Raw genomic sequence first — 43,257 nt, forward strand, 5'->3', positions numbered from 1 at the left:
TTAGCGACTAATCAGATCGCACAAACTGGACTGAGTTCCCTTCCTCCGGTGATCTACTATTCGGAACAGCTATTTAGAACAGACGAAATTTAGAAATTATATTTTATACCCATGCGATATCGGACTTGAAAATCATTGTCATACTTTACAGCACCACTCTCATAGCCACCTTTGGCATCATTGCGATAAGGTACATATCCTAATTCAACGTAAGGTACCCACTCTTTATTGACTGGCACCTGTACCACCAGATTATGCAAATAGGTATTATCCTTGCCGCGCAGGCTTGGGTAATTGGTATCCTTATATTCAAAATCATATTCAACCTTGCCCCATCCAAACTGGTAACCGAGCTGGAAGTTACCCTGATTGAAGTGGCGATCACCTGTGCTCACAGAGGTGTAGTTCTGTAAGCCATAACGGTATCTGACCGCACCGTACAACTTGTCGGTAAGCTGGTAAGTCCCTTTCAGTTGTGCTTTGTAAGTGGTTGAAGAAGATGATGAATCAAGCACGAAGGCGGGCGATAGCGTGAGTTTTTGGCCAACCTTGTACTGGTAATTGAGTTCAAACTCATGGCCTTTGGCATAGTTGTTTTCAAATAGATTGCTCTCGCCCGTGCTGGCCTTTGAACCCCATTTTGCTTCCACGGCAAAACCCAGTTGATTATCAAATCGGTGGGAGACCCGGGCCCGATCGGCATGCTGCTCTGTATCGTCAAGGTACTCATGACGATAATCCAGCGTGGTCGCACCAAGTGAACCGGCGCCGAGTAAAGAGATCAGGGTAAACAGGGTGGAGGTGCTAGTCAGTTTCATGGTCATCTCGCTGATTATTGTTGGTTACAACATAATAATACCGAGTTGAAAATATAATTTTTAGATCTGGAACACAAAATCAAAACAGCGTTTCTTTTTTTGTTTTCTTAACTCATTAAAAAGCCATCCGTGATGGATGGCTTGTCATGCTTCAGGATTTCAAGAAATCTTGCCGTTGCGGAGTGAATATATCCAGCAATACCCCCTTTTCGCGACAAACACAGCCATGAATAATATTAGGTTGCTTATACAAGGTGTCACCGGCACGCACCTGACGGGTCACTTCCCCTATGGTGAAGTCAAATACCCCGGACAACACATAAGTCAATTGCTCATGGGGGTGGTTGTGCAAGGGCCCCACGGCTCCGTGCTCAAAATGTACTTCCACCGACATCAGGCCACCGGCATGTGCCAGGATCTTGCGTTTTACTCCGTTCCCCAGATCATCCAGGTCACACTCTTCATTGATGACAAACATGGTATTCCATCCTGCTTTTCCGTTTACAAGGCAGCCACGGCGGCTTTCACCAGCTCGCCTATCTTGTCCCACTGGCGACGATCGATGAGATCGGTCGGCACCATCCAGGTACCACCACAAGCAAATACTGACTCAAGGGAGAGGTAAACCTGTACGTTGTCCGGGCTGATGCCACCGGTGGGCATGAAGCGTACCGGATAGACGGCGCTCATGGCCTTGAGCATGGCCAGGCCACCGGATGCCTCTGCTGGAAAGAACTTGAGATGGCGCAGCCCCAGCTCCATCGCCTGTTCCACCAGACTCGGGCTGTTTACCCCCGGGATCATGGTTACCCCTCTGGCCTGACAATATTGAACGATACGCGGGTTCAAACCCGGGCTGACGATGAAATCAACCCCGGCAGCAATAGCCTGATCCACTTGATCCGTGGTCAGCACAGTTCCCGCTGCAATCACCATATCAGGGTAAGCTTCACGCAGATGGGCGATGGCCTGGGCTGCCGCCGGGGTACGAAAGGTGATCTCGGCACTGGGCATACCGTTTTCAATCAGCACCTTGCCCAGGGCCACGGCGTCATCGGCCTCCTTGATGGCGATGACTGGGATGATTTTCAGGGTCGAGAGTTTTTCAAGCAATATTGACATGGTGAACCTCACTGGATAGGGCAGAAGACAAAGGTGCGACCGGCATGACGGCCGCCGGAATGATGGCGCCGGGGTACTGGATCACAGTCCCGGCCAGCTGGTGAGCATAATGAGCCGCCGCCACGGCACTCTGACCTGCCAGACGCATGGCGAGGTAACCGGCGCTGAAGGAGTCACCTGCCGCTGTGGTATCGCGCACAGCGTCTTTGGCAAGGGGCATGGCAGCCACACTGTATTGCTGATCACCCTGCAGGATCAGGCATGGCTCGGCTCCCCGCTTGATGACTACCTCCCCCACTCCTGCCTGACGGGTCCGTGCCAACACGGTTTCTGGCGAGGCGAGGCCCCACAGTGCATCTTCATCATCTTGTGTCAGGAAAGCGATATCAGTCAGTGCCAGCATGGTGCCATAGGCTGCTTGTGCCGCATGTTGGCTCTGCCACAGGCGAGGGCGATAGTTGTTGTCAAACAGGATTCTGGTTCCCCCGGCGCGACATTCGGCCAACAAGGCGAACAGCTTGTGGCGGTCGGCTTCGTCCAGTATGGCCAGTGAGATGCCGCTCAGATAAAGGTAATCAAACTGAGGCAGTTGCTGGCATACCTGCAAGGCCGCATCGCCTTGTAACCAGTAACGGGCCGCGGCATCGCTACGCCAGTAGTGAAAGGTGCGCTCACCGCTCCTGTCAGTTTCGATGAGATAGAGCCCGGGCAACTTGTCTGCCCTGCGCTGCACCAGATCTGTGTGTATCCCCTCTTTTTGCCACTGGGTCAGCATGTCACGGCTCATGCTGTCAGTCCCCAGGGCTGTTACGTAGTGCACGGTCAACGCCGGATTGACGCGACTCAAATAGACAGCCGTATTGAGGGTATCCCCTCCAAAACCACGCGTCATGCCTGTGCTGCGCTGCGCCAGCTCAACCATGCATTCGCCAATCACGGCAATTTTGACAGCCATAGGCTCCCCCTTCTGGTAGTGCTTCCATCTTATGACTGAAAACAACCAAGTCAAAACAATTGAAATTGCATTTCAATTTTTTGTGACAATGCGCAAATCTTCGCTGACATCTGTTGTAAAGGATCGAAAGGGGCTGCCACAACAGCACGCTTTTATGCAAACAGAAAAATGAACCGCCTTTTCAAAACACGATCCAGCTCCCAATTGGCAGCATGGCTACCTTCACCGTGAGGATTTTGGGAATTACGTCACTATTTTTTTGGAACGGCGTTTCTAAAATGAACCATCGAATTGTTTAAGGTTTTTTTGAAACGTTTTTTTGAAAAATGCGCCTGTCAGCAACTCATCTTTTTTCTGATGAGGATAGGATTACCCTGGACTGCCATGAGTGAGTGAACTTATGAACATAGATATGTTGGTGGTGGGAGGCTATTTCATACTGATGATCCTCATCAGTGTTGCCTTCAAAAAGATGGCGAGCAAATCAAGCAGTGACTACTTCCGTGGTGGTGGCCGCATGCTCTGGTGGATGGTGGGGGCGACCGCCTTCATGACCCAGTTTTCCGCCTGGACCTTTACCGGTGCGGCGGGCAAGGCTTTTACCGATGGTTTTGCCGTTACCTTTGTGTTTCTTGGCAATATCGCGGCTTATATCCTCTCTTACTGGTGGTTCAGCCATCGTTTTCGCCAGATGCGGGTGGATACCCCGACCGAGGCTATCGAACAACGCTTTGGCAAGACCAACGAGCAGTTTTTTACCTGGGCCATCATCCCCCTGAGCATCCTCAGTGGCGGTGTCTGGTTGAACGGCCTAGCCATCTTTGTCGGTGCCGTGTTTGGTTATGACATGACAACCACCATCTGGGTGACCGGTCTCTCAGTACTGCTTATCTCCATGCTGAGCGGTGCCTGGGGGGTGGTCGCCAGTGATTTCGTGCAGACTCTGGTGGTCGCCGTCATCTCGGTCGCCTGCGCTGCGGTTGCCCTGTTTGCCGTTGGCGGACCGGACGAGATCATCACCAAGTTCCCGACCGACTTCATCATGGGGCCGGATATGAACTATGGGGTGCTGCTGGTGGGCTCTTTCCTCTTCTTCATCGTCAAGCAGATGCAGAGCATCAACAACATCCAGGACTCCTATCGCTTCCTCAACGCCAAGGATTCCAACAATGCCCGCAAAGCCGCACTGCTGGCCATGGGCTTGATGATCTGCGGCACACTGATCTGGTTTATCCCGCCCTGGGCCATGGCCATCATGGTGCCGGATGCCGCCGCTGCTCACGCCGAGCTGGGCAACAAGGCAAGTGATGCTGTCTATCTGGTGTTTGCCGAGAAGTACATGCCTCTGGGCACCATAGGTCTGCTGGTAGCCGGTCTGTTTGCCGCAACGATGTCTTCCATGGATTCAGCACTGTGCCGCAACGCCGGGATCTTCGTGCGCAGCTTCTGGGCACCGATCATTTGCCGCAACAAGCCCATGAGCGAGACCAACATGCTACGTCTTAGCCAGGGCGTTACACTGATCAACGGCATTCTGGTAATCCTCATCGCCCAACTGTTTGCACAGCTCAAGGGACTGAGCCTGTTTGACCTGACCATGCGCGTCGCCACCCTGCTGCAATCCCCCATGCTGGTGCCGCTCTTCTTTGGTATGTTCATTCGCAGAACCCCGAAATGGGCAGCCTGGGGCACTGTCTGCTTCGGCATGTTTGTCTCCTGGCTGGTAATGAATGTGTTCACCGCCCAGTGGGGCGCCAGCCTGTTCGGCGTGACTCTGACCGCTCGCGAGCTGTCCGAGTTGACCACCACCATCACGGTAGCTGCTCATCTGATCCTGACCGGTGGTTTCTTCTGGGCTACCAGCCTTTTCTATAAAGAAGAGTCCTTCACGGCAAAAGAGCGTCAGCGCACCGCCGACTTCTTCGTGGCGCTGGAAACTCCGGTAGTTGCCGATGATGAGCAGGATGAGTTTGACCGCCTGCAACGCAGCAAGCTGGGCCATATCACCTTGATGATGGGCGCCGGTCTGATGCTGATGGTACTGGTACCCAACCCGCTCTGGGGTCGTCTGCTGTTCGCCGCCTGTGCGGGCGCAATCCTGCTGGTCGGTTACCTGCTCAAACGAAGTGCAGGGGCCTTGCCGCAGGCTAAACTCATACTCAAACCGAGCATGGCAAGCCGCTCGGCCTCATGATCCATCCCTCAAACCGTTATCCGTGGCGCCTTTCCAAAGGCGCCCTTTTCCGTTTTCACCACCAGCCCACCCTTCCTCTCTATTTACTGCAAGCAGGCCTACTGCCATGGAGCTCATCGATTTTGCCATCGTCATCGGCTACTTCATCTTTATCGTACTGGCGGCATTCGGGTTTCGCCGGTTCGCCCTCGACAGCCACCACTTTATCAACGGAGGCAATGCCATGCCCTGGTGGATGGCCGGGGCCACCGCCTTCATGACCCAGTTTTCAGCCTGGACCTTCACCGGGGCAGCAGGCAAGGCATTCACTGACGGTGTCGCCATCCTCGCCCTCTTTTGGGGCAATGCCCTGGGCTTTTTCATTGCCGCCCGCTTCTTCGCTGCCCGCTACCGCAAGTTGAGGGTAGAGACCCCAATGGATGTCATTGCCCAGCGCTTTGGCCACCCTACCGAACGCCTTTTTACCTGGCTGCAGTTTCCACTCTCCACCTTGACGGCCGCCATCTGGCTCAACGGGCTGGCCTATATCATCTCGGCCATCAGCGGCATTGACATTGTTCCTACCCTGCTGGTCACAGGTCTGTTCATTACCCTTATCTCCGCCAGCGGCGGCGCCTGGGCCGTCAATGCCACCAATGTGATCCAGCTGGTGCTTATCCTGGCCATTACCCTGATCACTGGTGCCTATGCCCTCTGGCTCGCAGACGGGCCTGGCCCTCTCATCACGCACTTTCCTGGCAATTTCTGGCTCGGGAGCGAGATGCCGCACAGTTCTTTACTGCTGGGATGGGTTGCCATGGTGCTGCTGCAACAGACGGTTTCGACCAACAATGCCAACAGCTGCTACCGCTTTCTGGTCACTCGCAACGAACCGGATGCCCGCAAGGCGGCACGGCTGGCCGGCGTGCTATTCATCGTAGGGCCAGTGATGTGGTTCATTCCCCCCTGGTTCAGCGCAGGCCAGGGGGTGGATCTAGGCAGCAGCTATCCTCAGCTGGGAGAGCAAGCGATCAATGGCGCCTACCTGCACTTCGTCACCCATATGATGCCAGCCGGTACTCATGGGCGAGATGGTGGCCGCCATGCTGGCGGCCACCATCTCGCCCATGAGTACCGGCCTCAATCGCAATGCCGGTATCTTTATCCGCAACATCTACCAGGCCCCCCATCACAGTGAAGCCAGACTACTCAAGGCGGGACGCTGGATAACCCTGCTCAACGGCTTGCTCGCTACCTTGTTGGCCTGGGCCATCGCGAAGCAAGACAAGCTCGGTTTCTTTGAACTGGTCATGGCGGTCAGCTCCTTGGTCCAGATGCCGCTGACCATTCCAGCCCTGCTGGCGGTAATAGTACGCCGTACCCCCGACTGGGCTGGGTGGAGTACCGTATTGGTGGGGACCCTGGTCTCGGCCAGTCTCTATCTTGGCTTTCATCCCACCCAGCTTCCCGCCTGGCTGGGTGGCTCGACACTCACCCCCAGAGAGGCTGCGGATCTGACGTTTGCCGTGACAGTGCTGGCACATCTTGTGGTGACCTGCGGCTTCTTCTTGCTCACTCGCCTCTGGTATCAACCCAAAGGGTATGCCCCTCAGCGGGCTCGTCAAGTGGCCGATTTTTTGCCAACCTGAAGCGGCCTTTGCAGCCGTCAGAGATAACCCTCGGCAATCCACGCCAGACCCTGCTGCTCGGCCGCCTCTTGCTGTTGCTCTCCTTCCTGCTATCCCCCTTGGTCTGGCTCGCCACAGACTACCTCCATGGTCTGATCGTACTGGCGGTGCTGCTGGCGGGCATGGGCCTTTATCTCAGTGCCCGCCGGGAAATACGACTAATCCGCACGTCAGCACCCCATAAAGAAAAGCGGACGCCTGACTAATGCATAAATTAACCAACCAACATCACAAAACATAAAACGATGTTTTATTTTAATTTGATCCTGTTTTTCTGTTTTGATATTGTCACTGCAACGAAGGGGTTTTAACCCCTCTTCATGAATGCCGGCAACGGCCTGGAATCGAGGTTCAATATGCAAATTCGTCAGAGTATCCACAGCGACCACGCCAAACAACTGGACACCCAGGGGCTGCGCCGCGAGTTTCTGGTTGAGCAGGTGTTTGTTCCCAATGAACTGACCATGACTTACAGCCACATCGACCGGATCGTGTTCGGTGGCATCATGCCTGCCCAGGCTCCGCTGGCCTTCTCAGGCGATCTCGGCACCGCGTTTGGTGTGGGCTATTTCCTGGAGCGCCGCGAGCTGGGGCTGATCAATATCGGGGGGCCCGGAGTGGTTGTGGTCGATGGCACCACTTATGAGATAGGTCATGCCGAAGCGCTTTATGTGGGACAAGGGGCGCGTGAGCTCAGTTTTGCCAGCGTGACAGCAGCCCAGCCAGCCAAGTTCTATTACAACAGCGCTCCTGCTCACAGCCACTTCCCGACCCGCAAGGTCACTCAGGCCGAAGCCTCTCCGGTCACCCTGGGGGACTCGCTCTCCAGCAACCGCCGTACCATCTACAAGTATCTGGTACCTGACGTACTGCCAACCTGCCAACTGCTGATGGGGATGACCCAGCTGGAAGAGGGCAATCTGTGGAACACCATGCCCTGTCACACCCATGAACGCCGCATGGAGGTCTATTTCTACTTCAACATGAAAGAAGATGGTGCCGTGTTCCACATGATGGGCAAACCTGATGAGACCCGCCATCTGGTAGTTCACAACGAGCAGGCGGTGATCTCCCCGAGCTGGTCAATCCACTCAGGGGTCGGCACTCAGGCTTATACCTTTATCTGGGGCATGGTGGGAGAAAACCAGGTCTTTGCCGACATGGATCATGTCGCCGTCCAGGATCTGCGCTAATCAAGGGCGACCGGGCGCCATCGCCAGCGCCAGGTCGTGACAACGACTAACGCCACCTGTGGTGGCCAAGAGGAAACACCATGATTCTCAATACGTTTGATTTGACAGGCAAAGTGGCCATAGTGACAGGTTGTGACACTGGCCTCGGACAGGGCATGGCCCTGGGGCTGGCCCAGGCGGGCTGTGATATCGTCGGCATCAATATCGTCGAGCCAACCGATACCATCGCCAAGGTTACTGCGACAGGCCGTGCCTTCCTGAGCCTGAAGGCCGATGTCAGCAAGGTAGATCAACTGCCCGCCCTGGTTGATCAGGCCGTCTCCCGTTTCGGTCATGTCGACATCCTGGTCAACAATGCCGGGATCATTCGCCGTGAAGATGCCATCTCGTTCAGTGAAAAGGATTGGGATGACGTGATGAACATCAACATCAAGAGCGTCTTCTTCATGTCCCAGGCCGTTGCCAGACAGTTCCTGGCCCAGGGAAAGGGAGGCAAGATCATCAATATCGCCTCCATGCTCTCCTACCAGGGCGGGATCCGAGTCCCCTCCTACACGGCATCAAAGAGCGGTGTCATGGGGATCACCCGACTGCTGGCCAACGAATGGGCCAACCAGGGGATCAACGTCAATGCCATCGCTCCCGGCTATATGGCCACCAACAACACCACTGCCCTGCGGGCCGATGAAGATCGCAATGCCGCCATTCTGGAACGCATTCCCGCCGGTCGCTGGGGTATCCCGGATGACATGATGGGGCCGGCCGTGTTCCTGGCTTCGGCTGCATCCGATTACATCAATGGCTACACCATAGCGGTGGATGGCGGCTGGCTCGCCCGTTAACCCTCAGGGCGCCTCGTCAGGCGCCTTTTATTCTCTTGCGGTCACCCCATCATGCTGTTGCAGGATCACCCTTTTTTTGCCCAACTTATCGGTCTGCTGGCCTGCCTGATGGGAGCCAGCGCCTTTTTGCAACGTCAGGATAAGCAATTGCGCGCTCAGCTCACCCTCAACGGTCTGCTGATGGGAATGCACTTTCTGCTGCTCGGCTCCCCCGCCTCGGCCATCAACACCACCCTCAGTGCCGTGCGCACCCTGGTATCTGGCTACTACCGCGGCAAAGGGGTAATGATCTTCTTTCTGGTGACCAGCTGGCTACTGGTACTGCCCAAGCTGACTCACCCAATGCAACTGCTGCCGCTGCTGGGCACCACCCTCACTACCTATGCCCTGTTCCGACTCGAGAGTCTCTCCCTTCGCCTCTGCATGCTGGCCAGCAGCATCGGCTGGCTTGCTCATAACCTTTGGCTGGGATCCTGGGGTGGCATCATGCTGGAAAGCCTGGTGATAGTGCTCAACGGCCATACCAGCTTCCATCTCTATCGCCAGCGTCGTGCAGGCCTGGCCGAGACCTCATCCCCCTAGCTCTGACCATGTGTCACCCGCAGCCACAAAAAATCCGGCCCCTTACGTCAGGGGCCGGATGTTTAATTCATCTGGGCAGCATCACACACCAGGGAAAGGGTAATCGTGAAAGCCAAGCTCGGCGGAGATACGGGCTGCTGCCCCATGGAGCTGCGCCACAAGCGCCTGCTTGTTCTCCTCCTGGAAGCGCACCACCGGCAGAGAGAGTGACAGGCCGGCGATGATCCGCCCCATGCGGTTGTAAATGGGGACGGCAAAGCAGCGCAGGCCATGTTCCATCTCTTCGTTGTCCTCGGCATAACCCTGCTCGCGCACCAGAGCGAGCTCCATCAGCAGCGCATCCACATCGGCCAGGGTATGTTCGGTAAAACGTTCAAAGGTGACACTGGCCAGCATGGCGCGCACCTCACTCTCTTCAAGCCAAGCCATCATCACCTTGCCAAGCCCTGTGCTATAGAGCGGGCGACGGCGACCAATCCGGGAGTACATCCGCAGGTTATATTCGGAATCGATCTTGTGCAGATAGACAATGCTGTCTTCATCCAGCGCCCCCAGGTGCAGGGTCTCCTTGGTCAGCTTGCCGAGGCGGTGCATCTGGACATCTGCAATCGGGATCAGATCCTGGTGCTCCAGGGCTTTGGCGCCCAGTTCAAACAACTTGAGGCTGAGGGTGTACTTGTCCGTTTCCCCCTCCTGGGTCACGTAGCCCAGGGTTTTCATGGTCTGTAAAAAGCGGTAAACCGTACTCTTGGACATCATGATCCGCTGGGACAGCTCAGTCACCCCTATCTCTTTTTGCTCTCCCAATGCCTGCAAGATGCCAAACACCTTAAGGACGGATGACACCGAGTCTGGAGAGTTATCTATCACCGACATAGTCAAATTCCAAAAATATGAGTTAGTTGTTTCATTGTATTTGAAATGACTTGCATATCAAAGGAAGGGGTAAAATTCATAAACAAAAACAATGCTTTGATCACGCATACCCTGTGATATCCGTCACATTAATTGTGGTTGCTTCGCTCTCATTTCATTATGGTGATCAGTGTCAATAAAAATTAAAACGATGTTTCTATAATTTATCCATCATGGGCATACAGGCCCAGCTTTGGATGCTAACCAGCAAGAGGAACATATGGCCAAGGGTTCGATCGTTTCACTCACCTATCACCACTACCAGGATCCGGATACCGGTGCGGCTGTCTGCCGTCTCACCCCACCCGAGGTAACCTGTCACCGCAACTACTTCTACCAGAAATGTTTTACCAATGACGGTAGCCAGCTGCTGTTCGCCGGCGAGTTTGATGGTCACTGGAACTACTACTTGCTGGACCTGGCCAGTGGCCAGGCCCGCCAACTGACAGAGGGGGCCGGTGACAACACCTTTGGCGGCTTTCTTTCCCCCGATGACAGCACTCTCTATTACGTGAAAAATGGCAGGGATCTGCTGAGAGTCGATCTGGATACCCTAGTCGAAACACAGGTCTATCAGGTCCCGGAACAATGGGTCGGCTATGGTACCTGGGTGGCAAACAGTGACTGTACCAAGCTGGTGGGGATAGAAATTGCCAAGGCGGACTGGATCCCGCTCACCGACTGGAGCCTGTTCCACTCTTTCTACCACACCAAACCCCACTGCCGACTGCTGCGGGTCGATCTCGCCAGCGGAGAGACCAGGGTCATTCATGAGGAGCAAGGCTGGCTTGGACACCCCATCTATCGCCCCTTCGATGATCAGACTGTCGCCTTCTGCCATGAGGGGCCCCACGATCTGGTCGATGCCCGCATGTGGCTGGTCAATGAAGATGGTTCGGCCGTACGCAAGGTGAGATCCCATCTGGAAGGTGAGAGCTGCACTCACGAATTCTGGGTACCGGACGGCTCATACCTGATGTACGTCTCCTATCTCAAGGGACAACAGGATCGCATCATTCGTCGCTTCAACCCGGACAGTGGGGTGGATGAGCCCGTCATGGCTATGCCGGCCTGCTCACACCTGATGAGCAACCACGACGGCTCCTTGCTGGTGGGGGATGGATCCGGCACGCCTGTGGATGTGAAGGATACCCATGGTTACACCATCAACAATGACCCCTTCCTTTATGTTTTCGATGTACGCCAGGGGTATTACTATCAGCTGGCTGCCCATAACACCTCCTGGCGGGTGTTTCAGGGGGATCGTCAAGTGACCCATCCACACCCCTCTTTTACCCCGGACGATCGGCAGGTATTGTTTACCTCCGACTGTGATGGCAAACCGGCCCTCTACCTGGCTACCCTGCCAGCAGATCCTGTCTGACCACCCAGGGCAACCCCATAGCCCGGAGGCGCCCTCGGCACGGTGCCTCCCTCTCTTCATGCCAATAAGGCCGCCATCATGCCCCAGACATTGCTGCCCAATATCATCGACTTCATCGCCAGAATAGATCCCTTCGACAGGCTGCCCCCTCAGTTGCAGCACTGCGTCGCCCGTACCGTCAAGATAAGCTATCTGGGTCAGGGAGAAAGCCTGCCGTTCAACATCGAGGATCCGGAGCGCTACCTCTATATAGTGCGTACCGGATCGCTGGAGCAACGCATGCAAAATGGCGTACTCAGGGGCCGGCTGGGGCCAGACGATCTGTTCGGCTTCACGTTTTTGGAGAGCACACCGGGCAATCCTGCCGATTGTTACAATGTGACAGCGCTCGATAACACCCTGCTCTACCAGATCCCCCACAGCAAGCTGAAACAACTGTTGGCAGAGTATCCGCAATACGCCAATCTGTTCGCCTCCCAGGCCAGGGAGCGCCTGCAGTCGGCCCTCAATGTCGTCTGGTCTGACAACGACAAAGGGCTCTTCATGCGCAGGGTCAGCGAGGTAAACAGCGGCAAGATAGCCGTGGTCGATGCCGACATGAGTATTCAGCAAGTGGCCCAGGAGATGCGCATGGTCTGCCGCTCCTCCACCGCCGTCGTGATGGCGAAGGGAGAGATCATGGGCATCGTCACGGATCGGGACATGACAATGCGGGTGATCGCCGAAGGGCTGACCACCAGTCGCCCTATCCGGGAGATAATGACACCGGCCCCCATCACCATTCATCCGGACGAGCTGACCCTGAAAGCCGCCTACCTGATGATGCAGCACAATATTCGCGGCCTGCCCATTGTGCGAGAACAGCAGGTGCTGGGATTGCTGACCACTTCCCATCTGGTGCAAAACCACAGGGTTCAGGCGATATTTCTCATCGAGAAGATCAAGTATTGCGAAACCGTGGAGGCTCTGGCGCTCCTGACGGTTGAGCGTCAGGCCATCTTTGAAGCCTTGGTGGAAGGGGAAGTGGCAGGAGAGAGCATAGGCAACGTCATGACACTCATCATGGATGCCTATTGTCGACGGCTGCTACAGATGGGAGAAGCCAGACTGGGAGCGACCCCTTGCGACTATGCCTGGGTGGTAGCCGGTTCACAGGCCCGCAACGAAGTCCACATGCTTTCGGATCAGGACAGCGCCCTCATTCTGGCGGATGACGCCACCGACAACGACAGGATCTACTTCAATCACCTGGCGATGTATGTCTGCAACGGGCTCGATGCCTGTGGTTATCCGCTCTGCTCCGGCCATTTCATGGCTGCCGCCCATAAATGGTGCCAGCCTCTGAAGGTGTGGAAAGAGTACTACCGCAAGTGGATAGCCAATCCCGAATACGACAAGCTGCTCAATGCCAGCGTCTTCCTCGAACTGCGAGCCATCCACGGCAACATGGCGTTATGCGATGAACTGCAGCACCATCTGTTTTCCCTGGTGCAGGCACACCCTTCGTTCATTCGATCCTTGACCCGGGATGCCATTTCAACCCAACCGCCCCTTGGTATCTTCAAGAATCTGGTACTGGAGAAAAATGGCGACAACAGCAAGGTCCTCAATATCAAGCGCTATGCATTGACCCTGATCATCGATCTCGCCCGGATTTACGGACTCAGCGCCGGGTCTACCCATAACGGCACAGAGGCGCGTTTCCTCCACGCCCATGAGCAGCAACAGCTCTCGGAAGAGAGCTACAAGAATATCATCGGCGCTTATCGCTTCATCATGAAAGTGCGCTTTGTCCACCAACTCATGGCATTGAAGAAAGGCCTCAAACCCGACAATCACATAGACCCGGATCGCTTTGGCAGCTTCGAACGCAAGCACTTGAAAGATGCCTTTCGCATCATTGGCGAGCTGCAGGATTTTGCAAAATTTCGCTTTATCAAAGAGTGAGCACACCGATGGGCTGTCTTGACTACTTCTCTGCCCGCCAGCGTCTCGAGCGGGCAAGAGCCCGTTATCTGACACGGCCGACACTTCCTGCACTGATCAAGGCGCTGCTGCAAGCGCCTCTGACTGCACTGGAGTCATCCCTGGACGGGACCCGCCTGCTGGCGCTGGATTTCGAAACCACCGGACTGCAACCCCAGGATGATCAGATCTTGAGTATCGGCACGGTCGACATCACAGAGGGACGCATCGACTTGCAAACCGCAAGACAGACCTTGATTGACAGCCCCTGCCCGGTCAAAGCCGATACCGTCATCATCCACCATCTGGTCCCTCAACTGCTGGCCACCGGAAAAAGTCTGGATCAGGCCATGGATCAGCTGCTTCAACGCATGAGCGGCGCTATTTTGCTTGCCCATGGCAGCTCGGTGGAGCGCCGTTTCATCGATCACTACCTGCAACAGCGCCATGGCCTGCCCCCTTTGCCGCTACCTTGGCTGGACACGCTGGAAATCGAGCGCCGTCGGACCCGATACATCAGGGATATACCCGCTGATCTGCGCCTCTCTTCGGTCAGAAGCCGACATGGATTGCCCAGTTATCCCTGCCACGAGGCGCTGATAGATGCGGTAGCCACAGCAGAGCTGCTGCTGGTCCAATACAAGCTGCTGCGCCCTGCCTCACTCCATCAGCTAATGAGGTGACAGCGCAGGTACACCCCTTTGCCCAACCCACTATCGATGGAGCAAAGTTGGGACCAGGTTCCTATTGCCAAATAAAAGAAAAGGGCCTGTCTCAAGACAGGCCCTTTTCTTTTATTTGGCGGTGAGGGAGGGATTCGAACCCTCACTTTTGTATATCACAGCACAAATATAACCTTTACATTCAAGGACTTACGAAATTAACATCGTTCATAAAAGCAGCGCAATTGACTCAAGCTATTGCCATGAGATTTTAACATCTTTTATAAAGAGAAATTCTGAAATGTCAAGCACATGCACATGCTTTCTGACTATCTGAATCATGTTGACGTATCCTCTGAATGACAAGTCGATTCACGTCCCCGTGAACTCCTGCTTTGCAGTAATGCTCCACTCACCGGAATTTTGGGAACGGAGCAAGTAAATTTTCTGAGAGCTGTGACTTGTTAGCTCTGCTGCCACTCCTTAACAACTTCATCCCAATCAGTATTTCGCTCAACAGTATTCCCGTCTTCATCTATTCTTGTCCACACATCCCAGAAGTCAGGATCGTCTGAATGTGGCTGTTGCTCTTTCGCTAGGTTCTTCATTTTAACCAAAACAGGAAGCTCGGATGCCCAGCCCATTAGTATTGCATGTTGGGATGGTAGAGAAGGTAGCTCGCGAAGTAACCCTCGTAAATTATCAGGTACCATTTTATGTACTTGTTCTTGATCTCTGTCATTACTGATCCGGTGCAGCAGGAAAGTATTACATTGAGATAAAACTGTTGGTGATAGCTCTGATGGTCGTTGTGAAGAAATCACCATACCAAGGCCGAATTTTCTTCCTTCACGTGCTATTTTTTCAAATACTTGACAACAAACAGCAGCTACATCCTGATTTTCAGAGTCGTCTCGATAGCGTTTAATGAACATATGCGCCTCTTCAGCTACAAGTACAGTTGGTAGGGTTTTATTATTTAGCCGTCTATAACGTTGCAATGATTCAAAGATGATTCTTGAAATAACAGCAGTTACAAGGTGAGTGATTTCATTTGGTACTAGAGAAAGATCTATAATTGAAACACAACTATCGTCTTCACCTGCTCCATCCTTACCTATATAATTTTCTAACCACTCAGCTAAATCGACTCTATGCTCTGCATCATTGGTGATAGGCTTCATTCTTGTATCAGAGAGCATGGTACGTATTCGAGCAACTAAATACTCTACATACTGCTCACTACCATTTTCTTGTGCTAATGCCTCTAAATAGGCTACTAGGTTATTTCCTTCAAATGGCAATGGAATATCTTCACTCTTGGGCAGCAAATCATTTTCATTCCCACCAAACACCTGAAATGCTGATTCCGTTGCTTGGATTATGTTATCAATTTCAGGTACTGTAGCCTGTAACGTAGCGTATTGGACACTTCGGTCTTCTCTGTACTTACACATTACAGTTATGACTTGTGTTAATTTGCTATCACCCAATCGATCTCTATAAGCTTCAAAGCTCTCTATCCATTTGGCCATCGTTTCGTTAAAACCTTTTGCGGGCCCATATCCACCAAATGGTTTGCCTGAACTTTTATCGTGTTTTAACGTAACTAAGACATTACCTAGAAATCGTTTTATCTCAATATTTATATCTGTTTCAAGTTTAAAGTTTTCATTTCGCATCGCTCTCAAAGAGCGCTTTAGCAATGGGAGTTGTGCTTTCGGGCTTGCTTGTGTAAAAGACGCCCATTCAGCACTATTCCAAAACCACGAAGGTACTTTTAGTTGGTTTTCACCTTGCCCTGCTTCAACTTTAAATACTCTTCCCTTAAATTTTGTAGTCGGGCCTAAAGCTCGGGTATATTCACCATTTGGATCAAGCAGAATAAATCTGGCATTTGGTTTAGTTTCAAATTCCATTGCCGCTTCTAACGACCATTGAATCAGACCTGCCACAGAACAAGATTTGCCACTGCCTGTATTACCAAGTATAGCTATATGCCTCCCAAATAATCGATCAGGATCTACTGCAACGTTAGCATTATTTGCGAGTGGGCTTTGCCCTATGACAACTCTGCGATTACTGCCTGATTCAACAATAGATCTAAGCTGTAAATCTGTTGGTAGTAAAATAGCAGAACCAATTGAAGGAAATGATTCTGAACCTCGTTGAAACTTAAAATAATCAACACCTTTATTTGACACTCGCTTGAGCATGCCGACCGGATTTAAGCTAATTTTTTTCTGTGGAAAAGGTAGATTAACTAAACCAAAATCTTGGATATCTCTTTGTTTAGGATATGGCGAACGTTCAACGGCAAGCCATTCAATTTGCCCAACCAAATAGCCATTATCACAAGAGACCAAAACATAACTGTTTACTCTCGGGAAGTTTCTAGGTGTTCCAGCATTTAAGGCAACGGAATCTGGTGAATCAACATCAAGGACGGCTCTAATTTCATTAGGTGAAACAAAGTCTACAGTTCCTACCCGTAACTGCTCTCCTTGTTCGATAGGTAGTGAACTCATTCTTCACCGCCTGTTTTACTTTGTATAGCTGCTGGATATAAACCTCTAGACTTCAATAGCTCAGCCATACGAATTGACGAACGGTCTATAGCTGCTTTAGGAAGGTAGTAATCGACTAGTGTTTTTAAATCTCCGAAATGATCACCAAGTAATAAAGATATTTGAGCCTGACGCCCGCTATCTTTTATATAATTCATTATTCTTCCAAGTGGATCGCCATAGGCAATAATCACGATATGCGTTGAGGGTATTGTTAGCATATCCGTAATAACTCGGTTTATGTGTTCATCACCGAAACTGTAGCCATAGGTTACAAGGGTGCTATTTGGTCGGCATGTTGAAGATGCTAAGTCTCTAAACAACTCTACATAGGGATATTCTGATGTTTCACGATCTTTAACTGAATTTGGATAAATCATCAACTGTTGGTAGTTAGCAGCTCCAGAACATTCTACTTGTAAAAATGGCTCTACCGAAGCCGCTCCAAAAGGTAGTCCAAAACGCCTTATAGCACCCTCATTTGCATACCAATCTAATGAACCGTGAAGTTTAGTAAAACGAGCTACACCTTCTAAATATCTTGGCTCACCACGTATACCTGGTGGATTGTAATGATAATCAACCTCTAAGCGTGATGACCTGAAAATTGGAGCAATACTACCGACAAATCGATCGACTAATCTAAGGCCAGCTAATTCAGCACCTGTTTCAATTATTCGATCATAATTAGTCGTGAATATATGCAATCTATCACGCGTCGCTATTCGACTTGAAAAGCTCATCAAGAAATTTACTAAATAATTAAATGTTTCAGTTTTTTGTTCAGGCTTTGCATCACGGATTGATTTTTCACCGTTGCTAACTGATTCAGCGAATAATCTTAAACACCGAGAAAGCTCTTCTTTCAGCAGGCGTAACTCAGCCGGAAAATATCTATGTGGAGGGAGTGGTGGTGGCGGTGGAACTACAGGGGGTGGGTTTAAAACGACAAGAATTTCAAGCCCTTTGATTAGCTCATTAATAGAGCGAATTTGATCTTCAATATTTCCCTTGTTTCTACCTGCCGCTTTTGATGTTTTGTCCACATATGCATCAATTTCTAATTTACAAACTTTTAGGTCTTCTATCCAACCCATACCTTTCGGTATTTGTCCTGTTGCAGATTGTTGAACAGCAGTACTAAGACCTGCACCGACAAGCAAATTAAGGTGCTCTGATTGAAAGAGTGCTGTTAGCCAAGGTTCTATTCTTGAGCGTAAAAAATCTGGTGTAATTTCATCGCCAGATTTTGCCCATACACAGTCGGAAAAAACTTTAAAGGTACCATTATCACCATACGCATCCAATTGGACTGGAGATTGGTCATCGCCTAATTTTAGGTATTGAGTCAAGTTATGTTTCCTTATCAAATAATGATGCATGAATATGATCTAACGCCCCGTTAATGGGTGAACATTACAATACCGATGTCGCTCCATACCACCTTAATCACTTAAACCAACGCATAGAGAAAATGCTACGCGTTACGAATCCCTATTGAACAGTGTGTTAAATTACTTACTCCAAGCTCGTGTTATATTTAACTTGCCAACAAAAAAACCAATTGCAGTTGCTGCCATTAATTTATGTGGCTGACTCGGAATTAAGCTGACCGTACCAACAAAGATCCCAACTAAACCTAACCAAGTGCTCAATCTTACTGCTACCTGCGGGTGCATGGTACATGCTTTGATTTGTTTACCAACACACCACTTGGTAACAAAGCTAACTTGAAGGTCATAATTTCTTTGAGTTTCATCTATTCCAAGTTTTTCTCTATACCACGCATTCATCAAAACAACATTTGATTTATCAAGCAATTTTTTATTCATTTTGGATGAAATGCTATCTCGATACTTATTTTCAAAGTTACTATCTATAGACAATGCCTCGCAGATGATAGATTTACCATTAGTTTTATTTTTAATTTCAACAAGGCTTCGATTTAAAACATCAGAACCTTTGATCCAACACCAACCTGAGTTGATATCTTCAGCCAAAGAAGCCAGAACATAATAGTTCATCAATATAACAACCTTCTCTCTTTTAATTTAGCATTGGATTAAGAGGCAAATATTAGTCCGGCCCCGTGAGTGCCACAAGTGATTTGAATTATTTGTTATGCATTTGATTGAAGTTCACTTTTAAGTGCCGCAAATAAACCTGGTGCTGAATCCAAAACAAATGAAATCTGACTCTCTGAGACTACTTCCCCATGAACAGCATAGTTGCATATAGCCATAACTTCCAAGACCCCATTTATTATACTATGGGAGATCTTTTCATTTCTCTGAAGTTCCCGCAGAACCATATGCGTTGGAACGCGACGTGGGTCTATACCATTCAGACGAGAGTATTCATTAATAAGCTGTTCGAAGGAAAGACGAATTTTGAATAGATCAACACTCTCTTTCTGAATGTCATTAAAAAAATATAAATTGGATTTTTCTTTTTTTTCCACACCAAAACCGAACTCTCTAAGGGTTTCAGCAATTTGCTTTTTTATGTCTGGAATTTCAGCATCGTTAGCCGGAATCGGTGCCCCGCTGTTGATATGAACGTGGCTTGTATTAGATGAAGAAATATCAATCGATGATTGGAGCTCTACTTTCATTAGCGACAGTTGATGTGATATATCCTTTTTTAACTGTTCAATGTCTTGCTTAAGCTCTAAACCAAACAGCTTGACGTCCTTGAAGATTGGAGCAAGACAAACCGCCATCCACACCAAGAAAACAACCACATCGAAATAAGTTGGTTTCCCGCTAACAAGTTGGTCTTGTCTTAGATAGAGATAAACACCTAGAGCAATGACAAGGATTGCCCACCACGCGACTTTGAAATTGTTCGAGTTTAACATCGATTATCTAATTCCTTGGTGATGCATAAAATTTATTATGTGGAAAGCGTCCGTATAGAAATACGTTATTATTTCCATACATACTAAAATCTTCCTGTAGCTTTAAAAAAATATTAAAAACTCTTTCAATGTGTTATCTCAAGATTTCCCATATTGACTGTAGAATATAAGAAAACATTTCATCCACAACTCACAACACACCCCATACGAATCCATGTCATATATAAGAAAGTTTACCTAAGGGGGGAATGATTAGTAAGATGGGCTCATCTTTTCTTGCCAGTATCTATGAGTTGATGCTCACTGAACGCTATACCATGGGCACCATCAACACCCATCTATATTGGATTGCATTCTTCATCCGCAGCCAGCAGTAGCATCACCCACTGAGCCTCGGAAACGCTAAGGGACAGTAATTCCTTACGTTCTTGGATTGTGATCGACATGTCGCAGCAAAAACCCAGGCTCAGGCAGTCAATGCAATACTCTCGTTTTTCTTTATAAATCTGGCTTATTACGCCCTCGCTATCGATGGCATGCCAACATAGCAGCAAGCCTCCCAGCAGCCTTCTCTAGACAACGCTACCGCCCGCAGGCTAACCCCCCCAGTCTACGGTCTTGCAATCCATTTTGTGTACGCCAGCTCTCTTTGGGCATAGTGTGTTTGACCTGCACCACGGCTCAATCGACGATACCACTAGCCGGTTGAGACAATAAAACGAATAATCTACAACACTGCACTCATTTGAGTGCTTTTTCATGATTTATTCAACAGTATCATGCTTTTACAACCATGAACATGAGCTATATCACGACTAAAACCAATATTGTCAATGAAACGACTTTGTTGCTTAGCATGGTTCGTGCGGACTGATAATCACCAACAAGGGCGCAGAGGGGTTGATGTGGCTAATCTGCCGTTGAGCACTCAACGGCAATAAGAAAATCAGATTCTACCCAGTTTACGTTTTATAGCCTCTACGACCTAATTCACCTGCCGAGTTGTGGTGGTGATCGGTAATCTTTATTGGATGTCATGGGTTGCTCTGGTTAGATGCAGGTTAAGCGAGTAAATCCCCTCTTAATCAGCCTCAGAGCCTTGCTATGGCTGCGTTTGATGTAATGGCGGTTAGGCGGTTAGGTGAAGTTGCGGTAACGTGCTGTGAACGTTTGAGGAGCCCGTACATTTTTACTCAATAACATTTTATATAGAGATTACTTCATCAATTAACCAAAACCCACTGTAGGCCAGTCATAGCAAGGGTTTGAGGCTGGTTAAGAAGCTAGAAAAACCACTTAACATGCACTTAACCAATTAATCATCTACCCAATAGATGAGCAGAAAAAAGCCCCGCCTTATCGGCAGGGCTTAAGAGTCACTTGTCGGCTTTGCCCTTCTCTTTGGGGCTATCGACGGGCAGCAGGTACTCGGTCCTATTAGAACGCGCCCTGCGGCTCTGGAGCTTGCCCTCGCTCGCGAGCAACCGGAGTGCCTTACCCCAACTACTCGCCATGCTCAGCCTCTCACCGTGGCGGGCGCACAGCCCGCTCGCCGTGAGCCATTCAGATGAGGCCAGTGGACGCGATAGATGGTGGTGGTAAATAACCTCATAATATGGACCCTTGTCTGTGTGAGCATCGTTTTCCGATGCAGCTAGTGCAGCTGTTGCATCATCCAGAAACCACGTTGCTCCTGACTCATAGCGCTCCCTTACCTCCAGCCAAAACTGGCGCAGTTGCTCAGGGTCTGTCTGGGACAAACGGCCTGCACTCCAGCTCCAGCCCAGGACCGTATTGAGGCGCTCAACATCAGCTGCCGCAGCCAACTCGATAACCGCAAATCTCGCGTTACCGGTTGTATCCTTGAGAAAATCCGTCCCGTTGACCGTGGCAATAAATGAAGTCTGGCGCTTTTTGGTGGTCATGCTGCGGGCATAGGGTAGGCGATAGCTGTCGTTCTCTCGGGTCAAAAAAGCCTTGAGGCTACCCGCCTCATGTCGGGTCGTACTCTCAAGCTCAGCCAGCTCCACAACCCATGCAGACACTGCGCGACGAACATCATCAGGCTTGTCTGGATTGATGGCACAATCGAGGGTCGAACCTTGGACCACAGCAGCCAGACGGCTCACCCAGGCGCTTTTTCGATAGGACTGTGCCCCCACCAACACAGGCACCAATTTCGAGTACCAGCGCGGTTGATAGAGTGCAGCGACACACCCAACCAGCCATGCATGTAACACCGCACTCGCATAGGCAGGATTTGCCGCATTGAGGGTAGCAATCACCGCATCGATGCGCGGTTTCCCATCCCACGGTGCCCCACGTTCGAGCCACTGACGCACAGGGTGATAACTGTGGCGCTCACAAATTGCGATCAGGTGCTCCTCAATCACGGCATCCGGCACACCTGCCAACTGGCAGGCATCAACCAGCGCGGATCGCTGACCCGCCTCAGAGCCTCCCAGACGCTCACCATCCGCATCAGCCAGTTCTGCCTCACCCGTCATCAGGTTGTAGCGTGGATCCCAACCGTTGAATGTGATAAGAGCAGACAAATTCGAGCTGGTTTTGATGGGGCGGCCAGTAGGGCTCATATCCGGCAGAGTCAGCAGTTTACCCTGCATCACCGACCTGACAGCCTGCTGCACCTGTTGTGTGGCAGCACCGTCCTTCTGACCGTCATATGACGGAATATCATGCCCCGCTGTTTTGTTTTTATTATTTTTCATTTTTATTATCCTCGGTGTTATCACCTGATTGTTGTTATATATAACCTCTGCCATTTTCTACTTTTTAATTGAGTGGGGTAGTTAAAACATAAATGGCTCCACTCAATTAAATTCAAACCGTTTTTATGAATGGTATTGCGCCATCAATATGGATGACCGTCACCGAGATATTGGCGTCAAGGTAGTTCCTCCTCGTCCCTCGTCAGACTCCACCTTGACCCCTATACCCGCCTCCTTCGTCATCCCATATTGACCGCTTCATACCATCCATAAAAAAGGGTTCTCCACCCCACTCCGGTCGCTGCGCAACCTACGGGGGTTCCGGTCTCGTAACCTCGACACACCCCCATACTTACGTGCGTAAGTATGGTTTTCAATAGCGTGCTTACGGTTATATTTCTTTGCGTACTTACGATTGTTTTCATGGCGCACTTACGTGCGCATTCGTAAGTGTCACATGTTATATTTACGCCAATGAAGATCATAGTTAGGTGTTTGTATTTTCTAGCATGTTTATTTTATCGAGTGATAGTGGTTCTGATTATCGCGAAAGACCATCATCTTTTTGTTTATTTCTTTTTATATAGGCAGCCATCCCGGTTGATTTATCTTTCGCATTTGAACCCTCATTTGGCTCGACTACCAAAATTGGTGTGCTCGGCTGGATGTAATTTTTATTATCTGTAGACCGCACGCTATGAGTCACTCTAATATGGCTCAGGTCAGCATCAGCAGGACAGCTCGGCAAGCGCCCTCCTTTTGCTGATTTTCGATTTCCGTAACGATCAATCGAGGCTGTCGCTTGGTGCCCCATCAAATAGGCAATTTGTAAACGCCCCATACCTGATGCCTTGAGCTCAGAACCCATTTGATGGCGCCAGCTATAAAATGTAGGGAGATGTTTGCGCTTCGGCCATAAATTCTTCCCCGCAGCGCGTAGTTTGTCTTGCAGACACCCAACATTTACTTTTTGTGCTAATGTAACAAGCATATACAACGTCAGTGCTGTTATTCCATCCAGCTGTAACACTCTGTCAGCTCCGCGTGTACCATGATGGCTCTTTTTTGCTCCGATAACAGTTAGCCGATTACTATCGACTGTTACGCCAGCCAGCTCTGTGGGTCTGATACCGGTGAGTTTGAACAGTTTAATCGCAGCCACCATGCACTTATCATTCCGTGCATTAAAATAGTCAATAAGCGCAGTTTCATCTTCTGCTGCGATCGACTTAACTCGAGTCTGCTTCTGTTTAACGGAAAGCGTGCTGCCTTTGGCTGTGACTGGGTTATGCAATGCTAGAATGCGTGTAGCTGCATCGTCATATCCTAAGGTGCGTTGATGATGTGCAAGAGCCCCGCGTAGGCGACGCCAGTAGGCGGGCCGATATTCAGGAGCACAAGCCAACAATTCATCTGAGATATTTTTAGCAGTAAGTTTGATACATTTTCTTTCCAAACGAATATAAAAATGCTTTGCAATCTTTTCATATTCAATTTTTGTTTTATCAGTCGCCATCATCTTTCCTTAGGCTCTTAACGGCCCTTATTTAACGTGTTATCGAATCAATAATATATCGATGTGAATCACAGTAGTTATCGCTAATCTGATTGAGAATGCGGTTCACCAACATGTATGTTTTTCATTGATTGAGCAACCAGCCCTAATAAATATTGCTGAATTTGTGGGTCGGCAATTAATTTAGTCATGTCCAGTTCTGAGTTGTTGGCCGGAACCAGAGCCTGCGTCTCATTAAGGCGGAAACAACGAGCAAGAGCGTTTTCGGCTAATGTTTTGAAATCCGCAGCATCCTCAACTAACCATTTTCCATAATGACGCCTGATCATTGCGGTACTTGTATGCCCCATCTGTTTGGCAATCCATTCGATATTAACACCTGCGGACAACAGTTGACTGGCATAGGTATGTCTAAATTGCGATGGCCCTCGGTAGGCAACCCCCGCTGTGGCACAAAACGGCTCAAAAAAATCCTCTCTGAATTCATCGACGCTGGTGTATTGACGTCGCTTATCCGGATAATATGCTAATAAAGTCCGGCGCAGTTTGATCCGTGTACGATTGTCAGCACACATGACCGAAATCGCTTTCTCTTTGCGATGCCTAGCATGCTCCAGAAGAGTGCGTAGTGCCTGCACTGCGGGGACAGTCAACTCGACTGTTCGGCAGGAGCTTTTGGTTTTCGGCGTTTTATAGCAACCATCTACCAGGGCCAGATCAACACGCAGTGTGCGTTTATCCAGGTCGATAGCCTCACGGCTAATTGCCAACAATTCGCTGATCCGCAGTCCAGTGGAAATACCAACCTGGATTATTGCTGCACCAATAGGGTTGATATGTTGATGTGCAATAAATAACTGGATCTCTGATTGCAGGAATGGCTGAGGCTCTACCACCTCAAATCGACAATTTTTGACATGACACATCGGATTGATTTTTATAATGCCATCTCGATAGGCCCTGTTAAATACCTGTCGCATAATGTCAATATACTGATTGACCGTGTTCCCTTTGAGGCGTTTTAGCAGTTTGGCAATATACATTTCGATGTCGGTTGCATTAATATCAACCAACTTCTTTTTTCCCCATTTACGGATAAGCTGCCTGGCCTTTCTACACAAAACATCATAGGTTGCGTCTGATACCTGTTGGTATTTTATGTTCAGGTGTTCCTCTACTGCGGTTTTGAACGTTTTTTCACGAGGATCTGATTTTAGATTCTTGTTGTTTTTCATGTGCACCCTGTTTTTATTATTATAATTTCGCGCAGGATTACACTCAGTAAAAACCAAGTCAAATAAAAAGTGAAACCTAACAAAAACTAATTTAATGTCAACCTTCAATATATTTGAAATAAATAAATTGTCAAATTAATGACCAGTAACAGCAGAAGCAAGCCATACTGTTTTAATGATGAAAATCAACATGTTACCTTGCCAGGTGAGCACGTGAGTGGGTATACCTCACCCACTCAAATGCCTATTTCGCCTGATATTCGAAAATCGACTAAATCGCTGGGGATTAACTCGATTTTTTCTCGCAGCAACGCAATACCTAGTCGCTTGCCGTAGCGCCCAAACGTCAGGCCATTTTTACTGTGTCCCGCAAGTTCGGCCACAATATGCTCAGCAACGTCCGCCTGTTGCAGCTCATCGATAAACGAGTGTCTCATCCCGTAAATGGTGGGGCGGCCCTGACCTACGATGCCAGCATCATTGAGGTGGCGTTGGAAGCGACAGGTGATGTTATGCGCCCAGTCATCGTCTTTGCCTGATGGTTTGTCGTCGAACAAAAATACCTGCCCCTGACCGCGACGACTCTCCACATAGTCCAGGAATTGATGTCCGATCAACGCACTATGTAGCGGCACGGTACGGTACGCATTGGCACTCTTGAGCTGCTGATCCACCTCTCCCGCATCAACCATCAGACACCAAATCCCCTCGACCTGTTTGACGTTCAGAGTTTTGAGCTGACAGGCCTCAGAGGGACGCAGCCCTGCGTACAGGCACAAGAGCGGTACCCACCAGTCTTGCATTTTCAATTTTTGGCCTTTCTGGGATTGTTTGCTGCGCAGGCTGGCAAACAGTTGGGCCAGTTGAGGGCGATGCCAGCGCACTCGCTCTTCATCCGCCCGTTTGTTCGGTCTTTTACCTGCCGTCAGCCCATCGAAAGGGTTACGACTGCAATAGTCCAGTGCCACGCACCAACGGAAGAACTGTTTCAGGGCGGCGAGGTAATCCCCTTTGGTTTTGAAACTGAGGTTGGTCTTGCGCAGCAAGATGTTGCGGTACTCCTGCGCCAAGGTTGGGGTCACCTGATCGGCTTTGACCCCTTTGGCCCAGGTGACGAAGGCGTTGATCCGAAGTTGGAGCTGGCCCACCGACCTATGCTGGATCCCCTCACTGGTTTTAGTCTCGATGAATTTCGCCAATGCGTGGGTGAGCATGATCCCACTGCTGGGGCAAGCTGAGGCATCAACAGAAGGTTCACGAGGTGTGGAAGGTGTTTGAGGAGGGATGAACCCAGCAGCTTTGAAAGCGTCAAGATCGGCGCGGATCCAGCGATAGAAACTGCGAGGGGAAGTATCAGCAGGGGTAGCCGCGATAAGTGCGCGAGTACGAGCTGCCACAGCCAGGTTTCGGTCTACAGCGAGCTGACGATCTTTGGTGCAAAGGGAAGTACGGATAGCGAAGGGCAAGCCACGGTCACGTAGTGACTTAGGCAGCGGGAGACGAGTGTAGTAGGTGCCGGAGGCATTTTTACTCAGATACATGATTGTTCCACCCAGTTGATCCAGGAAAAAAATCACGTAAGTCTAGAAATGAAAAAACCCGTTGAAATTCAACGGGTTATATTTGGCGGTGAGGGAGGGATTCGAACCCTCGATACGTTGCCGTATACACACTTTCCAGGCGTGCTCCTTCAGCCACTCGGACACCTCACCAAATTTTGGTCTGTTGATTACAGTGTTCAGCCAACACTGGGTTCGCAGCACGGTTGCGCTGGAACGGGGCGTAATTTAGGGGAAAGCCCCGCCTGCGTCAACGGCTTTTTTCGCCAAAGAAACCGTTCGCACATTTAACGCACAAATCAATGCACAGATTCGGATCCGACCTGTATTTCAGGCAGATTCAGGAAGCCAAGGCGCTCGCATTCAGAGACCACTTCGTGGGTCGCGGCCGTGGTGCTTTCAACGAACAACAGGAACTGCTCCACGGAGAGGCCCGCCTTGGTGAAGACGGTGTGACCTACTATGAGGCGCGGCAGGTTGTCGTCGATGATATCGAGGAACACCTTGAGCGAGGGGTATTGCATGTTGAGACGACCCAGTTCGGCCATCAGCGGCAGCAGCGCCGAAGGGCGCACTTCCAGCTCGGATGAAAACAGCAACCCTTCCTCTTCGACAAAGATCCGGCTCTCCTGAATGCCGTCGACAGACTGCAGGGAGACAATGTGGATGCCATGACACTGGTCGCAAACATAGTGCTCGATGCGAGCCTGCTGCAACCAACGCATTATCATTTCAGAGCTGGGGATATTCATCATTTCCACGACACGATAAGGATCAAGGGGCGCAGTCTAAACCAATTTTCCGGCAACCAAAAGTGCAGTGGCCGGATAAGCGGGGGCTCCGCTTCTTTTTGGCAAGCGCTATGCATATACTCAGCCCATTCTCGCACCACCTTCGCTCGACAGAAGGCCAGATGACCATCCAAGAAAAGTATCGCCTGCATCTGAAATCCCTCTCGGATGAACTGCTGACTCTGCAAAAGCCCATCCGTATTCTGGATGCCATCAAGTGGCCTCGTCATCTTCAGGCCGAGTTTCTGGCCAAAGGGGGACGAGCGTTGCCCGCCATCGGCCAGCACTTCTACGAAGCCCTCCCCCTTGGCTTCGATCCACGCAACAAGTATCTGGAGCTCAAAGAGCTGAGGGACAGGATCCGCAGAAAGCTGGGCCCCCAGGACGATCTGGGCCGCATCCTGCAAGAAACGGTCGATCAGTACATGGTGGTGATCGAGATGCTCCGCCAGCGCGGGCAACCTGATTTCCTGCGCTACAGCCAATTGCTCTATGGCTCCGCCAGCGACCACCTGCGCGGCGATCGCAAGACTCTCAAGGAGCTGGGTGCCCGTCTGTGCGATATCTTCTCCCTGCCCGGTGCCCGTCATCTGGTGCGCCCCTACCCCAAGGAGTTTGAAGGGGAAGCGGCGGTCGCCAAGCTGCAGGGCAAGCTGTCGAGCTATTTCAGCGAGGGAACTGTGCAGGTCAAGTTGAGCGATGGCATCGTCTCGGATGCCGCCGCCGGTGGGGATTACATCAAGCTCAGCTCCCACGCCCGCTTCTCCGAGCTGGATCTGCAAGTGCTGGAAGTACACGAAGGCTGGGTCCACGTGGGCACGACCTTGAACGGCCGCCAGCAACCCTACGCCACCTGGCTCAGTGCCGGCTCGCCGCGGATCACCGCTTGTCAGGAGGGGCTGGCAGTATTGATTGAAACCCTCACCTTCAGCTCCTTTCCGGATCGGGCCAAGCGCATCTCGGACAGGGTGATGGCCATCGACATGGCGGAGCACGGCGCCGACTTTGTCGAAGTGTTCCAGCACTTTGTGAAACAAGGCACCAGCGAGCACGATGCCTACAAGATCACCCAGCGGGTATTTCGCGGCGGCATGGTCAAAGGGGGGGCCTGCTTTACCAAGGATCTCTCCTACGTGCGTGGCTACGTGGAAACGGTCAACTTCATTCGCAGCGCCGTGCTGGAAGGGGTACCTGAAATCCTGCCCATGCTGTTCGTCGGCAAGGTGACGCTGGATGACATTCCCGTGCTCTATCAGCACTATCTGGAGGGCTTGATCGATGCCCCCCGCTATCTGCCCCCCATGTTTCGCGACCTCACCGGACTCTATGTCTGGTTTGGTTTCGCCTCCGGCATGTCTCTGGTGGACATAGGCCGGGTACAGCACCATTTTCGCCAACTGTTTCACCGCCTGCCGGTGGCCGACCCCATCATAGCGCCGGTGGATATAGAGATAGACTGAGCCGCTGGCGGCAACAAAAAAGGCGCCATAGAGGCGCCCTTGCTGTCATTCCTATCAGGCTATTTATATGCCCGCCCGGCCAGATAGTGCTTGCGGCACAGGGACACATAACGATCGTTGCCACCTATCTCCACCTGCTCCCCATCGCGCATCACCTGCCCGGCTTCGCTCACCCGTGAGTTCATGTGGGCCTTGTTGCCACACCAGCAGATGCTTTTGAGCTCCTCAAACTTGTCAGCGAGGCATAGCAGATGGTAGGAGCCGGGGAACAGCTCCCCCCGAAAGTCGGTCTTCAGACCATAGGCGATCACCGGAATATCCTGCTCATCGACGATGCGGGCCAGCTGGTAGACCTGTTCGCGGGCCAGAAACTGGGCCTCATCGACGATGAACACATCGATGCGCTTTACTGCATGGCGCGCCTTGACCATGTCGAACAGATCGCAGGTATCACTGAACACCTCCACCTTCAACTCCAATCCAACCCGGGCACTGATCACCCCGGCGCCGAAGCGATCGTCGATGGCCGGTGTCATGGCCAGGGGCTGCATGCCACGCTCCAGATAATTGAAGTGGGCCTGGATGAGCTGGGTGGATTTGCCTGAATTCATGGTGGCAAATTTGTAGTGCAGTGAAGCCATTATGCTGTTCCGAAACTGAATTTATGGGGCGCATGCTAACCAAAGCCCCGGACAAAACCAAGGGGCCCATGGGCCCCCTGCTCTTCAAGTGTGTTTTTTGTGCGTTATGCGGTGGCCAGCGCCGGTCGTGTTTTCGCTTTGCGCAGGTGATAAGTGGTAAACACCACGAACCAGAGCGCACTGACGCTAAAGCCCGCCAGCACGGAATGCATCAACCCCATGGCCAGGTAGCCGAGCGCGGCACCAAAGGCGATGGTCAGCGCATAGGGCAGCTGGGTCATGACGTGATCGATATGATGGCAACCGGCACCCGTGGCCGACAATATGCTGGTACTGGAGATGGGCGAGCTGTGATCCCCGAACACTGAGCCTGCGAGTACGGCGGCCAGCATAGGCAACATCAGGCTGATGTCGCTGGCGGCCGCCATGTCACCGGCCAGGGGCAACATGATGCCGAAGGTGCCCCAGCTGGTACCTGTAGCAAATGCCATGGCGCAGGAGAGGATAAACACCACAGCAGGCAGCACTTCGATCGGCAGGTTGCCGTTCGCCAGGGAAGCCAGATATTTACCGGTTTCCACATCCCGCACCACAGAGCCGATAGCCCAGGCAAACAGCAGAATAGTGATCGCCGGCAGCATGGCCATCACCCCTTGGGGCGCGGCCTTGATCCAGTTCTTGGCACCCAGCTTGAGGCGCAGCGCCAGGCCGATGGAAACCACCAGGCTGCACAAGGCACCGTAAACCAGAGAGGAGCCGACATTGGTGTTCTCGAACGAACCGAGCACGCTGAAGGGCAGCCCCTTTTCGCTCAGCACGGCAGCCCCGGAGTCAATCATGAAGTAGACGGTTGCGGCGGTCAGCGTCAGGATCGGCAGCACCATGTCAATCATGCCGCCATTGCTCTCCTCCGGGCTCTCCATATCCAGACCGATGGGACGGCCCTTGGACTCATCCCACAGCTTGCCTTCCAGCGCCCACTGCTCATGTTGACGCATGGGGCCGATATCGAACTGAAACGCGATTACCACCAGTACCATGATCAGGGTGAACACGGCGTAGAGGTTCATCGGGATCATCTCGACAAACGCAGCAATCGGGCTCTGCTCGGTCAGACCGTGCGCCGCCATGATGCCGCCTACCAGGGCGATAATGTAGGCCCCCCAAGAGGAGATGGGCATAAGCACACAGACGGGAGCCGCAGTGGAGTCGAGCAGATAAGCCAGCTTGGCGCGGGAGATCTGGAAGCGATCCGTCACCGGACGGCAGATGGCTCCCACCGACAGACTGTGAAAGAAGTCATCAATAAAGAAGGCAAACACCATCATGCCGGTGAGCGCCTTGGCCCCCTTGCGGGTCTTGGCACGGCGCTCGGCCCACTCGGCAAAGGCGCGGGTGGCGCCGGAGACGCTCATCAGGCTGATGAGGCCACCCAACAGCAGCATGAACAGTATCATGTTGACGTTGTCACGATTGAGCGCGCCATCGACCCAGAAGATCTTGAGCACTGTGTTCAAGATGTAATGCAGGGAGTCGAGGGGAGAAAACTGATTGAGCAGCAGGCTGCCGGTCAGGATCCCCGCCCCCAGCGACAGCAGGACGCGGCGGGTCAGGATCGCCAGGGCGACGGCCAACAAGGGGGGAACGACAGACCAACCTGAGTCGGCGTACTGAATGATGTCCATGATCTCTTTGCACCTAAAGACAGCAGGTGGAGATCTACCGAGAGGATAAAGAAACAAAACCCATGGGGAGGTCATACTCCTCAGCCCCTTCAGGTAGCGCTCCATAGTGGATGACTATGGCAGTCCTGCACCTGTTCGATGCAGAACCAGCAGCCCGGTATGATGGCCTGGCTACTTCGGCGCTGACTCCTTTCCTTGTGCATCACAGGCATCACCCTCCGCACAAGTAGTCATAGGCAGCGCGCCTCTACTTAAAGGTATTCGGGGCACATTTTATCGTGCTGGCACGTTATGGCAAGTTTTTTGATTAAATCCCCACGTTGGCCATTTTAAAATGGGGAAAAGGTAGTCAAATGGTGCAAATATTTTGGTTTTGTCGCTATTTTCATCTACTTGGAACTCAGTCGGGTATGACGTATTCAATATTACTGAATCCAGTCTGAACTCAAAACAGTTCACTTATTTTGCACGCTGAATTTATTATTTTGCTTATCTTGACTTAATAGCAAGCTGGCGTATAAATTACCCAAAATTACTCTTTTGATTTAATTCCCTCCTTTGCTCGCGTGGTGGACACTATGAACGAATTCTTGAAAGTACTGCTGAATATCCGTAGCTTGCGCGCAGCGTGCCGTGAGTTGACTCTGGAACAATTGGAAGAGGGGCTGGAAAAACTCTCCGCTATTGTTGCCGAACGTCAGCAGGATGAAGCCGCCGATCGTCAAGCCCGTGAAGAACATCAGCGCAAAATTAACGAATATACCGAAATGCTGAAAGCCGCTGGCATTGATCCTGCCGAGCTGGTTGGCACAGTGGCTAACGAGCCAGCCAAGGCTGCGAAAAAAGGCAAGCGTGCCCCACGCCCTGCCAAATACCGCTATCTGGATAATGGTGTTGAAAAAACCTGGACCGGTCAGGGCCGTATGCCTTCCGCGATTGCCAAGGCCGTTGCCGAAGGCAAATCCATCGAGGAATTTGCCATCTGATTGGCAAATCACCGACCAATAAAAAACCTCGCACTGCGAGGTTTTTTATTGCCTGACATAACGCCATCAGCCCCGTTCGGCCGCCTTGACCCAGAGCACTTCCGGCGTCCCGGTGCAGGCCAGCAGGTAGCGGGCTATGGTGAAGAACCAGTCACTCAGCCGGTTTACATAGGGCAGTATGGCCGGATTGATCTGCTCTGCACGACTCAAACTCAGCAGCAGGCGCTCACAGCGACGGGTCAGGGTTCGCACCACGTGAGCTTGTGACGCAGCACGGGAACCACTGGGCAAAATGAAATTGCGCAGCAGGGGTAAATTGGCGCTGTAGGCATCGATTTGCTGCTCAAGGCGCAAGGTCCATTCGTTATTTACCTGCCAGATGGCCTCATGCTGGCCATCGCTGGAAAAAGCCAACTCCCCACCCAAATCGAACAACTCTTGCTGCAATAATACCAGGTCGGCTAATAAACCGGTTTCAGCTGCGGGCACCTCCGCAATGAGCAGACCTATATGAGAATTCAATTCATCGATATAGCCATAGGTTTCGACCCGCAGCTCATCCTTGGCCAATTGCACACCATCGGCCAGTCGGGTCATGCCTTTATCGCCCTGCCTCGTATATATCCTCATACCGACATCCTGTTAATAATGGGAACAATCATGGATTCGAGCCCGTTCAGCTTGATTTCATAGGCAAGGGCCAGCGTTTGACCCAGCGCACCGGCAGGAAAACCGGTGCGTGCCATCCACACCAGATAGGGCTCCGGAATATCGATGATCCGCCGCCCCTGATATTTACCGTAAGGCATCTTGTTGGCCAGGGTGAGCAGCACAAGCTCGTCGGATAACCACTCCATATTAATCAATATCCAGATATTTATGAGTCTGGATAGATAGCCGCCAATTACGGGCAATACAGACTGCCATCGCCAGCTGGGTAGCACGGGGCTTCTGGCTGATGGGCTGCAGCGCAATTTCCACATCCGGGCGCAAAGTGGCGGTTGCCAGCAGGGCATCGAGCTCCTCGATATGGCGCTCGGTCGCGACCGGGTGCTTGATTTCGTTGGCACGCTCAAGCGCCGATACCAGCACGGGCAGGCCCCCCTTCATACCAATCTTGGGCGAAACTGTGACCCAGGTACTGTCGTGAGTCTTGATCTCGCTGGTACCGCTGGTTTCGATCTGCACCTGATATCCCGCCGCCAGCAAGACGGTGGAGAGCTCATGCAGATCATAGAGGCAAGGCTCGCCCCCCGTGATCACCACATGACGAGCCTGATAACCCAGCTGCTGGAAACTGGCCAGGATCTGATCCGTGCTCATCTTGCTCCAGCTATCAGACTCGTTGGAGCAGTCCAGCACCGCCTGTACCCCCACTTCACGAGCAGGATCGACAATCCAGGTATGACGGGTATCGCACCAGGGACAACCCACGGGGCAGCCTTGCAGGCGAACGAAGATGGCGGGCAGGCCGGTGAAGATGCCCTCCCCCTGGATGGTCTGGAATATCTCGTTGATTGGGTAGTGCATCACGGTCACGGCTTGTTGCAAAAGTCGCGGATTATACCCCAAGCAAGGGCAAGACGCAGGCTCACAGTCCGCTTTTCTCACACAATCCGGTTTTCTCGTACAGCCGGGCCATGATCCCCGCCTTGTCGGCCAGATACAGATCCAGCCCCCGGCTACGCAGTTCGCAGGCAGGACAGTGACCACAGCCATCGCCAGCAATGCCGTTATAACAGGTGAGCGTCTGCTGGCGCACCGTCTCCAGGTGGCCGTAGTAATCCGCCAGCGCCCAGGTTTCAGCCTTGTCGAGCCACATCAGCGGGGTTTCAAAACGGATGCTGCGATCAAGCCCCAGAGAGACGGCCTGATTGAGCGACTTGACGAATTCGTCACGGCAATCTGGGTAGCCGGAAAAATCAGTCTCGCACACCCCTGTGATCACCGCCTCGGCACCCACCTGGTAGGCATAGATGGACGCCAGGGTCAGAAACAATATGTTGCGGCCCGGTACGAAGGTGTTGGGCAGGCCGTTGTCCTGCAATTCACCACTGACCGGGATCTCGTCCCGGGTCAGGGCCGAGACGGCCAGTTCATTGAGCAGGGTCACATCCATCACCTTGTGGGCGGCGATCCCAAACTGAGTGGCCAACCGGCGAGCAGTCTCAATCTCCTCCCGATGGCGCTGGCCATAATCGAAGGTAATGGCGTGCACCTCGTCATAATGGGCCAGAGCCTGTACCAGACAGGTGGTACTGTCCTGCCCACCACTGAATACTACGACGGCTTTTTTCACGTTCATCACTCCTGGTTTGCAATTCACACGCGGCGACCTTGTGCAAAGTCATGCCACTGCTGGTTTAAATGGGTAAAGAGGGTCATCAGCGGGGCGAAGCGTTCGGGCTCCCCCTCCCACTGGGACAACAGATGGTAGCCAGCCTCCAGGGTCGACAGTGCCTCGGGAAAGGGTTTCTTGCGAATGGAGTACTGGCCAGGGATGGCGCCGAGCTTGATCCTGGGCAACCGCAGCAAGGCCGGATTGCTGTGCAACATGCGATACGCCTTGCGCCAGGTGCCATCGAGCAGGATGAAGCAGACCTTGCCGCCCTCATCGTTTTGCACGATTCGCTCTCGCACCTGATCAAGCCTCAGAGCCTGCTCGTCGGGCCAGAGCAGATAACAGTGCATCTTGGGATCCGCCAGCAAGGCATTGAGCCACTGAGCCCCGGCAAAGTCTTCTCCCACATGAATACGGGCCCGGGTCAGGGACGCGGCCAGCAGAGCGGCTGTACCCTTGGGATGCCCTGCTTCGCTCGGGTGCTGCAGAATATGAAGGGGAGCGAGATGGGATACCTGCCGAATATAATCACAAAGGCAGGCTTTGAGGGCTCTGGTGCAACGTGTACAGTATCGACTGTTCTTGTCGTTGGGCCGTTTCATGTCGTCTGAAAAATCAGGATTGCTCTGGGTTATCACGCTTTCACTCGCCAGCTTGTTGCTCTTTTTCACCGTACCGAATCACCTGCTCTCCTTCGAGCGAGCCCTGATCGCCCAAGGCGAAGGGTGGCGCATCATAACAGGCAATCTGGCCCATACCAATCTGTGGCACCTGCTGCTCAACCTGAGCGGTCTGTGCGTGCTCTACAGTCTGTTTCGGGAATACCTGACGGGTTGCCGCCTGCCGGTACTGCTGCTGCTCTTGGGTTGCGCCGTCGGCCTCGGGATCTGGTGGTGGTGTCCGCAAACCCAGTGGTATATGGGGTTGTCAGGGGCCTTGCACGGCCTGTTCGTATGGGGAGCCTTGCAGGATATCCGCTATCGCCGCTATTCGGGCTGGCTGATGTTGCTGGGGGTGACCATCAAACTGGGGGTGGACTTCTACAGCGCGGGGGGAAGTCCGGTATCTGCCCTTATCGGCGCACGGGTACACATAGAGTCACATCTGATTGGTTCGGGAGCTGGCCTGTTGCTCGGCCTGCTGCCCGTCAGTCTGGGTACCCAAACCATCAAGGAGTGACTTCTACCGGCAGAGTGCCGTGCCGGCAGAACAGGACAGGACAGGCCGGGCGGTCAATCGGCCTGTCCCCTTCGAACCTTATCGCCCTGCCAGCTCGGTATTGATGCTTGAGAGAGTAGCGGCGGGATCATCTGCCTGAGTGATGGGCCGACCAATCACCAGATAGTCAGCCCCTGCATCCATCGCAGCACGCGGCGTCATCACCCGGCGCTGATCACCTGCATCAGATCCCGCTGGGCGAATACCTGGCGTCACCAGCTTGAAGTCTGCACCAAGCAAGGCTTTCAGCTCGCAGGCTTCATTGGCGGAACAGACCACCCCATCCAGCCCCGAGGCTTTGGCCAGTGTGGCCAGACGGATCACCTGCTCGGCAGGGCTCACATCCAGACCAAGCGGCGCCATGTCGGCTTGCTCCATGCTGGTCAACACTGTCACACCGATCAACAGGGGAGCCTTGTCACCATAGGGAACCAGCGCCTCCTTGGCGGCACGCATCATCCGCTCGCCACCGCTGGCATGGACGTTGACCATCCAGACACCCAGCTCGGCACTGGCGGCCACAGCCTTGGCCACTGTGTTGGGAATGTCGTGAAACTTCAGATCCAGAAAGACATCGAATCCCCTGACCACCAGCTGGCGTACAAACTGGGGACCAAACAGGGTGAACATCTCCTTGCCGACCTTGAGGCGGCACTGGGCCGGAGAGATACGTTCAATGAACGCGAAGGCATCGGCCTCGTGCTGATAATCCAGCGCTACCAGTACTTTGGGATCTAGCATCTCACTTCCTATTGATTGTTATCACTATCTGGTTTGTCGCTCACCATCCAGACCCGGCCTGATGGCGCTGCCGCAGCACCGGAAGTACTTGGCATCTCATTTTCTATCGATTACTCACCATCCAGGCCACGGATCGGCTTGATGGAACCCCACTGGCGACAGGATGGGCATTGCCAGAACAGCGAGTGGGTGGCAAAACCACACTGCCGACACTTGTGGGTTGATTTGATCTTGATCTGATCGCCGACCAGTTGTTGCAGCAGCTCCAGACTCTCCTTGGCGGGCCCCTCCTCCGCGCTGGCCAGCTGAAAGCCCACCAACTGGTAGAATCCCTTCATGGAGGGGTGACGGCGCAACTGACGCAGCACCAGAGCACGGGCCTGGTTCAGGCCATCGCGCTCCTCCACCAGTTTGGCAAGGGCCAGGGTCACGCTCACCCCGGCGTGATCCTCCACCGCCTGCTCCAGCAAGGGAATGAGTTCGAGGGAACGCCCCTGGCGCTGGTAGCACTCTGTGAGGTGAGGGATGGCTTCGGAGGCAAAATCCATGTCCTGCTCGAACACCCGCAGCAGATCCTTGCCGGCCTGTTCATAGTCTTGTGCCACCATCGCCAGCTCGGCCAAGCGCAGGCTGGCACGGGCACAGGCAGGATTGACCCCCAGCGCACGTTTGAGCTTGGCGCGCCCCATAGACTCATCGCCATCACGCAAGGCACTCTCCGCCTGTTCGCAATAGAAATGGGAAATGGGATCGGCCAGCTTCTTGCCCTGATATTTCTGCAGTCGCACTGCGACATCGATGGCCTTGTCCCAGTCACGCAACTGCTGATGGATGATCAACAACTGGGCCAGCGCCGTCTCTTCATAGTCGCTGTCTTCGCACAGCTCGTTCCAGAGCGCTTCGGCGCGGTCGAGCAAACCGGCAGCCAGAAAGTCACGGGCCAGCTCCTGCAACGCAAGCTGACGCTGTTCACGGGTCAGCTGACGGGTGACTAGGTTCTGGTGGATCTTGATGGCTCTGTCCACCTCGCCACGCTGGCGAAACAGGTTACCAAGAGAGAGGTGTGTTTCGATGGTTTCGCTGTCCACTTCCAGCAGCTGGATAAAAAGATCCACCGCCTTGTCCGACTCGTCAGACAGCAAATAGTTGAGGCCCGCCACGTACTGGCGGGAGAATTGATTACTCTGTTTCTGGGTGTCCTGGCGAACACTCCTGCGCCCCATGTACCAGCCATAACCGGCGGCGATGGGCAACAGCAGGAAAAGCAGTTCAAGCATCTAGGGACATTATTCCTTGACTGTCGACCGAGCCAGCTCCAACTCGCGGGATTGACGACGCATGGTGCGATTGAGGGTGCGGTTCTGCATCTTGAGACGCAAGAACAGCAGACCAAAGACCAGCCAGCCCAGCAGGAAGCCACCGCCAAAGAAGAGACCCAGCAACATGGAGAGCGAAAACTCCCCTTGGGCAATCAAATAATTGAACTGCACCAGCTGACCATTTTGCGAACCGATGGCCAGGGTCAGAATAAACACCAGCACCAGCGGAATGAGGGCCAAGATACGCTTCATAGGAGCTCCCTGTCAGTATCTAATGAAAGGCTGATTATCCTTAAAATCACGGGCAGACTCTAGAGCGAATGGGAAAAGACTTGGAGAAACCAGACAATTGACACAAGAGAAGCCACAAAAACAAAAAAGGCATACCCAAGTATGCCGTTTTCTGCATTATTCAATAATGTTCACGCGCTCGCGCAACTCTTTGCCAGGTTTGAAATGAGGGACATATTTCCCGGTCAGTTCAACCTTGTCCCCGGTCTTGGGATTACGACCCACGCGGGGGGCACGATAGTGCAGTGAAAAACTTCCAAATCCACGGATTTCAATCCGGTCGCCGTTTTGCAAAGTCGATGCCATCTGCTCAAGGATCTCCTTGATGGCAGCTTCGACATCTTTGGCCGGCATATGCATGCGGCTCGCAGCCAATTGTTCGATGAGATCTGATTTGGTCATAACGTTAAATCTCCTTCCCCGATCACATGCAATATTCATTACGCCAATATAAAAAAGGGCGGCGTGAAGCCGCCCTTTTCTTGCATCAAGGATTATTCACCCTTGGCAGCTTTGAACGCTTCCATCATAGCATTGCTGAACACAACTTCTTCTTGTTGGTTCAGGCTATCGATAGCAACACGCTCGTCAGCCTCGTCCTTCGCACGGACAGACAGGCTTACGGTGCGGTTCTTACGATCAACGCCCATGAACTTGGCTTCAACTTCATCACCAACGGACAGTACCAGAGTTGCGTCTTCGACACGGTCACGAGCAGCGTCGGAGGCACGCAGGTAGCCTTCTACGCCGTCAGCCAGTTCGATCACGGCACCCTTGGCATCAACCTCGGTAACCTTACCCTTCACAATAGCACCTTTCTTGTTATCAGACAGGTACTTATTGAACGGGTCTTCTTCGATCTGCTTGACACCCAGGGAGATGCGCTCACGCTCCGGATCCACTTGCAGAACAACGGCTTCGATCTCGTCGCCTTTCTTGAATTCACGAACTGCTTCTTCACCCTGGTTGTTCCAAGAGATGTCAGACAGGTGAACCAGACCGTCGATGCCGCCGTCCAGACCGATGAAGATACCAAAGTCAGTGATAGACTTGATTTTACCGGAAACACGGTCGCCCTTGGCGTGAGTTTCGGCAAACAGCTGCCACGGGTTGGATTTGCACTGCTTCAGACCCAGGGAGATACGACGACGTTCTTCGTCGATATCCAGAACCATCACGTCAACCACGTCGCCAACGTTAACAACTTTGGACGGGTGGATGTTCTTGTTGGTCCAATCCATCTCGGATACGTGTACCAGGCCTTCAACGCCTTCTTCGATTTCAACGAAGCAGCCGTAGTCGGTCAGGTTGGTCACGCGGCCAGACAGACGGGTGGTCTCCGGGTAACGCTTGGCGATAGCAACCCAGGGATCTTCGCCCAGCTGCTTCAGACCCAGAGATACACGGGTACGCTCGCGGTCGAACTTCAGAACCTTGACTGCGATCTCGTCGCCAACGTTGACGATTTCGGAAGGATGCTTAACGCGCTTCCACGCCATGTCGGTGATGTGCAGCAGGCCGTCAACACCGCCCAGATCTACGAATGCACCGTAGTCGGTCAGGTTCTTGACGATACCCTTGACTTCTTGACCTTCTTGCAGGTTAGCCAGCAGGCTCTCGCGCTCGGAGGTGTTCTCGGTCTCGATCACGGCACGACGGGAAACAACAACGTTGTTGCGCTTCTGGTCCAGCTTGATGACTTTGAACTCGAGTTCTTTGTTTTCCAGGTGAGCGGTGTCACGGATCGGACGCACGTCAACCAGAGAACCCGGCAGGAAGGCACGGATGCCATTCAGTTCAACGGTGAAACCACCCTTGACCTTGCCGTTGATGATACCGATAACGGTAGCTTGCTCTTCGTAAGCTTTTTCAAGCTGCAGCCAGGCTTCGTGGCGCTTGGCTTTTTCACGGGACAGCTTGGTTTCGCCGAAACCATCTTCGATAGAGTCCAGAGCTACGTCAACAGTGTCACCCACACTGATTTCCAGCTCGCCCAGGGCGTTCTTGAATTCTTCAGCCGGGATGGCGGACTCAGATTTCAGACCGGCGTCAACCAGTACGAAACCGTTCTCGATAGCAACGACAGTACCCTTGACGATGGAACCTTGACGGGTTTCAACGGAGTTCAGGGACTCTTCAAAGAGTTGAGCAAAAGATTCGATCATTGTTTATTTCACAAATGAAACATCCACTTGCAATCCGGCACAAGCGGGGCTGTTTTAAATAATCTGCGCCATCCTTGGTGCAGACGACCGGATGTCAGCTTGCGCTGGCATCACCAAGTTGTTGCTCTGCATAGGCGAGCACTGTTGCCAGCACTTCATCTATGGTCATGGCGGTAGAATCCACCACGAGAGCATCTTCTGCCGCTTTAAGGGGCGCTACGGCGCGATTTCTGTCGCGATCGTCACGTTCCCGAATCTCGGTTAAAAGACGCTCAAAGTTAACATCAAAGCCCTTATCTTGCAACTGCTTATAGCGGCGCTGGGCCCGTTCTTCCGCACTGGCGTCGAGGAAAATTTTTACCTCTGCGTCCGGAAAAACCACGGTACCCATGTCTCTGCCGTCAGCAATCAGGCCAGGGGTTTGACGAAATGCACGCTGGCGGCGCAGCAGGGCTTCACGCACCCGAGGAAAGGCAGCAATTTTGCTCGCGGCATTGCCCACCTCTTCGGTACGAATGGTGCGGGAGACATCCTCCCCTTCCAGCACCACCTTGACCTGTTCGCTATCCACCTGGAACTGCACATCCAGATTGGCAGCAAGGGGGACCAGCGCAGCTTCAGAATCGAGTTCCACATCATGGTGCAAGGCAGCCAGGGCCAATACCCGGTAGATGGCGCCGGAATCGAGCAGGTGCCAACCCAGTTTTTCAGCCAGCAACTGACACAAGGTGCCTTTACCTGCACCACTCGGGCCATCGATTGTCATCACGGGGGCCATCTGAGGCATAACTTATCTCCTGCACACTTGTTGCACACATCCCGGAGGGAATGAGGTAATGGGCGCCGATTATACCCAAATGTGCCGAGTCTGGCAGTCGTCAGGGCGCACATTTGCGCAAAAGCCGTCGCGACTGCGTTGTTTGTGTACAACTACTCAAGTCATTAAATAGCACAAGGTTTTGTTCTTATGGTTGTTATGGACAAGGCGCGCTAAACTGGCCGCCCTTTTTAAGCAGCTGTAGTAAGGAGCAACCTATGAGCAGCGTTACCCTCGTGGCCAAATCCAAGTTGCCGACCCCCTGGGGCACCTTCACGCTGGTAGGCTTTCAGGAAGCCGGCACCGGCAAGGATCATGCTGCGCTGGTGATGGGCGATGTCACAGGCGATGAGCCTGTGCTGGGCCGTATTCACTCTGAATGCCTGACCGGAGATGCCTTGTTCAGCCTTCGCTGCGACTGCGGCTTCCAATTGCAGGCAGCCATGGAGAACATCGCCAAAGCGGGTCGTGGCGTTTTGTTGTATGTACGCCAGGAAGGGCGTGGCATCGGCCTGCTCAACAAGATCCGGGCCTATCATCTGCAGGATCAGGGCGCCGATACCGTCGAAGCCAATGTGGCGCTGGGCTTTGCTGCCGACATGCGCGACTACACCATCTGTGCCGATATGCTCAAGGCGTTGAACGTCACCAGCCTGCGCCTGATGACCAATAATCCACGCAAGATGAAGGCGATGGAGAGCTTTGGCATTCCGGTGACGGAGCGGGTTCCCCTGCAGGAAGGCCGCAATCCTCACAACGAGTTCTACCTCTCGACCAAAGCGAATAAATTGGACCACATGTTCAAGAAGTGAGCCTCACAACGAGGCCTGCCTTTTGGCCAAAGCGAACAAGCTGGATCACAGGTTCAGAAAATGACTCCGGTGATCAGACGCTGGCATAAAAGCGCCTCCCATCGGGAGGCGTTTTTTATTGATTCAAGCTGCTCGCTGGCACGACGCTAGCGAACCGGCAGCTCTATATCGGCAAACATGGCATCCACGTCATCGCTGGAGCGCAGCGCGATGGCGCGCTCCACCACATCCCGGGTCAGGTGCGGGGCAAAACGGGTCATGAAGTCGTACATATAGGTGCGCAGGAAAGATCCTTTACGAAATCCTATCTTGGTGGTGCTGTGAGCAAACAGATGGCTGGCATCGAGAGCCACCAAATCGGTATCAACCTGCTGATCCAGCGCCATGGTCGCCATCACCCCTATCCCGACGCCCAGTCGCACATAGGTTTTGATCACATCGGCATCGGTCGCGGTAAAGACGATATTGGGCTCGAAACCGGCCCGATTGAAAGCGAGATCCAGCTCGGATCGGCCGGTAAATCCGAACACATAGGTCACCAGCGGGAAGCGGGCGATATCCGCAATGGAGAGCTTGCCAACCTGGGTCAAGGGGTGTCCCTTGGGAACAATGACGCTGCGATTCCAGTGGTAGCAAGGCAGCATGATGAGATCTTCATACAGGTGCAGCGCCTCGGTGGCGATGGCAAAGTCGGCTTGCCCCTTGACCACGGCTTCACTGATCTGGGTCGGGGTACCCTGGTGCATGTGCAGAGACACCTTGGGGAAGCGCTTGATGAAGCCCTTGATCACATCGGGCAACGCATAACGAGCCTGGGTATGGGTGGTCGCAATATGCAGCGTGCCTTGCTCGGGATGAGTATGCTGGCTCGCCACCGATTTGATGCTCTCCACCTTGCCCAGGATCTCGTTGGCAATCTTGATCACGTCCCGCCCTGCCGGGGTGATCTGGGTCAGATGCTTGCCGCTTCGCTCGAAAATCTGGATCCCCAGCTCATCTTCCAGCATGCGCACCTGCTTGCTGATCCCTGGCTGAGAGGTGTAGAGGCTCGCTGCCGTTGCCGACACGTTCAGTCTGTGATTGGCAACCTCAACGATATAACGCAACTGTTGGAGTTTCATGATGTTAGGCTCTAAAGGCGACTTGAACTAAGGAAGGTGCGAATAAGCGGGGAAATTCTTCTCGGCTGACTCAGTCATTTCATTTCTTCATGTTTGAGCCGATT

General features: G+C 52.5%; 42 protein-coding genes, 2 tRNA genes and 1 riboswitch. Of the genes, 14 read left to right on the top strand and 30 right to left on the bottom strand.

The window, feature by feature from the left end:
- Positions 1 to 89: 89 nt before the first annotated feature.
- The 4 genes from OKC28_RS19015 to OKC28_RS19030 all read right to left on the bottom strand — a co-directional run bounded on the left by OKC28_RS19015 (position 90) and on the right by OKC28_RS19030 (position 2,895).
- Positions 90 to 818, bottom strand: coding sequence for an oligogalacturonate-specific porin KdgM family protein (locus tag OKC28_RS19015; RefSeq protein WP_270690908.1), 729 nt, complete (start codon positions 816 to 818; stop codon positions 90 to 92).
- A gap of 151 nt (positions 819 to 969) precedes the next feature.
- On the bottom strand, positions 970 to 1,296 hold the full coding sequence (locus OKC28_RS19020) for a cupin domain-containing protein (protein WP_099992921.1): 327 nt from the start codon (positions 1,294 to 1,296) through the stop codon (positions 970 to 972).
- Between the two features lie 23 nt (positions 1,297 to 1,319).
- Positions 1,320 to 1,940, bottom strand: coding sequence for a bifunctional 4-hydroxy-2-oxoglutarate aldolase/2-dehydro-3-deoxy-phosphogluconate aldolase (locus OKC28_RS19025; protein ID WP_099992919.1), 621 nt, complete (start codon positions 1,938 to 1,940; stop codon positions 1,320 to 1,322).
- Positions 1,924 to 2,895, bottom strand: coding sequence for a sugar kinase (locus OKC28_RS19030; RefSeq protein ID WP_270690911.1), 972 nt, complete (start codon positions 2,893 to 2,895; stop codon positions 1,924 to 1,926). The genes OKC28_RS19025 and OKC28_RS19030 overlap by 17 nt, the downstream gene beginning before the upstream one ends.
- Before the next feature lie 400 nt (positions 2,896 to 3,295).
- On the opposite strand from OKC28_RS19030, the gene OKC28_RS19035 reads away from it, so the two are divergent.
- From OKC28_RS19035 to OKC28_RS19065, 7 genes are all read left to right on the top strand, one after another.
- Positions 3,296 to 5,089: a sodium:solute symporter family transporter gene (locus OKC28_RS19035; protein ID WP_270690913.1), complete on the top strand. Its 1,794-nt coding sequence runs from the start codon at positions 3,296 to 3,298 to the stop codon at positions 5,087 to 5,089.
- 106 nt (positions 5,090 to 5,195) lie between these two features.
- Positions 5,196 to 6,266 (top strand): sodium:solute symporter family transporter, encoded by a 1,071-nt coding sequence (locus OKC28_RS19040; protein ID WP_270690915.1) that lies wholly within the window; start codon positions 5,196 to 5,198, stop codon positions 6,264 to 6,266.
- On the top strand, positions 6,172 to 6,717 hold the full coding sequence (locus OKC28_RS19045; protein WP_270690917.1) for a sodium:solute symporter family transporter: 546 nt from the start codon (positions 6,172 to 6,174) through the stop codon (positions 6,715 to 6,717). Before OKC28_RS19040 ends, OKC28_RS19045 begins: the two co-directional genes overlap by 95 nt.
- A gap of 8 nt (positions 6,718 to 6,725) precedes the next feature.
- Positions 6,726 to 6,962, top strand: a complete 237-nt coding sequence (locus OKC28_RS19050) for a hypothetical protein (protein ID WP_270690918.1) — start codon at positions 6,726 to 6,728, stop codon at positions 6,960 to 6,962.
- 150 nt (positions 6,963 to 7,112) lie between these two features.
- Positions 7,113 to 7,949, top strand: coding sequence for a 5-dehydro-4-deoxy-D-glucuronate isomerase (gene kduI, locus OKC28_RS19055; protein WP_021140285.1), 837 nt, complete (start codon positions 7,113 to 7,115; stop codon positions 7,947 to 7,949).
- Positions 7,950 to 8,029: 80 nt separating this feature from the next.
- Positions 8,030 to 8,791 (top strand): 2-dehydro-3-deoxy-D-gluconate 5-dehydrogenase KduD, encoded by a 762-nt coding sequence (kduD, locus tag OKC28_RS19060; protein WP_021140286.1) that lies wholly within the window; start codon positions 8,030 to 8,032, stop codon positions 8,789 to 8,791.
- 51 nt (positions 8,792 to 8,842) lie between these two features.
- Positions 8,843 to 9,373, top strand: a complete 531-nt coding sequence (locus OKC28_RS19065; protein ID WP_059113298.1) for a YgjV family protein — start codon at positions 8,843 to 8,845, stop codon at positions 9,371 to 9,373.
- A gap of 81 nt (positions 9,374 to 9,454) precedes the next feature.
- Here the strand turns inward: OKC28_RS19065 and kdgR are convergent, their stop codons facing one another.
- On the bottom strand, positions 9,455 to 10,249 hold the full coding sequence (gene kdgR / locus OKC28_RS19070; protein WP_099992911.1) for a DNA-binding transcriptional regulator KdgR: 795 nt from the start codon (positions 10,247 to 10,249) through the stop codon (positions 9,455 to 9,457).
- A gap of 259 nt (positions 10,250 to 10,508) precedes the next feature.
- Between kdgR and OKC28_RS19075 the strand changes: the two genes are divergently transcribed.
- The 3 genes from OKC28_RS19075 (at position 10,509) to OKC28_RS19085 (ending at position 14,320) form a co-directional block, all read left to right on the top strand.
- Positions 10,509 to 11,672, top strand: a complete 1,164-nt coding sequence (locus tag OKC28_RS19075) for an oligogalacturonate lyase family protein (RefSeq protein WP_270690923.1) — start codon at positions 10,509 to 10,511, stop codon at positions 11,670 to 11,672.
- Between the two features lie 78 nt (positions 11,673 to 11,750).
- Positions 11,751 to 13,619, top strand: a complete 1,869-nt coding sequence (locus OKC28_RS19080) for a DUF294 nucleotidyltransferase-like domain-containing protein (protein ID WP_270690926.1) — start codon at positions 11,751 to 11,753, stop codon at positions 13,617 to 13,619.
- An 8-nt stretch (positions 13,620 to 13,627) separates the two neighbouring features.
- Positions 13,628 to 14,320 (top strand): exonuclease domain-containing protein, encoded by a 693-nt coding sequence (locus tag OKC28_RS19085; protein ID WP_270690928.1) that lies wholly within the window; start codon positions 13,628 to 13,630, stop codon positions 14,318 to 14,320.
- A gap of 116 nt (positions 14,321 to 14,436) precedes the next feature.
- Here OKC28_RS19085 and OKC28_RS19090 read toward each other — a convergent pair.
- The 11 genes from OKC28_RS19090 to OKC28_RS19140 all read right to left on the bottom strand — a co-directional run bounded on the left by OKC28_RS19090 (position 14,437) and on the right by OKC28_RS19140 (position 27,520).
- Positions 14,437 to 14,502: transfer RNA gene (locus OKC28_RS19090), tRNA-OTHER, on the bottom strand.
- Between the two features lie 261 nt (positions 14,503 to 14,763).
- Positions 14,764 to 16,827 carry an ATP-binding protein gene (locus OKC28_RS19095; RefSeq protein ID WP_270690931.1) on the bottom strand — a complete coding sequence of 688 codons (2,064 nt, stop codon included), beginning with the start codon at positions 16,825 to 16,827 and terminating at the stop codon, positions 14,764 to 14,766.
- Complete coding sequence (locus tag OKC28_RS19100) at positions 16,824 to 18,218, bottom strand: SIR2 family protein (RefSeq protein WP_270690933.1); 1,395 nt, start codon at positions 18,216 to 18,218, stop codon at positions 16,824 to 16,826. The genes OKC28_RS19095 and OKC28_RS19100 overlap by 4 nt, the downstream gene beginning before the upstream one ends.
- A 162-nt stretch (positions 18,219 to 18,380) precedes the next feature.
- Positions 18,381 to 18,890 carry a hypothetical protein gene (locus tag OKC28_RS19105; protein ID WP_270690935.1) on the bottom strand — a complete coding sequence of 170 codons (510 nt, stop codon included), beginning with the start codon at positions 18,888 to 18,890 and terminating at the stop codon, positions 18,381 to 18,383.
- A 95-nt stretch (positions 18,891 to 18,985) separates the two neighbouring features.
- Positions 18,986 to 19,726 carry a hypothetical protein gene (locus OKC28_RS19110; RefSeq protein WP_270690937.1) on the bottom strand — a complete coding sequence of 247 codons (741 nt, stop codon included), beginning with the start codon at positions 19,724 to 19,726 and terminating at the stop codon, positions 18,986 to 18,988.
- Positions 19,727 to 21,102: 1,376 nt separating this feature from the next.
- On the bottom strand, positions 21,103 to 22,455 hold the full coding sequence (locus tag OKC28_RS19115) for a VapE domain-containing protein (protein WP_113721244.1): 1,353 nt from the start codon (positions 22,453 to 22,455) through the stop codon (positions 21,103 to 21,105).
- A gap of 541 nt (positions 22,456 to 22,996) precedes the next feature.
- Complete coding sequence (locus OKC28_RS19120) at positions 22,997 to 23,974, bottom strand: site-specific integrase (protein ID WP_224209814.1); 978 nt, start codon at positions 23,972 to 23,974, stop codon at positions 22,997 to 22,999.
- Positions 23,975 to 24,054: 80 nt separating this feature from the next.
- A complete protein-coding gene (locus OKC28_RS19125) occupies positions 24,055 to 25,206 on the bottom strand; it encodes a tyrosine-type recombinase/integrase (RefSeq protein WP_182958437.1) in 1,152 nt (383 codons plus the stop codon).
- 236 nt (positions 25,207 to 25,442) lie between these two features.
- Positions 25,443 to 26,747 (bottom strand): site-specific integrase, encoded by a 1,305-nt coding sequence (locus OKC28_RS19130; protein WP_234921177.1) that lies wholly within the window; start codon positions 26,745 to 26,747, stop codon positions 25,443 to 25,445.
- An 83-nt stretch (positions 26,748 to 26,830) separates the two neighbouring features.
- Positions 26,831 to 26,918, bottom strand: a tRNA-Ser gene (locus OKC28_RS19135).
- Positions 26,919 to 27,064: 146 nt separating this feature from the next.
- Complete coding sequence (locus OKC28_RS19140; RefSeq protein WP_080561576.1) at positions 27,065 to 27,520, bottom strand: YbjN domain-containing protein; 456 nt, start codon at positions 27,518 to 27,520, stop codon at positions 27,065 to 27,067.
- Between the two features lie 158 nt (positions 27,521 to 27,678).
- Here OKC28_RS19140 and OKC28_RS19145 point away from each other — a divergent pair, with 158 nt between their 5' ends.
- Positions 27,679 to 29,016 carry a flavohemoglobin expression-modulating QEGLA motif protein gene (locus OKC28_RS19145; protein ID WP_256683928.1) on the top strand — a complete coding sequence of 446 codons (1,338 nt, stop codon included), beginning with the start codon at positions 27,679 to 27,681 and terminating at the stop codon, positions 29,014 to 29,016.
- 59 nt (positions 29,017 to 29,075) lie between these two features.
- Here OKC28_RS19145 and OKC28_RS19150 read toward each other — a convergent pair whose 3' ends face one another.
- Positions 29,076 to 29,657 carry a thymidine kinase gene (locus tag OKC28_RS19150; protein WP_256683929.1) on the bottom strand — a complete coding sequence of 194 codons (582 nt, stop codon included), beginning with the start codon at positions 29,655 to 29,657 and terminating at the stop codon, positions 29,076 to 29,078.
- A 104-nt stretch (positions 29,658 to 29,761) separates the two neighbouring features.
- Positions 29,762 to 31,342 (bottom strand): Na+/H+ antiporter NhaC family protein, encoded by a 1,581-nt coding sequence (locus OKC28_RS19155; protein WP_058394088.1) that lies wholly within the window; start codon positions 31,340 to 31,342, stop codon positions 29,762 to 29,764.
- 86 nt (positions 31,343 to 31,428) lie between these two features.
- Positions 31,429 to 31,600: riboswitch (Lysine riboswitch) on the bottom strand.
- A 320-nt stretch (positions 31,601 to 31,920) separates the two neighbouring features.
- Here OKC28_RS19155 and OKC28_RS19160 point away from each other — a divergent pair.
- Positions 31,921 to 32,328: an H-NS family histone-like protein gene (locus tag OKC28_RS19160; protein ID WP_058394089.1), complete on the top strand. Its 408-nt coding sequence runs from the start codon at positions 31,921 to 31,923 to the stop codon at positions 32,326 to 32,328.
- A gap of 66 nt (positions 32,329 to 32,394) precedes the next feature.
- Here OKC28_RS19160 and OKC28_RS19165 read toward each other — a convergent pair whose 3' ends face one another.
- From OKC28_RS19165 to OKC28_RS19185, 5 genes are all read right to left on the bottom strand, one after another.
- Positions 32,395 to 32,958, bottom strand: a complete 564-nt coding sequence (locus OKC28_RS19165) for a cob(I)yrinic acid a,c-diamide adenosyltransferase (protein ID WP_011898638.1) — start codon at positions 32,956 to 32,958, stop codon at positions 32,395 to 32,397.
- A complete protein-coding gene (locus OKC28_RS19170) occupies positions 32,955 to 33,185 on the bottom strand; it encodes a DUF3820 family protein (protein WP_256683931.1) in 231 nt (76 codons plus the stop codon). The genes OKC28_RS19165 and OKC28_RS19170 overlap by 4 nt, the downstream gene beginning before the upstream one ends.
- A 1-nt stretch (position 33,186) precedes the next feature.
- Positions 33,187 to 33,858: a 7-carboxy-7-deazaguanine synthase QueE gene (queE, locus tag OKC28_RS19175; protein ID WP_005315059.1), complete on the bottom strand. Its 672-nt coding sequence runs from the start codon at positions 33,856 to 33,858 to the stop codon at positions 33,187 to 33,189.
- A 61-nt stretch (positions 33,859 to 33,919) separates the two neighbouring features.
- Entirely contained in the window at positions 33,920 to 34,627 is a 708-nt protein-coding gene (gene queC, locus OKC28_RS19180) for a 7-cyano-7-deazaguanine synthase QueC (RefSeq protein ID WP_256683933.1), read from the bottom strand.
- Between the two features lie 23 nt (positions 34,628 to 34,650).
- Positions 34,651 to 35,271 carry a tRNA-uridine aminocarboxypropyltransferase gene (locus OKC28_RS19185; protein ID WP_234576684.1) on the bottom strand — a complete coding sequence of 207 codons (621 nt, stop codon included), beginning with the start codon at positions 35,269 to 35,271 and terminating at the stop codon, positions 34,651 to 34,653.
- Between OKC28_RS19185 and rrtA the strand changes: the two genes are divergently transcribed.
- A complete protein-coding gene (gene rrtA / locus OKC28_RS19190) occupies positions 35,270 to 35,848 on the top strand; it encodes a rhombosortase (RefSeq protein WP_241778224.1) in 579 nt (192 codons plus the stop codon). The two genes, OKC28_RS19185 and rrtA, sit on opposite strands and share 2 nt — an antisense overlap.
- Positions 35,849 to 35,926: 78 nt before the next feature.
- Here rrtA and pyrF read toward each other — a convergent pair whose 3' ends face one another.
- The 6 genes from pyrF to cmk all read right to left on the bottom strand — a co-directional run bounded on the left by pyrF (position 35,927) and on the right by cmk (position 41,190).
- Positions 35,927 to 36,628 (bottom strand): orotidine-5'-phosphate decarboxylase, encoded by a 702-nt coding sequence (gene pyrF, locus OKC28_RS19195; RefSeq protein ID WP_021140298.1) that lies wholly within the window; start codon positions 36,626 to 36,628, stop codon positions 35,927 to 35,929.
- 110 nt (positions 36,629 to 36,738) lie between these two features.
- On the bottom strand, positions 36,739 to 37,905 hold the full coding sequence (lapB, locus tag OKC28_RS19200; protein ID WP_005315046.1) for a lipopolysaccharide assembly protein LapB: 1,167 nt from the start codon (positions 37,903 to 37,905) through the stop codon (positions 36,739 to 36,741).
- A gap of 9 nt (positions 37,906 to 37,914) precedes the next feature.
- Positions 37,915 to 38,199 carry a LapA family protein gene (locus OKC28_RS19205; RefSeq protein ID WP_005315045.1) on the bottom strand — a complete coding sequence of 95 codons (285 nt, stop codon included), beginning with the start codon at positions 38,197 to 38,199 and terminating at the stop codon, positions 37,915 to 37,917.
- A gap of 156 nt (positions 38,200 to 38,355) precedes the next feature.
- On the bottom strand, positions 38,356 to 38,640 hold the full coding sequence (gene ihfB, locus OKC28_RS19210; protein ID WP_005299934.1) for an integration host factor subunit beta: 285 nt from the start codon (positions 38,638 to 38,640) through the stop codon (positions 38,356 to 38,358).
- A 92-nt stretch (positions 38,641 to 38,732) separates the two neighbouring features.
- Positions 38,733 to 40,403 (bottom strand): 30S ribosomal protein S1, encoded by a 1,671-nt coding sequence (gene rpsA, locus OKC28_RS19215; RefSeq protein WP_005315043.1) that lies wholly within the window; start codon positions 40,401 to 40,403, stop codon positions 38,733 to 38,735.
- Between the two features lie 94 nt (positions 40,404 to 40,497).
- The gene (gene cmk, locus OKC28_RS19220; protein WP_021140654.1) at positions 40,498 to 41,190 is read right to left on the bottom strand and encodes a (d)CMP kinase; all 693 of its coding nucleotides are present in this window, start codon (positions 41,188 to 41,190) and stop codon (positions 40,498 to 40,500) included.
- A 248-nt stretch (positions 41,191 to 41,438) separates the two neighbouring features.
- Between cmk and ribA the strand changes: the two genes are divergently transcribed.
- Positions 41,439 to 42,032 carry a GTP cyclohydrolase II gene (gene ribA, locus OKC28_RS19225; RefSeq protein WP_021140653.1) on the top strand — a complete coding sequence of 198 codons (594 nt, stop codon included), beginning with the start codon at positions 41,439 to 41,441 and terminating at the stop codon, positions 42,030 to 42,032.
- 146 nt (positions 42,033 to 42,178) lie between these two features.
- Here the strand turns inward: ribA and cysB are convergent, their stop codons facing one another.
- Positions 42,179 to 43,153 carry an HTH-type transcriptional regulator CysB gene (gene cysB, locus OKC28_RS19230; protein WP_256683941.1) on the bottom strand — a complete coding sequence of 325 codons (975 nt, stop codon included), beginning with the start codon at positions 43,151 to 43,153 and terminating at the stop codon, positions 42,179 to 42,181.
- Between the last annotated feature and the right edge of the window lie 104 nt (positions 43,154 to 43,257).

It is taken from the genome of Aeromonas sp. D3 (genome assembly GCF_027705025.1).
GTDB classification, from domain to species: Bacteria; Pseudomonadota; Gammaproteobacteria; order Enterobacterales; family Aeromonadaceae; genus Aeromonas; species Aeromonas salmonicida.

Excerpts from the sequence above, each read along its gene's own strand:
- OKC28_RS19015 (WP_270690908.1), bottom strand. The coding sequence starts at position 818 with ATGAAACTGACTAGCACCTCCACCCTGTTTACCCTGATCTCTTTACTC.
- OKC28_RS19020 (WP_099992921.1), bottom strand. The coding sequence starts at position 1,296 with ATGTTTGTCATCAATGAAGAGTGTGACCTGGATGATCTGGGGAACGGA.
- OKC28_RS19025 (WP_099992919.1), bottom strand. The coding sequence starts at position 1,940 with ATGTCAATATTGCTTGAAAAACTCTCGACCCTGAAAATCATCCCAGTC.
- OKC28_RS19030 (WP_270690911.1), bottom strand. The coding sequence starts at position 2,895 with ATGGCTGTCAAAATTGCCGTGATTGGCGAATGCATGGTTGAGCTGGCG.
- OKC28_RS19035 (WP_270690913.1), top strand. The coding sequence starts at position 3,296 with ATGAACATAGATATGTTGGTGGTGGGAGGCTATTTCATACTGATGATC.
- OKC28_RS19040 (WP_270690915.1), top strand. The coding sequence starts at position 5,196 with ATGGAGCTCATCGATTTTGCCATCGTCATCGGCTACTTCATCTTTATC.
- OKC28_RS19045 (WP_270690917.1), top strand. The coding sequence starts at position 6,172 with ATGCTGGCGGCCACCATCTCGCCCATGAGTACCGGCCTCAATCGCAAT.
- kduI (WP_021140285.1), top strand. The coding sequence starts at position 7,113 with ATGCAAATTCGTCAGAGTATCCACAGCGACCACGCCAAACAACTGGAC.
- kduD (WP_021140286.1), top strand. The coding sequence starts at position 8,030 with ATGATTCTCAATACGTTTGATTTGACAGGCAAAGTGGCCATAGTGACA.
- OKC28_RS19065 (WP_059113298.1), top strand. The coding sequence starts at position 8,843 with ATGCTGTTGCAGGATCACCCTTTTTTTGCCCAACTTATCGGTCTGCTG.
- kdgR (WP_099992911.1), bottom strand. The coding sequence starts at position 10,249 with ATGTCGGTGATAGATAACTCTCCAGACTCGGTGTCATCCGTCCTTAAG.
- OKC28_RS19075 (WP_270690923.1), top strand. The coding sequence starts at position 10,509 with ATGGCCAAGGGTTCGATCGTTTCACTCACCTATCACCACTACCAGGAT.
- OKC28_RS19080 (WP_270690926.1), top strand. The coding sequence starts at position 11,751 with ATGCCCCAGACATTGCTGCCCAATATCATCGACTTCATCGCCAGAATA.
- OKC28_RS19085 (WP_270690928.1), top strand. The coding sequence starts at position 13,628 with ATGGGCTGTCTTGACTACTTCTCTGCCCGCCAGCGTCTCGAGCGGGCA.
- OKC28_RS19095 (WP_270690931.1), bottom strand. The coding sequence starts at position 16,827 with ATGAGTTCACTACCTATCGAACAAGGAGAGCAGTTACGGGTAGGAACT.
- OKC28_RS19105 (WP_270690935.1), bottom strand. The coding sequence starts at position 18,890 with ATGAACTATTATGTTCTGGCTTCTTTGGCTGAAGATATCAACTCAGGT.
- OKC28_RS19110 (WP_270690937.1), bottom strand. The coding sequence starts at position 19,726 with ATGTTAAACTCGAACAATTTCAAAGTCGCGTGGTGGGCAATCCTTGTC.
- OKC28_RS19115 (WP_113721244.1), bottom strand. The coding sequence starts at position 22,455 with ATGAAAAATAATAAAAACAAAACAGCGGGGCATGATATTCCGTCATAT.
- OKC28_RS19120 (WP_224209814.1), bottom strand. The coding sequence starts at position 23,974 with ATGATGGCGACTGATAAAACAAAAATTGAATATGAAAAGATTGCAAAG.
- OKC28_RS19125 (WP_182958437.1), bottom strand. The coding sequence starts at position 25,206 with ATGAAAAACAACAAGAATCTAAAATCAGATCCTCGTGAAAAAACGTTC.
- OKC28_RS19130 (WP_234921177.1), bottom strand. The coding sequence starts at position 26,747 with ATGTATCTGAGTAAAAATGCCTCCGGCACCTACTACACTCGTCTCCCG.
- OKC28_RS19140 (WP_080561576.1), bottom strand. The coding sequence starts at position 27,520 with ATGATGAATATCCCCAGCTCTGAAATGATAATGCGTTGGTTGCAGCAG.
- OKC28_RS19145 (WP_256683928.1), top strand. The coding sequence starts at position 27,679 with ATGACCATCCAAGAAAAGTATCGCCTGCATCTGAAATCCCTCTCGGAT.
- OKC28_RS19150 (WP_256683929.1), bottom strand. The coding sequence starts at position 29,657 with ATGGCTTCACTGCACTACAAATTTGCCACCATGAATTCAGGCAAATCC.
- OKC28_RS19155 (WP_058394088.1), bottom strand. The coding sequence starts at position 31,342 with ATGGACATCATTCAGTACGCCGACTCAGGTTGGTCTGTCGTTCCCCCC.
- OKC28_RS19160 (WP_058394089.1), top strand. The coding sequence starts at position 31,921 with ATGAACGAATTCTTGAAAGTACTGCTGAATATCCGTAGCTTGCGCGCA.
- OKC28_RS19165 (WP_011898638.1), bottom strand. The coding sequence starts at position 32,958 with ATGAGGATATATACGAGGCAGGGCGATAAAGGCATGACCCGACTGGCC.
- OKC28_RS19170 (WP_256683931.1), bottom strand. The coding sequence starts at position 33,185 with ATGGAGTGGTTATCCGACGAGCTTGTGCTGCTCACCCTGGCCAACAAG.
- queE (WP_005315059.1), bottom strand. The coding sequence starts at position 33,858 with ATGCACTACCCAATCAACGAGATATTCCAGACCATCCAGGGGGAGGGC.
- rrtA (WP_241778224.1), top strand. The coding sequence starts at position 35,270 with ATGTCGTCTGAAAAATCAGGATTGCTCTGGGTTATCACGCTTTCACTC.
- OKC28_RS19185 (WP_234576684.1), bottom strand. The coding sequence starts at position 35,271 with ATGAAACGGCCCAACGACAAGAACAGTCGATACTGTACACGTTGCACC.
- pyrF (WP_021140298.1), bottom strand. The coding sequence starts at position 36,628 with ATGCTAGATCCCAAAGTACTGGTAGCGCTGGATTATCAGCACGAGGCC.
- lapB (WP_005315046.1), bottom strand. The coding sequence starts at position 37,905 with ATGCTTGAACTGCTTTTCCTGCTGTTGCCCATCGCCGCCGGTTATGGC.
- OKC28_RS19205 (WP_005315045.1), bottom strand. The coding sequence starts at position 38,199 with ATGAAGCGTATCTTGGCCCTCATTCCGCTGGTGCTGGTGTTTATTCTG.
- ihfB (WP_005299934.1), bottom strand. The coding sequence starts at position 38,640 with ATGACCAAATCAGATCTCATCGAACAATTGGCTGCGAGCCGCATGCAT.
- rpsA (WP_005315043.1), bottom strand. The coding sequence starts at position 40,403 with ATGATCGAATCTTTTGCTCAACTCTTTGAAGAGTCCCTGAACTCCGTT.
- cmk (WP_021140654.1), bottom strand. The coding sequence starts at position 41,190 with ATGCCTCAGATGGCCCCCGTGATGACAATCGATGGCCCGAGTGGTGCA.
- ribA (WP_021140653.1), top strand. The coding sequence starts at position 41,439 with ATGAGCAGCGTTACCCTCGTGGCCAAATCCAAGTTGCCGACCCCCTGG.
- cysB (WP_256683941.1), bottom strand. The coding sequence starts at position 43,153 with ATGAAACTCCAACAGTTGCGTTATATCGTTGAGGTTGCCAATCACAGA.